General features: G+C 54.4%; 51 protein-coding genes and 1 pseudogene (1 of these 52 only partly in view). 35 read left to right on the top strand and 17 right to left on the bottom strand.

Features of this window, described 5'->3' with window-relative positions; translation table 11 throughout:
- The 5 genes from C491_RS22485 to C491_RS13215 all read left to right on the top strand — a co-directional run.
- Positions 1-80 (top strand): integrase core domain-containing protein (locus tag C491_RS22485; protein WP_005557093.1); only part of this gene is annotated, 80 nt, incomplete at its 5' end.
- 245 nt (positions 81-325) lie between these two features.
- Positions 326-970: a DUF4352 domain-containing protein gene (locus C491_RS13230; protein WP_083909318.1), complete on the top strand. Its 645-nt coding sequence runs from the start codon at positions 326-328 to the stop codon at positions 968-970.
- 515 nt (positions 971-1,485) lie between these two features.
- Positions 1,486-2,049 carry a hypothetical protein gene (locus C491_RS13225; protein ID WP_049891896.1) on the top strand — a complete coding sequence of 188 codons (564 nt, stop codon included), beginning with the start codon at positions 1,486-1,488 and terminating at the stop codon, positions 2,047-2,049.
- A 182-nt stretch (positions 2,050-2,231) separates the two neighbouring features.
- Complete coding sequence (locus C491_RS21590) at positions 2,232-2,897, top strand: nucleotidyltransferase domain-containing protein (protein ID WP_005557083.1); 666 nt, start codon at positions 2,232-2,234, stop codon at positions 2,895-2,897.
- The gene (locus C491_RS13215) at positions 2,890-3,384 is read left to right on the top strand and encodes a hypothetical protein (protein ID WP_049891892.1); all 495 of its coding nucleotides are present in this window, start codon (positions 2,890-2,892) and stop codon (positions 3,382-3,384) included. The genes C491_RS21590 and C491_RS13215 overlap by 8 nt, the downstream gene beginning before the upstream one ends.
- 415 nt (positions 3,385-3,799) lie before the next feature.
- Here the strand turns inward: C491_RS13215 and C491_RS13210 are convergent, their stop codons facing one another.
- Complete coding sequence (locus C491_RS13210; protein WP_005557077.1) at positions 3,800-5,569, bottom strand: MutS-related protein; 1,770 nt, start codon at positions 5,567-5,569, stop codon at positions 3,800-3,802.
- 344 nt (positions 5,570-5,913) lie between these two features.
- Between C491_RS13210 and C491_RS21585 the strand changes: the two genes are divergently transcribed.
- The 4 genes from C491_RS21585 (at position 5,914) to C491_RS21580 (ending at position 11,632) form a co-directional block, all read left to right on the top strand.
- Positions 5,914-7,113, top strand: a complete 1,200-nt coding sequence (locus C491_RS21585) for an asparaginase (RefSeq protein ID WP_206537571.1) — start codon at positions 5,914-5,916, stop codon at positions 7,111-7,113.
- A gap of 752 nt (positions 7,114-7,865) precedes the next feature.
- Positions 7,866-9,281, top strand: coding sequence for a sodium:solute symporter family protein (locus tag C491_RS13205; RefSeq protein WP_005557073.1), 1,416 nt, complete (start codon positions 7,866-7,868; stop codon positions 9,279-9,281).
- Positions 9,282-10,445 carry a M24 family metallopeptidase gene (locus tag C491_RS13200; RefSeq protein WP_005557071.1) on the top strand — a complete coding sequence of 388 codons (1,164 nt, stop codon included), beginning with the start codon at positions 9,282-9,284 and terminating at the stop codon, positions 10,443-10,445.
- The gene (locus C491_RS21580; protein WP_005557069.1) at positions 10,445-11,632 is read left to right on the top strand and encodes a metal-dependent hydrolase family protein; all 1,188 of its coding nucleotides are present in this window, start codon (positions 10,445-10,447) and stop codon (positions 11,630-11,632) included. Before C491_RS13200 ends, C491_RS21580 begins: the two co-directional genes overlap by 1 nt.
- A gap of 166 nt (positions 11,633-11,798) precedes the next feature.
- On the opposite strand, the gene C491_RS21575 is transcribed toward C491_RS21580, so the two are convergent.
- Complete coding sequence (locus tag C491_RS21575) at positions 11,799-12,971, bottom strand: M24 family metallopeptidase (protein ID WP_005557067.1); 1,173 nt, start codon at positions 12,969-12,971, stop codon at positions 11,799-11,801.
- A gap of 244 nt (positions 12,972-13,215) precedes the next feature.
- Here C491_RS21575 and C491_RS13185 point away from each other — a divergent pair, with 244 nt between their 5' ends.
- The 7 genes from C491_RS13185 to C491_RS21570 all read left to right on the top strand — a co-directional run bounded on the left by C491_RS13185 (position 13,216) and on the right by C491_RS21570 (position 22,379).
- On the top strand, positions 13,216-16,281 hold the full coding sequence (locus C491_RS13185) for a PAS domain S-box protein (protein WP_083909317.1): 3,066 nt from the start codon (positions 13,216-13,218) through the stop codon (positions 16,279-16,281).
- The gene (locus tag C491_RS13180; RefSeq protein ID WP_005557061.1) at positions 16,271-17,878 is read left to right on the top strand and encodes a histidine kinase dimerization/phospho-acceptor domain-containing protein; all 1,608 of its coding nucleotides are present in this window, start codon (positions 16,271-16,273) and stop codon (positions 17,876-17,878) included. The genes C491_RS13185 and C491_RS13180 overlap by 11 nt, the downstream gene beginning before the upstream one ends.
- The gene (locus C491_RS13175; RefSeq protein WP_005557059.1) at positions 17,875-18,252 is read left to right on the top strand and encodes a response regulator transcription factor; all 378 of its coding nucleotides are present in this window, start codon (positions 17,875-17,877) and stop codon (positions 18,250-18,252) included. Before C491_RS13180 ends, C491_RS13175 begins: the two co-directional genes overlap by 4 nt.
- A 3-nt stretch (positions 18,253-18,255) precedes the next feature.
- A complete protein-coding gene (locus tag C491_RS13170) occupies positions 18,256-19,326 on the top strand; it encodes a HEAT repeat domain-containing protein (protein ID WP_005557057.1) in 1,071 nt (356 codons plus the stop codon).
- On the top strand, positions 19,323-20,750 hold the full coding sequence (locus C491_RS13165; RefSeq protein WP_005557055.1) for a glycosyltransferase family 2 protein: 1,428 nt from the start codon (positions 19,323-19,325) through the stop codon (positions 20,748-20,750). The genes C491_RS13170 and C491_RS13165 overlap by 4 nt, the downstream gene beginning before the upstream one ends.
- A 216-nt stretch (positions 20,751-20,966) precedes the next feature.
- Positions 20,967-21,233 carry a MarR family transcriptional regulator gene (locus C491_RS13160; RefSeq protein ID WP_049891887.1) on the top strand — a complete coding sequence of 89 codons (267 nt, stop codon included), beginning with the start codon at positions 20,967-20,969 and terminating at the stop codon, positions 21,231-21,233.
- 888 nt (positions 21,234-22,121) lie between these two features.
- Positions 22,122-22,379: an HVO_A0114 family putative DNA-binding protein gene (locus tag C491_RS21570; protein WP_005557052.1), complete on the top strand. Its 258-nt coding sequence runs from the start codon at positions 22,122-22,124 to the stop codon at positions 22,377-22,379.
- A gap of 832 nt (positions 22,380-23,211) precedes the next feature.
- Here the strand turns inward: C491_RS21570 and C491_RS13150 are convergent.
- A complete protein-coding gene (locus tag C491_RS13150; protein ID WP_005557047.1) occupies positions 23,212-23,811 on the bottom strand; it encodes a hypothetical protein in 600 nt (199 codons plus the stop codon).
- A gap of 232 nt (positions 23,812-24,043) precedes the next feature.
- Here C491_RS13150 and C491_RS22480 point away from each other — a divergent pair, with 232 nt between their 5' ends.
- Entirely contained in the window at positions 24,044-24,622 is a 579-nt protein-coding gene (locus C491_RS22480; RefSeq protein WP_152421319.1) for a hypothetical protein, read from the top strand.
- Positions 24,623-25,311: 689 nt separating this feature from the next.
- On the opposite strand, the gene C491_RS13145 is transcribed toward C491_RS22480, so the two are convergent.
- From C491_RS13145 to C491_RS21560, 3 genes and pseudogenes are all read right to left on the bottom strand, one after another.
- Positions 25,312-25,971 (bottom strand): ABC transporter permease, encoded by a 660-nt coding sequence (locus C491_RS13145; protein WP_005557044.1) that lies wholly within the window; start codon positions 25,969-25,971, stop codon positions 25,312-25,314.
- Complete coding sequence (locus C491_RS13140; protein WP_005557042.1) at positions 25,968-27,104, bottom strand: daunorubicin resistance protein DrrA family ABC transporter ATP-binding protein; 1,137 nt, start codon at positions 27,102-27,104, stop codon at positions 25,968-25,970. The genes C491_RS13145 and C491_RS13140 overlap by 4 nt, the downstream gene beginning before the upstream one ends.
- A gap of 459 nt (positions 27,105-27,563) precedes the next feature.
- Positions 27,564-27,847: pseudogene (locus C491_RS21560) on the bottom strand (helix-turn-helix transcriptional regulator).
- A gap of 1,592 nt (positions 27,848-29,439) precedes the next feature.
- On the opposite strand from C491_RS21560, the gene C491_RS13130 reads away from it, so the two are divergent.
- Genes C491_RS13130 through C491_RS13120 form a run of 3 tightly spaced genes read left to right on the top strand, consistent with a single transcriptional unit; the run spans position 29,440 to position 31,050 of the window.
- Complete coding sequence (locus tag C491_RS13130) at positions 29,440-29,679, top strand: helix-turn-helix domain-containing protein (RefSeq protein ID WP_005557039.1); 240 nt, start codon at positions 29,440-29,442, stop codon at positions 29,677-29,679.
- The gene (locus tag C491_RS13125) at positions 29,666-30,253 is read left to right on the top strand and encodes an HTH domain-containing protein (RefSeq protein ID WP_005557037.1); all 588 of its coding nucleotides are present in this window, start codon (positions 29,666-29,668) and stop codon (positions 30,251-30,253) included. Before C491_RS13130 ends, C491_RS13125 begins: the two co-directional genes overlap by 14 nt.
- On the top strand, positions 30,250-31,050 hold the full coding sequence (locus C491_RS13120) for a beta-ketoacyl-ACP reductase (protein WP_049891880.1): 801 nt from the start codon (positions 30,250-30,252) through the stop codon (positions 31,048-31,050). The genes C491_RS13125 and C491_RS13120 overlap by 4 nt, the downstream gene beginning before the upstream one ends.
- Positions 31,051-31,779: 729 nt before the next feature.
- Here the strand turns inward: C491_RS13120 and C491_RS13115 are convergent.
- The 4 genes from C491_RS13115 to C491_RS21550 form a co-directional block, all read right to left on the bottom strand.
- Positions 31,780-32,235 carry a hypothetical protein gene (locus C491_RS13115; RefSeq protein WP_005557034.1) on the bottom strand — a complete coding sequence of 152 codons (456 nt, stop codon included), beginning with the start codon at positions 32,233-32,235 and terminating at the stop codon, positions 31,780-31,782.
- 808 nt (positions 32,236-33,043) lie between these two features.
- Complete coding sequence (locus C491_RS13110) at positions 33,044-34,453, bottom strand: MBL fold metallo-hydrolase (RefSeq protein ID WP_005557032.1); 1,410 nt, start codon at positions 34,451-34,453, stop codon at positions 33,044-33,046.
- 100 nt (positions 34,454-34,553) lie between these two features.
- Positions 34,554-35,000, bottom strand: a complete 447-nt coding sequence (locus C491_RS21555) for a winged helix-turn-helix transcriptional regulator (protein ID WP_083909314.1) — start codon at positions 34,998-35,000, stop codon at positions 34,554-34,556.
- Between the two features lie 285 nt (positions 35,001-35,285).
- Positions 35,286-35,720 carry a plastocyanin/azurin family copper-binding protein gene (locus C491_RS21550; RefSeq protein ID WP_005557031.1) on the bottom strand — a complete coding sequence of 145 codons (435 nt, stop codon included), beginning with the start codon at positions 35,718-35,720 and terminating at the stop codon, positions 35,286-35,288.
- 1,242 nt (positions 35,721-36,962) lie between these two features.
- Here C491_RS21550 and C491_RS13095 point away from each other — a divergent pair.
- A complete protein-coding gene (locus C491_RS13095; RefSeq protein ID WP_005557026.1) occupies positions 36,963-41,156 on the top strand; it encodes a multicopper oxidase domain-containing protein in 4,194 nt (1,397 codons plus the stop codon).
- Between the two features lie 147 nt (positions 41,157-41,303).
- On the opposite strand, the gene C491_RS13090 is transcribed toward C491_RS13095, so the two are convergent.
- Entirely contained in the window at positions 41,304-42,269 is a 966-nt protein-coding gene (locus tag C491_RS13090; RefSeq protein ID WP_005557024.1) for a transcription initiation factor IIB, read from the bottom strand.
- Positions 42,270-42,625: 356 nt separating this feature from the next.
- Complete coding sequence (locus tag C491_RS13085; RefSeq protein WP_049891875.1) at positions 42,626-44,215, bottom strand: hypothetical protein; 1,590 nt, start codon at positions 44,213-44,215, stop codon at positions 42,626-42,628.
- 328 nt (positions 44,216-44,543) lie between these two features.
- Between C491_RS13085 and C491_RS13080 the strand changes: the two genes are divergently transcribed.
- Genes C491_RS13080 through phnE form a run of 3 tightly spaced genes read left to right on the top strand, consistent with a single transcriptional unit; the run spans position 44,544 to position 47,170 of the window.
- Positions 44,544-45,569, top strand: coding sequence for a phosphate/phosphite/phosphonate ABC transporter substrate-binding protein (locus tag C491_RS13080; RefSeq protein WP_083909312.1), 1,026 nt, complete (start codon positions 44,544-44,546; stop codon positions 45,567-45,569).
- Between the two features lie 52 nt (positions 45,570-45,621).
- Entirely contained in the window at positions 45,622-46,350 is a 729-nt protein-coding gene (locus C491_RS13075) for a phosphonate ABC transporter ATP-binding protein (protein ID WP_049891873.1), read from the top strand.
- Positions 46,343-47,170, top strand: a complete 828-nt coding sequence (gene phnE / locus C491_RS13070) for a phosphonate ABC transporter, permease protein PhnE (protein ID WP_005557018.1) — start codon at positions 46,343-46,345, stop codon at positions 47,168-47,170. The genes C491_RS13075 and phnE overlap by 8 nt, the downstream gene beginning before the upstream one ends.
- Positions 47,171-47,380: 210 nt before the next feature.
- Here phnE and C491_RS13065 read toward each other — a convergent pair whose 3' ends face one another.
- The gene (locus C491_RS13065; RefSeq protein ID WP_005557016.1) at positions 47,381-47,665 is read right to left on the bottom strand and encodes a PadR family transcriptional regulator; all 285 of its coding nucleotides are present in this window, start codon (positions 47,663-47,665) and stop codon (positions 47,381-47,383) included.
- Between the two features lie 293 nt (positions 47,666-47,958).
- Positions 47,959-48,132 carry a hypothetical protein gene (locus tag C491_RS23275; RefSeq protein ID WP_005557015.1) on the bottom strand — a complete coding sequence of 58 codons (174 nt, stop codon included), beginning with the start codon at positions 48,130-48,132 and terminating at the stop codon, positions 47,959-47,961.
- Positions 48,133-48,509: 377 nt separating this feature from the next.
- Here C491_RS23275 and C491_RS21545 point away from each other — a divergent pair, with 377 nt between their 5' ends.
- From C491_RS21545 to C491_RS21540, 4 genes are all read left to right on the top strand, one after another.
- On the top strand, positions 48,510-48,746 hold the full coding sequence (locus tag C491_RS21545; protein WP_083909311.1) for a hypothetical protein: 237 nt from the start codon (positions 48,510-48,512) through the stop codon (positions 48,744-48,746).
- Positions 48,746-49,144, top strand: coding sequence for a hypothetical protein (locus tag C491_RS13060; protein WP_005557013.1), 399 nt, complete (start codon positions 48,746-48,748; stop codon positions 49,142-49,144). Before C491_RS21545 ends, C491_RS13060 begins: the two co-directional genes overlap by 1 nt.
- 7 nt (positions 49,145-49,151) lie before the next feature.
- Complete coding sequence (locus C491_RS13055) at positions 49,152-49,346, top strand: helix-turn-helix transcriptional regulator (RefSeq protein WP_005557011.1); 195 nt, start codon at positions 49,152-49,154, stop codon at positions 49,344-49,346.
- 307 nt (positions 49,347-49,653) lie between these two features.
- Positions 49,654-50,121 (top strand): DUF5518 domain-containing protein, encoded by a 468-nt coding sequence (locus tag C491_RS21540; protein ID WP_005557008.1) that lies wholly within the window; start codon positions 49,654-49,656, stop codon positions 50,119-50,121.
- 76 nt (positions 50,122-50,197) lie between these two features.
- Here the strand turns inward: C491_RS21540 and C491_RS13050 are convergent, their stop codons facing one another.
- Complete coding sequence (locus tag C491_RS13050) at positions 50,198-50,932, bottom strand: hypothetical protein (RefSeq protein WP_152421318.1); 735 nt, start codon at positions 50,930-50,932, stop codon at positions 50,198-50,200.
- 136 nt (positions 50,933-51,068) lie between these two features.
- Positions 51,069-51,686, bottom strand: a complete 618-nt coding sequence (locus tag C491_RS21535) for a tyrosine-type recombinase/integrase (RefSeq protein ID WP_005557004.1) — start codon at positions 51,684-51,686, stop codon at positions 51,069-51,071.
- 396 nt (positions 51,687-52,082) lie between these two features.
- Here C491_RS21535 and C491_RS13040 point away from each other — a divergent pair, with 396 nt between their 5' ends.
- Complete coding sequence (locus C491_RS13040) at positions 52,083-52,547, top strand: hypothetical protein (protein ID WP_005557002.1); 465 nt, start codon at positions 52,083-52,085, stop codon at positions 52,545-52,547.
- A gap of 11 nt (positions 52,548-52,558) precedes the next feature.
- On the opposite strand, the gene C491_RS13035 is transcribed toward C491_RS13040, so the two are convergent.
- Positions 52,559-52,798, bottom strand: coding sequence for a hypothetical protein (locus tag C491_RS13035; RefSeq protein ID WP_005557000.1), 240 nt, complete (start codon positions 52,796-52,798; stop codon positions 52,559-52,561).
- Between the two features lie 719 nt (positions 52,799-53,517).
- Between C491_RS13035 and C491_RS22945 the strand changes: the two genes are divergently transcribed.
- From C491_RS22945 to C491_RS13000, 6 genes are all read left to right on the top strand, one after another.
- Entirely contained in the window at positions 53,518-53,892 is a 375-nt protein-coding gene (locus C491_RS22945) for a hypothetical protein (protein ID WP_005556997.1), read from the top strand.
- A 250-nt stretch (positions 53,893-54,142) separates the two neighbouring features.
- Positions 54,143-54,439, top strand: coding sequence for a hypothetical protein (locus C491_RS13020; RefSeq protein ID WP_005556995.1), 297 nt, complete (start codon positions 54,143-54,145; stop codon positions 54,437-54,439).
- Positions 54,439-54,651 (top strand): hypothetical protein, encoded by a 213-nt coding sequence (locus tag C491_RS13015; protein ID WP_005556994.1) that lies wholly within the window; start codon positions 54,439-54,441, stop codon positions 54,649-54,651. Before C491_RS13020 ends, C491_RS13015 begins: the two co-directional genes overlap by 1 nt.
- Positions 54,651-54,986, top strand: coding sequence for an SWIM zinc finger family protein (locus C491_RS13010; protein WP_005556992.1), 336 nt, complete (start codon positions 54,651-54,653; stop codon positions 54,984-54,986). The genes C491_RS13015 and C491_RS13010 overlap by 1 nt, the downstream gene beginning before the upstream one ends.
- A complete protein-coding gene (locus tag C491_RS13005) occupies positions 54,983-55,207 on the top strand; it encodes a hypothetical protein (protein ID WP_152421316.1) in 225 nt (74 codons plus the stop codon). Before C491_RS13010 ends, C491_RS13005 begins: the two co-directional genes overlap by 4 nt.
- Before the next feature lie 281 nt (positions 55,208-55,488).
- On the top strand, positions 55,489-55,779 hold the start of the coding sequence (locus C491_RS13000; protein ID WP_005556989.1) for a hypothetical protein. 318 nt of this gene lie beyond the right edge of the window; only the first 291 of its 609 coding nucleotides appear in the window; the start codon lies at positions 55,489-55,491; its stop codon lies off the right edge, out of view.

The following is a 55,779-nucleotide window of genomic DNA, read 5'->3' as shown; positions in this document are numbered from 1 at the left end:
AATTCATGCACTACTACAACCGCCAGAGACCGCACCAAGCTCTCGACGGAAAGACGCCGATCGAGGAGGTGCAGAACTAGACAGTGCCAGATGTAAAATTCGGACATCGTCTAACAATTGGTGTAGTAACATTTCTATTAGCACGTTTGATTTGCATATCTGGTTAGCCAGAAACACTCCCGCCACCATGTATATACAGTTGAAAAATCGGAATTCTTAATAGTATCTATGCTATATTATTATCTTCAGACACCTGCGTTTCGGCGGTGTATCCTGTGTCACAGCAGGCGAATCGCGTTTCCCCTTTGGTGGGGAATGGTAAATAATGGGAAACCTTTCACGACGAAAGACACTTATCGGTATTAGTGGGGTAGCAGCGGTGGCGCTCGCTGGCTGTGCTGGCACCGATGAAACATCTGCTGATGACGAGAGTGTTGATACGAATGACGACACAGCAGACGAGAACGGCGACGACACAGCAGACGGGAACGGCAACGACACTGACGACGAATCTGAAAGCGAGGGTTCCGGCTACGCTGACGAACAAGACGAGCAAGTCGAAGTCTCCTACGGTGAGCAGATTGAACTCTCAAACGGTGTTGTCGCTACCGCACATGGATTTGTCTTTGAGGACCAGCTTGGCAATCCGGACTTCCCCAGTGAGCCAGACGAAGGATACCAGTACGCACTCCTTGAGTTCGAAGCGACAAACAATAGCGACGAAGCTGAACGCTTGCCAAGGGCTTGGATGGATTTCCAACTGCTCCACGACGGGAGCCAATATGACACGGCTACTGTCCTTGGTCTCGAAGAGTATGAAGAATATGACGGTGGCGAAGTCCAACCCGGCGTGACTCGTGAGGGCGTTGTTGTCTTTGAGGTCCCAGAAGACACGGACGAATCTGACCTGGACCTAGTTTGGCATGATGACTTCTTAGGATCGAATATCAATATTCGCTGGTCTGGATAGGGTAGAAAGTCGATAGTCAGTCGAGTGTTGGTACTGCCCGTCGTACTTCTTTCGTGTCCACACTCCTAGATAGATGGCAGTCAATTATCCAATGACTCGAGTCAAGTCACTCGAAGCTCACGCTGAATATCTGTCTTCGATGGATCCTGCCGGGTGCGGTCATCAAGATGTTGAGGGGGCGCTCTTCGCGGCGATCTACCGAATCAAGGGATCGACTCAAGAGGACTTCGAGAGAGTGAAGCAAACTATCTACTCACAGAATTAGCTTCAGGCGTCCTCAAGGAGTTCGAAGCAAGACACTCGAGAGTCTCGACAACATTGCTACTCAGGTAGCAATCTACCGACCGCATTGGCGAAAACTCTTAACCAACAAAGGGTGCTGTTTCCACCCGTCTGTTGGTTAACGGAACGCAGCGTTACTCCTCGAATTTGTGATTGCCGTCGAGAATCTCGAGCAGTCTTATACTGTGCTTGAGGACGATACGCTCGTGGGGCCAGCGACCTAACCACTCCAAATGGTCTCTAATGCCCAGGCCGGCGAACTAATCGTCGGTGCATATCATACGGTCGTCACTGACGCCGAAGTTGTCAGCTATAACGCGCGGTCGAAAGAGGACGGCGACCAGATGGAGATCGACGTCGTTGCAATCGACTCGAATGAGGGCACACAGACGATCTATGCCTGTGAGGTCGTGACCCACCTGAACGGCGCGTTGTACTCTGGAACTCCAAGCACCGATAAGTGGGAAGACTACGGGAATCGGAGCTACCAATACTCGCTCGAGAAACTCGAGACAAAATTCCGATCCGACTACGAGTACGTGACTCGAATATTCGATGACGCCGATAACTATGTCCTCCAACTCTGGGCACCCTACGTCACGGAAGGATTTCTTACCGATGGCCTCGAGGTGCTCTCAAACGAGTTCGAGACGGAGTACGGTACACCGATCGAACTCGTGATCAACGATAGCTACACTGAGCGTATCAACGAGCTCCGAGCGGTCGCAGCCGAAGAGACCAAAGCCTATGGCGAACCCGCGTTTCGCTTTCTGCAGATTCTCGAGCAGCTCCGATAGACTCAAACGTCGGTCTCAACCCTTCTATAGGAAGTGGAGATCCGAACTCCAGTGCACTCCTGCTGGGCCAATTTGCTGAATCGCAGTTGATTCGAATATCGGGCTGACGCACTGCATAACTCGAGCAATCGAATTATTGACCCTCCATAAGCTACTTTGCTTACTGTATAATACTGTTAGCCATGGATAACAAGGTTAAACAGCAATCTATTGCACTCCCTATTCCCCTCCCAAATGAGGATGTATTCAGACACACCGCCTGCGGCCCGATTCTCTCACTTCTCACGGATACTCCACACTCAGCTTTTGGCATTCGAGACCTCGGACGTGCGATCGACCGTCCTCCTCGTAGCGTCTCGCTCGCTGTTGACGATCTCGAATCACTCGACCTTGTAACGATCACCGAAGGGCGAAAGAAGCTCGTTCAAATCAATCGCGACCGACTCAACGTTCCCGACGATCCAATCCTTCGGATCCCACAGGACGAATTTCGAGATCCCGTTCGTACGCTCAAAGAACGACTCCTCGAGACGCTCGAGGACGTCACTGGAATCCTGCTCTTCGGAAGCGTCGCTCGAGGGCACGCTGACCGACGAAGTGATATCGATTGCTTTGTTCTCGTCGATGACAACCGAGCGACGAGCCAGAAGCGAGCTCACGAACTCGCCCAGGAGCTGGGAGATCGGCAATTCGATGGCGACAGATACGCCTTCGAGATACTAGTCGAGTCCAGCGATTCGGCTACACGCCAAGCAGATCGACTGCAAGAAATCTTCGCCGACGGACTCACGCTGTACGATACGGGACCACTACAAGACCTCAAGACAGAGGTACTGACGAATGGATAATAGCGACGTCGACACGGCACTCGAGGCAGCTGAGAGAGCATTCGAAGATACTCGTGGTCACTCACTCGAGACAGGACTCGATGTCTCCGATGAAGCCCTTGTTCAACTCCGGAAGGCCTGTCGCCTTCTCGAGGCTGCTACTACGCTCCGCGAGCGCAACGGCCACCACACTGTTGTCATCGAGACCTCGTTCGTCGCCATCGAACGGAGTATCCAGTTCTACCTTATCCACCGCAATGCTGCAGGCGGTGCAGACCTCCGTCATGATCATGCGGCAGTCTACGAACGAGGCGTGGAGATCAATCTCTTCAGCGAGTCGTTTGGTGACCGGCTACTGGATCTCTGGAAAACAAACCGTGCGGCGGTGTACTACCGAGAGGCAGCGGCAACCGCTGAGCAGGCTGATGCGATGCTCGAGCTCGCAACCGTAGTCCACCAATACGTCCTTACGTTCTCTTCTGCTGGCCACGAGTGTATTTGCGATTGATAACGACTCCAGATGTACCACTCGTTTTGAATAAGACAGATCTGTTAACCTGGTTGAGAGACGTATACATTATCACTGATCGCTTCATCAAGGACATCAGCCGTGATCGGTTCCGCTCGATAAGCCAGAGAGGCTGAGCGATACCAATCAATCGAAAGTAGTCGACTAGCTGGGAAGATTTGAGTGAAGTTGGCTCCCTGACCTCGACCAGCAGCATGTTGTTTTAACCGAGTCGCAGCCGTCTGGCTCACCCCTACGTACAATAGGCCGTCCTTTTTTTGAGCGCGGTGTGCCCATCCCCTCTTTGTCTGAAGATAAAACTCCTCACGAAGTACTCTGTCAGTGACTGTCCTCTGACGACACTCGAGGACGTAAACTGCATCAGTCCAAAGGGAAGCATCAGCAAATCACTTCCTTACTTGTCAGCGGTCCAGCGAACGTCCGCGAGCGTGCGCTGAACGGCCTCGTTTCCGACGGCCTCTCCCAGCGTTTCGAATCCGGTGCGTTCGCTTCGGTCGCTCGCATTTGCGACGAGCCTCGAGACGATGAACTCTGGTGTCGACCGCCCCACGGTGTCGAAGCGAGGCTGGTAGTCGACGACCAACTCGAGGTCGGGACTCAGCCCCTCTGCGAAGATGCCGTCGATGCGGGCTTCGGACGGCAGGGGCTCGAGGTCGTCCGCGAGGTGGGTAACGAACATGCCCAGCGCTTCGCGGTCGACGGTCAGTGTCACCAGTCCGTGCAGGAGGTCTGCCGCACTGCCAGGTTCGGTGATCGCCTCGAACTCGTCGACCAGCATCAGGGTTTTCCCATCGGCCGATAGCGGCGGCACGATCGAGCGCAGCGTCGACTCGAGGACGCCTGCATTGAAACTCGCGTGGCGGCGGTGAAAGACCAGCGCGTCAATTGGTGTCACTTCGGCCTGCTCAGCGGGAACGGGCAGCCCCATCGTCGCCAGCAGGACGATCTGGCACAGCGTCTCGAGCAGGGTTGTCTTCCCGCCGCTGTTCGCTCCCGTGAGGACGGTGACGTGCTGCTGGCCGGGAATGCCAGCCTCTGTGGGCCCCTCGGTAACGGTATGGTCGCCCAGCGCGTAGGTGATCGGCTGAACGTCCTCGCCGCTCGCGTCAACTGTAAGGTTGCGCGCGGCGACGACAGAGACGGCCGCGCCGTCCTCTCCTCTGAACGTCGGTCGGGTGCAGTCGTGGGCGAGTGCAAAGCGCGCCAGCGAGAGGTGGAACGCGATTTCGTCGACGGCGCTGACGGCCTGCTCGATGGCTTCGTCCCGCTCTGAGAGCGTCGATTCGAACTCTTCCGCGACTCGCTCTTCACGTTCGTCGGCGGCCTCTCGGAGGTCTGACCGCAGCCGGCGGAGCGTTCCGCCGACGAAGTCTGTGGCGTCCGTCGCGTTCGTCGGCATCGCTTCCCGTACCTGCTCGACCGTGACATCAGTATCGGAGAGGAGTCGAGCCTCGAACGACTCGCGAAAGTCCGTGACGTCCTGAACACCGCCGTCTTGGAGTTCATCGATGAGTTCGAGCGCGTTCGCATCCATGTCCTCGACTGTGCCTAGCGTGTCGCGCAACCGGTCGAGTTCCTCGTCTGCTCCCTCGCGGACCTGACCGTTGTTGAGTGCCGCAAGCGCAGCCGCGGCCGCCTCGAGAGCGTCGGCCTCGAGATCCGCGATCAACGCGAAGGGACCGGACTTTACACCGGATTCGAGCAGCGCGAGCGCAGCTTCGACGGCGGCGAGTTCACTCCCATCGCGCTCATCGTAGCGGTTGAACGCCGCGAGTACGACCTCTCGGTCGTCGGCCGCGAGCGCCTCCCAAGCGTCTCGAGCCGCGAGCACGTTATCAAGGCGGTCTTCCATTGCTTTCTTGCTCTCGAGCGGTGTAAGCACCCGGATCCGGTCGGCTGCGCGCTGGGTGACGGCGTGATCGACAGCGAGGTCTAGCAGTTCGTTGTATGCAGATCGGGCATCATTCGTGGCCAAGATGTCCATTCTCTCGCCGCCGGTCGCCCGGCGAAGAATCCGCGTCGCCCGTCCCCGGGCGAGTCCGGTATCGGAGAGTGTCCGTATGTCCCCGCTCTCAATCGCTTGGATCGCTTGCTCTTGACCCAGCTCCTTGACCAGTGTCTCCCGCGTCTTCGGACCGACTCCCCAATACTCCTCGAGTCGCATACTTCTGAGTTCGAGCCGACCATCTTGAACACTGTGCCTCAAACACGTTACTCGAAAATCGGTCTGAGATCGAAGCCGAGTTCGGCGGAGAGTTAACGTAGGAACGACTCGATGGAAAGCGGGCTTGCCGTATCAAAAAGCGAGTGTCCGACAAGGGGCTAACCGATGAAGAGAATAGATTCTAATATATGGGTGTAGGAACATTCACTTACCTCCTCTTTGACTGGCTGATCAATGAATATTGGGCCACCTCCATGCTGCATTTAATAACTAATATGTTGTATAGCCTGAACAGGACATAATAGGCGAAAATCTATTAACAAGTGATCGAACTCTCAAGCGCTATGGCAGACAAACATGCTGAAAAAGCATCGATGGGAGATGAAACTGGCAGCTTTCTGCCAAACAGGAGATCGTTCCTCCAGCTTGCGGGAGCCGCAGGTGGGACAGCCCTCGCTAGCGGGGCGGCAACGGCACAGTCCGCCGAAGAGATGTTAGAAGACGTAGAGCTACCTGACGAAGACGAGCGGCCGTTGGTACGGCTTGTACAAACCGGTGGAACCATCGCGAGTACAGAAGAGGCTGCTGATGAAGGCTATAGTCTCTCCGAAGAAGCAGACGCAATCGTCGAATCCGTTCCAGAATTAGAGCACTTCGTTGACATCGAAATCGCGGAGGCGGCGCAAAAGGGAAGCCCCAGTCTTTTGGTCGAGGATTATGTGAGTGTTGCAAAGGCAGCGAAACAAGCCGAGGAAGACGGTGCTGCTGGTGTCATCGTCACTCACGGGACGAACACAATCGAAGAAGATGCATACTTTAACGATCTGGTGTTAGATCTGGATATTCCCGTTGTATTTGTCGGCGCAATGCGTCCCGCAGATGCAATCGTTGCTGATGGTCCATCGAATCTGCTTTTAGCAGCGCGCCTTGTCACTCGCAATGAGTTCCATCTCTCTGATGAACCAAGTGGAGTTTACGCTCTTTTGAACGAAACAGTACATGCCGCCCGTGACATCATGAAATCCGACGCATGGTCACTAGAGACGTTCTCCTCTGGATCGCCCGGTCCGATCGCTCGTTTCACTGATGACGAGATACTAATCTACCGCGAACCGGGAAGCTATTCCTCAAATCTCTCTGACTGTGACCTCGAGGCAACGCCTGAAATGACGGTCCCAATCGTCGCGACGGGAGCCGGGGCTGAAGCACCGCTGATGGAACAAGCGGTTAATGGGAAATACGATGCTGATGGGTTCGCAGTACAACATTCGGGTCGTGGCGGAACGTCACCTGCGATAAGCGACGCAGTTGAAGCTACTCTCGATGCTGGTATTCCCGTTGTCAGCAGTACACGAAACTTCGATGGCCCAGCGTCACCGTCCGATGAGGAGGGTACTGACGTTTCAATGGAAGACCTCCCAGTCTGGAAAGCTCGCATACATCTTATTGTTGCACTTACTATAACGAGTGATCTCGAAGAGATCCGTGAGACAGTCGAAGCAGGCAAGTATGGAACCGCCATCGTTCCCACCTCAACACTCTAGCCACAATAGGAGAAAATGAGATACTCGTCATAATACCGTTCACAGTATCACCGAGCCTTGCTAAATAACGGCGATGGCGCGTACAACTCGCTGGCAGGGCAGGCTGCTCGAGCAATCACTCACCCTTCATCCGTGTTCGTACTCCCGTCGCAATCACGCCGAGCCTGCTGCCCGGCCTCGGTATCTGGCCAGTCGCCACGCTGGTACTCGCGGGCGTGCTCGATATTGATGTGTTCGGTGAATTCAGCGCTTGCTCCGAATGTTCTCGAGCAATCGGATACTCCCACTCATTTCTTCAGCCCTGTTCCGATCACGCTGAACCTATTGCCCGACTTTCGCATTCGGCTACTCGCCGTGCTGGTACTCGGGGACTTCATCTCTCACTCTGAACAATCAACTGATTGAGCCGGAACGTCCTCGAAGATCTCTCGTCTTAACCAACAAAGGCCGGTTCTTTCTTTCGCAGTGTTGGTTAACAAAGACTCAAGAACAACGACGAAGCCTGGAGCGTGACCTACCGCAGACAGCTCAAGTGTGTCAAGTTGAGCAAAGAGTAGTCTCCCGACATGGATGGCTATCGCTTTGCAGCGATCCAGTCTAAACCCGACCCAGCAACAGACGACGTTGATCGGTATGCCAGCCTCAGTCACTGGATTGCCGGTCAGTTGGCGTATAGACGAAGTACCCCAACTAGATTTGACCGACCATGACCGCCATAGCATTTATACGATCTGCTTCAGAATCTCGTACCTATGGTAGATTCTGACATAACACTGTTCTACATAGTAGCAGCCTACCTCGTAGTGATGCTGGGTGTTGGTGTCTGGGCGTACAAGAAAACAAACACTGCAGAGGACTTCTTGCTCGCTGGACGAAGCCTTGGTGCCGTAATCATAGCTGGGACATTGATGGCAACGTGGATGGGCTCTGGGACCGTTACTGGTGGCCCTACCTCGATTGGGTACGCAAACGGATTTGTGCCAGCAATTCTGTTTATGAGTGCAGCACTGATCGGGATTGTAATCCTCAAAGTCCTAGCTCCGCGCATTAGGGCTGGGAGTGAAATCACTATCCCAGAGATGCTGGAGGACGCACTTGGCTGGGAAGGTCGAGTGATCGGAATGATCGTTATTGCGTTTGCATACGTTGGGATCGTCTCCTACCAGTTCATCGGGTTTGGATTCGTGCTGAACGTTTCTACCGGGATCTCTGTCACACAAGGGACAATCATTGGTGCTGTAGTCATTATTAGTCTGGCAGCGATGGGTGGCCTAATGTCCGTTTCCTATACAGACGCCATCAGTGCCTTTCTGATGATATTCGGATTAATTGTCGCGGTCCCGTTCGTCCTCTCGAGTGCAGGCGGTTGGGGCAACATCGTCGCGGAAACACCGGATACACATACCAATCTGCTCGGAGACCTGACATTCCTCCAGTTCTTGGGCTTCTGGGCACCGTTCTTTTTGCTGATCTTGGGCGATCAGAATATGTATCAACGAATCCTTGCTGGAGACAGTGACGAGAGCAGTAATCGGGGAATTATTGGGTGGTTCATCGGTGTCGGTGTAGCGATGACGATCATCCCTGTTTTCGTGTTTGCCTCCCGTGCCATGTTCCCAGAGCTAGGGGATCCAGGAATGGCACTGGTCGCGGTAACAACTGTTATTCCGACTTGGATCGGTGGACTACTGCTTGCTGCAGTCTCAGCGTTCATCATTACGACGGGAAGCTCATACTTGCTTTCAGCAAGTACGAATATTTCACATGACCTGTACAGTAACTTCGTAAACCCCGATGCATCTTCATCCAGGGTTGCCTGGTTTACGCGGGGACTGGTCATCGCTCTAGGAATCTTTGCATTTGTTCTCGGAGAATTCTTCCCGACGATTCTCGAGCTCCAGATGTATTCCTACACAGCATACGGGGCCGCGATCACCGTTCCGCTGATGGCCGTTTTCCTCATGAGGAATCGACTCACTAAAGCTGGTGGAATCTCAGGAATGCTCGTCGGTGCGAGTATTGCAATTGCCTGGGACCCCCTGCTCGGGACACCGATCGAAACTGATGCAGTCGTAATCGCTGCACCTGCTGCACTGCTTTCCATCCTTGTGGTTAGTTATATAACTAGAGATGGAGAAGTTGTAACAGAACCAATGGAGGCATCATAGATGCACGACTTTTCACCAGAACCAGAGGATCAATTCGTAGACGACGAGCGACTCGAGAAGATTCGAGACTATCTAAGTGAAAGCGATCTAGATGGGCTAATCGGGTTTTCGCCAGCGAACTCATACTATCTGACTGGCTGTTATGCTGGGATGTATTCCAGACCAGTTCTCGGAGTCGTGACGCCGTCAGAAAGCGCATTTGTTGGCCCTCGGTTAGAGGAACGAAAGGCCAGACGAACTGCGTGGACCGACCGTGTACTAACGTACGAGGATAGCGACAACCCATTCGAGATACTGGCGGCAGCCATCCCCGACTCAGCTGAGACACTCGGTTATGATGCTGCAAAAGCGCAACCCAGCTGGGTCGAGAGCCTTTCTGCCCAGAGTAATGCTGATTTCGTCGATGCGACGGACCATTTCTATTCGCTTCGTATTGTGAAGACAGACTGGGAACTCGACAAAATCCGTCGAGCACAGGATTTGGCGACGGCTGGCTGTGAGGCAATGTTTGAGTCAGTCCGCTCTGGAAAACCCGAAATTGAGGTCGTTGCGGAGGTCCAACAAGCGTATTACGATACCTACCTTGACAAGCACAGTGAGTTCGATATCGGAACAGCAAACGAACTCGGACAGTACGGGTTTGCTAGTATCCTTTCTGGACCACACGGACTTGAACCACATAGCCTCTCATCCTCGCGCATGATCGAAGGCGGCGACAGCGTCGTCGGAATTGCCTTGCCGTCGGTTCAGGGGTACATTTGCGAGGAAGAACGGACATTCCTCGTTGGAGACGTCGACGATGAAATTGAGGAGGGAATGGAAATGCTGGTCGATGTTCGTGAGCAGGTTATTGACCGAGTCGAACCCGGCAAAGACGTTGGAGAGATCGATCAGTGGGCATACGAGCAAATCAAATCTCGAGGTTTCGGTGACTACGTGCAACACAGAACAGGTCACGGAGAGGGAATCACGATCCACGAGCAACCCGCATTGAACGCACAAAAGACAGGAGAGCTCGAGCCGGGAATGGTGATCAGCATCGAGCCGGGGTTATATTTTCACGAGAAGGGGAATGCGCTTCGACACTCTGACACCCTCATTATTACCGAAAGCGGCGCAGAGAGCGTCACAGAGACCAATGCTGGCGTCCTACGAGTCGACTGATGGCGTCGTATGATGTACTCATCCACGGGGCTGTCTGGGACGCCCAGAACGGACTTCGTGACGATCACTGGGTAGGCGTGCGCAATCACGAAATCGCTACTGTAAGCCAAGAACGCCCTGGTTCAGCTCACAAAGAAATCGAGACTGAGACGATCATCCCTGGCCTATGTGATATGCATGTTCACTTGGTGTGGGATGGCTCCGGAGACCCAGTCGCAACATTGCGAGCAGATTCAGAACAGCAGATGACACTCCGTGCTGTTCGTAACGCTCGAGACCAACTCCACGGCGGTGTCACAACTATCCGTGATGTTGGTAGCGTCGATGATATTGCGGTCTCTGTCGCCCACGCGATTCGAAAGGGATGGGTCGAAGGGCCGCGGACCTATGCCAGCGGACAGACAATCATTATTCCTGGAGGCCATGATCCATTTTGGGGCATCGAGAGCAACGGTCCCTTGGACTGCCGCAATGCCGTTCGCGAACTTCGCAGCGCTGGTGCAGATCTCATCAAAGTAAGCGCAACCGGTGGTGTTTATGGACAATCTGTTGGAGAAGACGCTGGGACAGCCGAACTCTCACGTGAAGAGTTAGAGGCAATCGTAGACGAAGCTGAGCGATTCGGGCTCCCGGTCGCTGCCCATGCGATTGGCCAATCAGGAATCGAAAACGCAGTTGAGGCTGGTGTCGACACGATCGAGCATGGTAATCAGCTTGATGAGGATCTCATCGATCGGTTACATACTAAAGACCAAGCGTATGATCCAACGTTGTTCGTCTATGGGCGGATTGCAGGTGGAGGAGATGGTATTCCAGAGTACGCCCAGCAGAACGCCAGTGAACTATACGACCAGCACACGGCTGCATTTCAATCAGCACTAGCTCGTGGCTGTCGTATCCTCGCGGGTAGCGACGCCGGTTCTCCAGGCGTTCCTCATTCAGCAATCCATCTGGAACTCGAGCAAATGGTCAACGAAGGCATGGACCCACCGGACGCATTGGAAGCAGCGACACTCGCAGGTGTGACTGAACTCGGAAAACCAGATCTCGGTATTGTCGAGCCAGGTACCCCTGCAGATTTGGTCTGCTACGATGAGAATCCACTAGTAGATATTTCTGCGACTGCCGACCCAACTATAGTCCTAAAAGAGAGCAATATTGTCGTAGAGCACTCTCAATCAGATTAGGACTCTCATTTCAGAACCACAGTCTGATTCATACTTTTGCTGTTTATTCGGGGCAACGCAACCGAGGTCTCATAGGAGTACTATCGATGCACAGTATTGTCCTATCTACCCAGACTAACCTCGAAGATACAAATCACTGGATGGACCAAGGAGATCTGGACCGTGCTTAGACTATCAATTCATCAATTTCGCGTGGATAATACGTCAAGGTCTCTGTCCCGTCTTCGGTGACAACTACTGTATCGGAGTGTCTGAAGCCACCCACATCAGGAACGTAAAAGCCTGGTTCTACTGTAAACAGTTCGCCGGGGCGGATCTCGCCTTCGTAATCGACATCGAGGAACGGTCTCTCATGTCCCTCCAAACCGATGTTATGACCGACGTGGTGTTGTACGTACTCAGAAACCCCTTGCTCTTGGTAGTAGTCAACAACAGCTTCCTCAATAGCAGCGTACTCGACACCAGGTTCGATCATTTCAATTGCGATCTCTTGAGACTCCTTCATAATCTCGAAATACGTTCGCTGATCGCCCGTTGGCTCACCAACGAACAGTGTTCGCTCGAGCTCAGTAGTATAGCCGCCTATGTTGGGTTTGACTATTGTAACGATGTTATCTCCCTGCTCTATTCGTGTTGTCTGATCCATACTATGTGGGAGAGAAGTGACATCTCCCGTAGTGAACAGGCACTGCATCGGATTAGCCCAGGATCGCATCTCATACCGATCACCAAGCGTATCGAGCATCATCTTCACTGCATCCGCTTCGACTTCTGCTCGAACCTCAATTGGACGGCGACCAGGCTCAATCTGTTCCTGAAGGAGTCGATGTCCGAGATTAGCCCAGGCGCTGGATTCACGAATAAGCTCGATTTCGTGCTCTCCCTTGAGTTCACGCATATCCGTAATATAGTCTTCAACGCCAACATCTGCGGAGACGAGTTCTGAGAGCGCTGGACCAGTGTACCCATTTCGTGCTGGACTTCCATCCGCATCAACTGCTATCGCGCCATCAGCAATACCAAGTCGATCACACATTTCAGCCACAGTTTTCATTGGATTACCTTGCGGATATTCGAAATAGACAGTGACGTCATCAATCAAAAAGTCGTCACGGGTTGCATGCTCTTTTTCCAGCCGTGGGACAATGGCTTCAACAGAGTCTGCAGTGATACCAAGGGCAACGGGCCGCTCCGTCGGCAAGTGATACATTCCACTGATATAGTGGATATTCAACGATCCAAAGAGGACTATCCCCTCATACCCATCAGATCTGGCGCGGTCTAGTAGCTCTTCTTTTCGTTCGATGTGTGTGGATTTCGGTACTGTGAGACGAGACATCAATAAATAGAACCGGGAACATCATCTTAAAACCGTGCCGAGTGAGAGGTGTCCTGAGCATTAATCACGCGGCACACTCACCAGAGACCGCATCAATCGCTTGATGGAAAAACGCCAGCTGAGGTGGTGCTGAACTAGACAGTGCGGGTTATAAAGAGACTATCCTCTGCAGTGATAAGGCAGCCATCTATCAACAATATTGGAAAATATATTAAAGGCATAGACGTGACACTCTACAAGTAGGATGACAGGTCACGAGACCGGTACGTCCCCAGCGGGACTCACGCTCCTGTATGTCGGGTTCGATTTCGATACGCGTGATCAAATCAGTGCCGCTATACAGAAGAGGACCCCATACGATGTGACTGCGTTCAACGCCCAAACAGTCAATTCAGCGCTCGAACTAATACATGAACGGAGTATCGACTGCGTCGTTAGTGGGTACCACCTTGGGGAAAAACCTGGGACTGAGATAGCCCACCAGACTGCCGACGTCGACGTGCCAGTCGTCCTATTCGTCGAGGATGGGAGTGAGGCGACCTTACTAGAGGTAGATGAGTACGTTGCAAGACATGATGATACGGACGCGTACAGGGAACTTGTCGAAAGAGTCATCAATATTATCGAGAACCAAACTGTCAATACGATCGAAGACAGCGAGGGGAAACCGTTCACGATGCCCGCCTATGAGGAGATCTTCCACGCAGTCAACGAAGGGATCCTCGTACATGACATCGAAACAGGACAGATTCTTGATGCGAACCCGACAGCCGAATCTGTCTACGGCTATGCAATCGAGGAACTCAAACAGCTCACCGTCGGTGACTTCAGCGTCGACAGTCCTGAATACTCACAGGAGGAGGCCCTCGAACGGATCCAACATGCCGTCGAACAGGGAGAGAGTCAATTCGAGTGGAAAATCGAACGCAAGGATGGCGAACAGCGGCTGATCGACGTCAATCTGAAACGCGTTACGATACAGGGCAACGACTTCCTACTTGCCATCGTCCGTGACATCACCGAACGTGATCGTCTCGAACGCGAGGCACGACGGCTTCACTCGGCGATCGAGATATCGATGGAAGGAATCGCGATCCTCGACAAAGACGACGAGTACGTCTACGCAAATTCTGCCCACGCTGAGATGTACGGGTTCGAGGATCCCGACGAACTGATCGGCGAGAGTTGGCGCATCCTTTACGACGAGGCGGAGCTCGAACGCTTCGAGTCGGAGATCATGCCGGAAATCGGGCGCGAAGGCGAGTGGCGAGGGGAGGCAGTTGGAAGGAGGGTCGATGGGACCCGGTTTCCGCAGGAGCTCACGCTCACGGGGTTGGAATCCGGCGGATTAGTCTGCGGCATCCGCGACATAACCGAGCGACGGGAGCGCGAACTGTACCTCTCACGACTGTTCGACAATTTACCGGGTGTGGTCTATCGGTGTGCTAATGAATCCGAATGGCCAATGGAGTTCGTTCGTGGCTCCTGTCGGGAACTTACCGGCTACGATGCGGACGTAGTCGAAAATGAGGTAGTGACGTGGGGTGGCGACATAATCCATCCCGATGATCAGCAAACCGTCTGGGAGACGATTCAGGACGCCTTCGACGTCGAGGAGAGCTTTGAAGTGGAGTACCGAATCGTGACGAAGGACGGCGGCGAAAGGTGGGTTTGGGAGCAGGGAACCGGCGTCTACGACGAGAGCAACGAACTGGTCGCACTCGAAGGATTCATTACAGATATCACCGAGCGAAAGGTTCTCCGGGAGGAAGTAGAGAGGGCCAAGGCCGAACTCCAGTCTGTCCTTGACAACGCACTCGCGGTGGTGTACAAAAAGGACCCGAAGGGACGTTATCAGTACGTCAACAAACAGTATGAAGAACTGCTTGGACTTCCGCGAGACGCGTTCATTGGAAAGACAGCCGATGATGTCTACGGCGAAAACGCGATCGAAGGCAACAGAACGCTCGAACGCCAAGCCATTGAAGCCGGTGAACCTATCAGGAACGAAGAGGAAGCGTGGATCGGCGACCGTCGCCGTACGTTTCTGACCACGGTGATTCCGCTCTTCGACGAGGAGGGCGAGTTCTACACGCTCTATGGTATCGCGACGGAGATTACGGAAGTGAAAGAACGCGAGCGAGTGCTTCACTCGTTGACCACTGTCGGCTCCCAGCTGATGAACGCGAGTACACCGGTATCGATCGCTCAGATCGCGACCGAGACCGCGAACGAGGTTCTCAACCTTCCGATAACAGGCGTCTGGAGCTACGACTCCGAGGAGAACGCCCTGGTACCGTTCGCGACGACCGATCGAGCGGATGATCTCTTCGACGAACAACCTGTCTTTCGGCCGGGGAACAGCGTTGCCTGGAAGGTTTTCGAGAACGACGAGCCACAGATGCTTGGAGACGTAGCCGCCGCCCCGAACGTGCACAATCCAGATACACCGATCCGAAGCGAGATGCTATTTCCGCTCGGCGACCACGGTGTATTGATCTGTGGGTCGTTTCGGGACAGGAACTTCGATGAGTACGATCGCGAGTTCGGTACCATCTTGGCAGCGCTGACGACGAGCGCACTTACCCGTGCCGACCGGGAGCTGGCGCTCAAACAGCGAGAACGCGAACTCGAACGGAAGAACGACCGTCTCGAGGAATTCGCGAGCGTCGTCGCTCACGACATCAGAAATCCGCTGACCGTCGCGAAGGGTTATCTCGAACTCGAACTGGAAGGAGGAGACAGTCGTCATCTGCAGAAGGTCGAAGAGGGGGTTGATCGAACAGCCGAGATTGTCGAGAACCTGCTCGCACTCGCGCGAGCAGGCAAAGAGATTGGGGAAGTAGAGCCCATCGACATCGACCACGTCGCTACACAGGCGTGGTCGACCGTCCGAACCGATGAGGCACGCCTCCTTTTGGAAGGCGAGACAATGGTCGAGGGGGATCCCCTCCGACTGACCCAGCTGTTCGAGAACCTCTTTCGGAACGCAATCGAGCACGGCGGCATCGACGTCACCGTTCACGTCGGGGACCTCGATCGCGACCGAGGATTTTACCTTGAGGATGACGGGCCCGGCATTCCCGAAGCGGAACGCAAGGCGCTGCTTACTGACCGACAGTTTGACGATGATGACGCGGAGCGTCGGTTCGGGCTGGCGATCGTCACCGACATCGTCGACGCGCACGGGTGGGAGATCTCAATCACCGAAGGGTCCGAGGGGGGCGCCCGATTCGAGATCGTGACCGCCGATGCGGATTCCACACATCGACCAATTCGCGAAGGAGAGAAATACATTCATGACAGATAAAGAAGAACATCCGCAAGATAACGAGGTCGACATGGAGACATCCGATACAGGAGTCGATACACTGCCCCGGCTTGAACTCCTCCACCGCGTTGCAACCCGTCTAGCCGGTCGTCCAACCGAAACCGCGATCTACGACGCCGTGATACACGCCACGTACGAGCTGTTCGAGCTCCGTTACGCCGTGGTCATCGTTCGAAGTGAGGAGCGATGGGCCACAATCACCAGTACTCCGCCCGACACGACCGAGCGTAGACGGCAACTCCCGGTCACGGGTTCCAGGATCGACGCGGCCGTCGATCGAAACGAGACGATTGTTGTCGAGGGTGGGACGGACGCGGCCGACGTGGACGTCCCCTTCGGAAGTGGCCAGGCACTCTGTACGCCGATCGGTGAGGCCGGCGTGTTACAGCTCGTCACGGACGACGGGTTTGACGAGGATGACGTTCGCTACGCTGAGCTCCTGGGCTGGATCGTCGACGCCCGGCTTGACCGCTTGATGTTGCGAGAGGAGGTTGACTCGAGGGAAGAGCAGCTGTACGCGTTCACGGACTTCCAGCGAGACGTTCTCGAGCAGGCCTCGCACGAACTCCGGACGCCGCTGACGTCGATTCTCGGGTATATGGAGATGCTTGCAGACGAGGACGTTGGGTCGTTGACGGACGAGCAGAAATCACTCGCACAGCTCGTCCTCCGAAAGGCGACCGAACTAGACGCCGCTCTCGAAACACTGAATTCAGCATTCGACGGGAGGATCGAACGCGTTCGCGAGGAATGGGATAAGCGGTCGGAACTTGATCAGTCAGACGTCCTTGGTTCACTTGATGGACCGTTCCTGCTCATAGACATAAATGAGGAGGTCTCTGGCCTGCTAGTAGAGCAGCTCCACGATATCGGCTATGACGTCGTGATCGCCGACGACCGCTCGGCTGCACGGGAAGCGATCCGCGACGATCCCCCATCAGTAATCGTCGTCGACCTGCTTGCCAAGGACGGTGATGGAATCGGGCTTGCTGAGGAGGTATGCCGGAATGCAGACTACGAGGAGGCGTCAATCGTTGCACTGTCGATCGTCCGGGATGAATCGACGGGGTCACCCCAGCTCGGTGTGTCCGCGTATCTTTCGGAGAAGCCGGCCGTTGTTCTTGAGGCGACCGAAACCCTTCTCGATGTAAACGATGAGGAGCGAATTGACGTCTTAATGTTTGATACAACGGCGGATGAGGAAGCGGTTGTCCTCCCCGAATCGTGGCAAGTGACGGTGGTCACCGACCTTGACAAGGCGCGGACGGTACATCGAGAGAGGGAGTACGATGTTGGCCTCGTTCGGACCGAGGGGCTCTCCGGCGCGACGAATGGGACCGATACTGTGAGAGAGGGGACACGGATCTTTCGCGAGCGTCGGGGCGGACGCCGACTTCCAGTCCTACTCGTCGATCAGTCACGGACAGAAACCGAGCCACGATACACAATCGGTGGGAGGCTGTTCGTTCAGCGACCGCTCAACGCCACGGACTTGGCCTCGACACTCATCTCGACACCGGTAGATTCCTCACACAGAGAAGGAGACGCTACGGGATCTGGGGTGACTGACCAATGACTCGATCGATCGTCATCGCCGAAGACGATGAGGACATCCAACAACTTCTGACGTTCAAACTCCAGGCGAACGGGTTCGACGTGACAACGTTCGAAGACGGGCGAGCATGCATCGATCACCTTCAGGAAACCGATGAATTGCCTGACCTCGTGGTGCTTGACGTGATGATGCCGCGGATGGACGGATTTCAGGTCCTCGAGCGAATTCGAGACGAAGACACTCTCGCCGATCTTCCTGTGTTGATGCTCACCGCACGGTCGCGTGAGGATGATGTCGTTGAGGGCTTCGAGCGCGGCGCGACCGACTACGTCACCAAGCCATTCAGCCCGAACGAGGTCGTCGCCCGGATCAAACGCATGCTACCGAGCACGTGAAGTATGGAGGCAATCACGCTCGTTGTCTGGGCGACGATCGGATTGGGGTCAGTAGTCTTGCTCGTTGGCACGGCGACGCTCGTCGTCTCCGTTCGAAAACAGCGAAAAGCCCACCACGTCGAGGTGGTAAAACCCGTAATAACGGCCGAGTTGGCATCCAGGTTAGACGAGGATGATCCCTCTTGGAACGACTGGGTCGAGGAACTATCGCCGCCGGAATGGTCGGCCGTACGTGAGACCGGAAAACGGTTACTCCCGCAGATTCACGGCGGAGAACGGACGAAACTTCAGCAATTGGTTTACGCGCTCGGGTTCACTCCCGAGCGGCTTCGAAACGACCTCGAGTCTGACAATCTCTACCTGACGCTCCGCGCGCTGAGCTGGCTCGCTCTCCTCGAGTACCCGTCGGCCGTCGATACCGCTCTTCGGACCTGTACGTGGAATCAGAGCGTTCGAACGGCGACGGCGCGCGTCCTTTTCGAGAACGACGATCCCCGTGCTAAACGAACCGGTGTGGATCTGCTCCTGTGGGAGGGCCGTGAGCCACTGTCGATCTTTGGACTTGATACCCTTTATCGAATTGTCATTCGGAAACCGGAGTATCTACTGTCTATCGCTAATGAAAAACATGGAGAATGGGAGGATGCGGTGCTTATTCAGGTCTTGACCGTCCTCCAGCACTGTCAATCAGGAGTTAGCCCGTCCTCGTTAACATGGATTCTTTTTTGTCTCGATCATGAATCACCCGAAGTCCGGGCAGCTGCACTCTCGACGCTCGCGGAGTACGGCTGGAACCAGCAGCTCCGTGATGCGGTAGAAATCGAGGACCTCCTTACTGACCCTTCGCCGAAGGTTCGACGGATTGCGTACGACGTTTACGGTCGGTGGAACACCAATCTTGAACGAGTGGTGACAGCCGTTCAGGACGAACCTGACGACTTGGCCCGACTCGTCGGCGTGCGAGTGTTGCATACGCAGGGTAGGCAGAAGAGACCAGCCAATTCCCCTGAAGCGCTCGAACGGACGTGGCGCTGGGTCGAGGCCGAACACACGGCTGTTCTGGAGGATGCATGACTGCCATTGACCTCCTTGCGGGGTTTCTGTTTGGGTTCAGCGTCTTCGTCGTTGCCTACTTTGTGGTAGCGAACACCGCGTATCTCGTCATCCACCTCACGGCGCTGGTTGAGCTGCGTCGGCTGATAAACAAACGGACATTCGAATCGACCTACCAGCGGTTTGGCTCGCCGTTCCTCCCTGGAATCGCGATCGTCGTTCCCGCGTACAACGAAGCGCCTGTTATCGTCTCAAGCGTCCAGTCGTTCCTTGATCTTCAGTATCCCGATTACGAAGTAATCGTCGTCAACGACGGGTCGTCTGACGACACGTTGGATAGGCTTGTCGACGCGTTCGACCTCGAAGCGGTACCCGCATCACCACCGAGAGAACTTCCATGTGAAACCGTACGCGACGTCTATCGTTCGACAGAAAACCGAAAACTGACCGTGATCGATAAGGAAAATGGAGGGAAGGCGGACGCATTGAACGCCGGGGTCTATCTCACCGAGAAACAGCTGTTCTGTGCGGTCGACGCGGATTCGGTTATCGAGCGTGACGCGCTGCTCTCGGTCGCCAAACCATTTCTTGAATATCCTGAGCGAACCGTCGCGACCGGTGGCGTCGTCCGCGTTGCGAATAGCTGTTCGATCACTGAAGGGATCGTCGAAGAGATTCGCCTCTCGCGGAACCCGCTGGTTGGCTTCCAAACAATGGAGTACCTGCGGGCGTTTCTCTCTGGCCGAATCGGTTTGAGCAGCCTGAAGAGCCTAATGATCATCTCGGGAGCGTTCGGCCTCTTCGACACGCGACTGGTTCGAGAGGTCGGTGGGTACCGCTCGGATACGATTACCGAAGACATGGAGTTGGTCGTCCGCATGCACCGCTACCTGAACGAATGCGATCAGGAGTACCGTCTTGAGTTCGTTCCCGAGCCGGTGATCTGGACGGAAGTTCCCGAAGATCGAACGGCGCTAAGTCGACAACGACGACGCTGGCATCGTGGCCTATTCCAAACGTTGACGATGCATCGGAAGATGATCGGCAATCCGAACTACGGTGTAACCGGAATGTTTGCGTTACCTTTCTTTATGGGCGTCGAGGGGTTTGGTCCCCTGGTTGAGGGACTCGGGTACGTTATCGTCCCGTTGGCGTTCGTCCTCGGGATTGTCGACACGTGGTTTTTCATTTCGTTCCTGCTGCTTGCGATCCTCCTCAGCATGTTCCTTTCCTGGCTGTCCGTACTGAGTGAGGTGGCGAGCTACCGGCGCTACGAACGGCCACAGGATGTTGCCCTATTGCTCGGCTACGGTATCCTCGAGAACATCCTTTACCGGCAGTGGAAGACGATCATCCTCTGGCGTGGGTTCGTTGAGTTCCTCCGCGGGGTCGATTCGTGGGGTGCGATGGAGCGAAAAGGGTTTGATGACGAGAATGGCCCGTGATCGGAGCGGAGTATGGCGAGCTCGACAACGTTCGCTATAAAGAGGAGTGCGACAAGTGGGGTCTCCTCATTGACGGCTGCATACAGGCGTTCTACAGGTTTAGTAAGGTAATTATCTTATTCTCTAAGATAGATAAATTCGCACCCATTCATAACTAGAGTGCATGAGTGATAATGGAAGATATTATCACGCTATGTTTGGAATGGGGAGTAGACAATGGGGACGTCAGAATCAATGCAGGAAAAACCAACCCACAACGGATCATGGGACGACATCCCTGATCTGCCACCGAGCGCCAAACTCGTTGCAAAAGTCCTCGAGCACAACGATGCGATGACCCAGCAACAGATCGCCGACGAGTCGCTTCTACCGAACCGGACAGTTCGCTACGCCCTAAATCGTCTCGACGAGGAGAACGTCGTTGACTCCCGATTCTCGTTCTCGGACGCGCGCAAACGCCTCTACAGCCTTAACATCAAGTAATACCGCTGCTCTTTGCTGTCTCCTGCAGGAATATGCGAATGGGATCTCAAAGCTGTCTATGAGCTTTTCTCGCTGAGAGCCTATATGAGTGAACTTAATCAGCGAGCAATGAGTACTCGATCTACATCCCATGTTGTCATTGCCGTTATTCGAATGCGAAGGGATCTTACTCCTAGCGTTTTCACGACCTCTCTCGTAGCCCTCGAGGTTTATAACAAGTCAGTACCCTCGAGTCCGTCAGACATCTGGCTGATGGGGTATTATGCAAAAGCGGGTGTTGGATAGCAACGGTGGGCCCCTGCTGGATCTGAGTGAAAGGCGGCACGTGGGTGACACGAGGTTAGCCACAACTTGGGGAATTGTGGCCAATCTGGCTCGAACAGGTGGGTGCTGATTAGGGTGCTTATGTCGCCCACGAACCGCGATCCACTAATAGTGCACTTTTGTGGTAAGCATGGTGCTTACACCAAAAAATGTCTCATGACTGTGTAGTCCGCATACTGAAGCTCGTTTGGTTTTCCGAGGGTGTACCGATGATCGCTACTCGAGCAACCGAACACCCTCACGGAGCGAGCCCGTGCTCACCGCCGATCGCGACGACTAGGTCTATACGACCTGACTCTGGAGCAATCGCCTCAAACCCGAAACTCAATCGGCTTCACGCCGAGATTTATAACAGATCAAAGTCTTCGGGAAGTTCCTCTTCCAGATATTGAAGCATCCTGGTACGGTTCCTAATTCATCATCAATCTCTTCTATCCTCTGCTCTATATACTACACAACAGTCAGTGGATCAAGATGCCTCAAATAGACTGGTCGCAGCCAACAGATGACAATGCTCAAGTAGAGCGACGGAGCGAGATGGCTCGAGCACTTGCACGGGGAGGCATGGATGACGTGCAAGTTCTCAGCTTTGAAAGCGCTGAGACGGTTCTTACTCCAAAGAGACGCGAAATCATCCACACACTCCGAGGAGAGGAGGTCAAGTCTGTTCGTGAGCTCGCTTGTCTCCTAGAGCGCGATAAGGGACAGGTAAGTCGGGACCTGGGAGTGCTGGCCGAACACGGTGTCATCAAGTATGAGACTACGGGCCGGGCAAAGCGCCCCTATCTCGTTCAAGAACATATCGTCGTAGAACCGCTCTGATCGAAGCAGTCCATCTCACAGACGACAATGGAGAATATTTCACAGCCATCAAATGAGGCGTACTCAGTCGGTGATCTGGTCCAGATCTATCTGGCGCAGACGATTCCGATGCTCAGTATCACGGCATGACGTGTGAAGTCGTCGAAGTTCACACGGATGATCTTAGCAGGGAACGGTTCAAAATTCTCCAAAAGATCATCGGGCACCCTGAGCACCTTCCAACGCTGAAGGAACTCGACTACTTCATGTTGGACGTGAATTCAAGCACCATCAGAAACCACCTAGAGACGTTGGTTGATACTAGTCTCGTTGCTCGAGTCACTCTGCCCGAAGACCAGCGAACGCGTGATAATCCACACGTGTTCTATTGCTTACCGAAGAGGGGAGAGCAGCGCTGGAAGACGCGAACCTACTAAAAGCAGAAGAGGTAGCACAAGAGACGACGTTGAGTGTAGACGTACCACGTGACGTTGAAGCCTATATGCAGCTCTACGACCCGAGTGGAAGCCAGCTAACGTCTACGATCCAGCGACCAAGGATCAGTACCTCACAAAGCACCCTCGGCTAACTGTTTCTGAAGCCTGAGTTCTGTGTCGGAACGGTTGTACTGACGGTCCTGACGAGCGGATAACGGCTGAATCGACGGAAAGTCGTCGCTCTCGGCGGCGGTCTGCCGCCGACGCGACACTGTTGCCACTCACGCCGGAGGCCTGCTCGGGCAGGAGTTACCGGCTAAACCGATTGCTGAATCCTGTCAGCTGACCGTTGAGAAGTCTCAGAATAGCGGAGCAAGACGAAAGGCTACCTCAGTTTAGTGGTGGAACGAAACGGACTACTGGTACTGTTGCGTTAGATCTTGTAAGGTGTAGAAGATACTCTCCATGAGTTCCTCTTCGGTGGCCGATCCATCCAGGTATGCCAGGACCCAGTTTGCTTCGATATGGTATCCAACGACAGAGTCCCCATTGCTATCGACGATCTCAACTACAAGTGCGGCTGGGAAAGCCTCAGCGCCATCAACATAGACAGTGTACGTGGCTGTAACCATCAGTATTTCTTGTAATAGGATATCTATATCGCCAGCAGAGTTGCTCCCGATGGTTAGGTAACCAATATCCTCTTGGAATTGAAGATCATATACTTGTAGGTCAAACTCACCTTCTAACACACCAACGAAGTCTTCAGGACTCTGTATCGGGCTATCCCCATACTCTATTTCGTCCTCATATCCAGTTCCGTCGCCATATTCCGCCTCAATTTCATCCTCGTAGTCCCCATCACCATACTGGCCTTCCTGCTGATTCAGACTGAACACTTCAGCGGTGTCCGCCCCGATGCTAGTGGTAGCAGCAGCGGGTCCAGTCAAAAGGATGCTCAGACAGATGCCAACGACGATGATTGATTGTACTACTGTTCTGTTTTTCTTAGGCATCTTCAACTAGTGTGTGATTGGACAGTATCAATAGCGGCTGAAGAATGTCGAAAGAGAGAGGCGAATGTCTCTGCCTTCAGTTGCGAGCTTGTCGACCAGAACTAACCTCTGTACGATCGTCTCTCAGCGTTTGTTCAGTGGTGGCATTAGATCGGCAGCAGTCAGGTCCCTTCTCCTGTTATTCAAAATACGTGTTGATATATTTATCTATCTTCGAAGCATCTACACGGATATGGATCGAAGAGCCTTCATAACCAATGCCTGTGGAGTGATCGCAGTCCCCGTCTTAGGCGCGAATACGGTGGCTGGAGCCAGCAACAGATCAGTAGCATCGGCCCAGTTGAATGGGAACACTGTGGCGAATGTCCAGGGTGGAGGCTCAGTTGACACGTGGCTAGAAATTCTGACTCAAGGACAGGGTTTGTGGCTACAAGAAGATTATTTGGAACCGGTGCAGTACGTTGAGGGAATTCCGGGAACTCGGACGCATGCATATTGGAAGTTCGCGCTCGGAAATGATGATCCGAATTTCCACGGGCTCGGACACAGAAGTACGATCATTCAGAATCCCGGCGTAACGGTTGATCCAAGCGGGGGTTTGCAAACTCCCCACGAATGGGTCTTAGAGACCGTAGAGGACGAGTCAGGACAGCTACAAATCGTAGTCAGTATGATCCTCGACACCTCAAGAGTCGGTATTAGTCACGAGATGGAATCCTTTGCTCTCCTAGGGTATGATGCTGATTCCAGAACCCTCAGTGTATTCGACTTATCCCAAGGAAGAGATGGAGTGTGGACAATTCAGTTCTAATTACTCCTGCCGTGTTGAATAGCGGTGTCTTCGTGGATGGCTTCGAGCTGGTCACTTTCGTGAGACGTTAAGGGTGGTGATCTCACGAATCGAATAGCCATTTCCCATCTCAGAGGCCGCTATTCAACACGGCAATTACTCCTCAAGCACTGTTAGCCTCAACACCGCCTTGTCATCACGTACTCTTGGACCATACTTGTCGTTCGGACTCACCTGTCGCGTTTGTTCCTCAAGGTTCGACTCACCGAGGTCCACCATCGATTCCCAGACTCGAGTAATCGTTGTTCCATGCGGCTGTTCGACCATGATCGCAGACAAAGCCTGGCCGCACGTCGTCGCAAGTGAACAAGACACCATCAGCAGTAGTCCGTTTAGCCGCGGACTCCTCCTAACGTTCGCAACAAGCAGCACTCCGTGAGTGTTCTGTTCGCAGTGCTCGACCATGAAGCGTTGATTGACCCTATACTGGCGGCGGTTTGCGAAGAAATTCAGCGACCATAAAAAAGAGGGGACGTTCAAGTTTCTTTACGGAAGAGGTACATCGTAAGAGGAGCGAACACCATGACGAGCGCCGCGGACATGAGCAGGACGATGCCGACCTCGCCGGTCGTCGCGGTCCCGTGCATCAGTCCGCGCATCGCCGTGACCAGGTGGCTGACTGGGTTGATGCCAACGAACGCCTCGAGCCACTATGGCATCGTCGCCGGATCGACGAAGACGTTGCTGACGAATGTCAGCGGGAACAGGACCAGCATGCTCGTGGCCATGAGCGACTCCGGACTCCGCATAACGAACCCGAGGGCGGTCCAGATCCACGAGAGGCTGAACGAGAATACAAGCAAGAGTGCCACGGCCGATAGCACGCCAACGGCACCGCCGTCAGGTCGGAACCCGAGGATTAGTCCGAGGGCGATGACGATCGTCGAGGCAATCGTGTACCGTACGGCGTCACCGAGCAGGGCACCGACAATGACCGCAGGCTGCCAGATCGGGAGTGTCCGGAACCGATCGAAGACACCCTCATCAACGTCATCGTTCAGCGTGATCCCAGTGTAGATCGTGATGAAGACAACCGTCATCGCCAGGATTCCTGGCAGGAGCTCTTGCAAGTACGCACTCGTCGAACCCGCAAGCGCACCGCCGAACAGATAGGTGAACAGCAGCAAGAACATGACCGGAAAAACGGTGACGTCAAACAGTTGCTCAGGGACGTGCTTGATCTTTAACAGTGCCCGCCAGCCAAATGTGAGCGATGCAGAGAGCGCGCTCGGCCGCGGTGGCCGCGGCTGGTCCGATACCGCCGATCGGAGGCGTTCAGCGTCGGGCTCGGCGCCGCTCTCGGTTGTCATCGCGATCTCCCCCCGGCGGCCGCCTTGTCTCGACCGTCGCGACTTGCGCGATCAGTGTGTGTATCTCGGTCGTCGCGATCGGTCAGCGCGAGGAACACTTCGTCAAGGCTAGGCTGGCCGAGCGCGAAGTCCGTGACCGCGATCTCGGCCTGCGACAGCTCGACAAACGCGTGCGCGATGCGGTTGGTGTCCGCTATGCGAGCCGACAGCGCAGCCGGATCCGACTCGAGTTTCACGGGGGCGTTGAGTATTCGGGTTAGTGCCTGCCTCGCCTCCTCACGCTGGCCAGGATCACGCACCCGGACGTTCAACACGCCCGAGCCGATCGAGGCTTTAAGATCTCTGGGCGTCCCCTCAGCGACAATTCGACCGTCATCAATAACAGCGATTCGGTCGGCAAGTTGGTCGGCCTCCTCGAGGTACTGTGTTGTCAGCAGCACCGTCGTTCCGTTGGCGACGAGCGCTCGGATAATCTCCCAAACCTGAGAGCGATTTCGCGGATCGAGGCCGGTAGTTGGCTCGTCGAGGAACAGCAGCTCTGGGGTGACGACGATACTCGCCGCGATGTCAAGTCGACGGCGCATCCCGCCTGAGTACGTCTTCACCTGGCGGGACGCCGCGTCGGTCAGGCCGAATGCCTCGAGCTGTTCTATTGTCCGTGCCTTCGCCTCTCGCCGCGAGTAGCCGAGCAGGCGGGCGAGCAAGACGAGATTCTCGTGTCCGGTGAGGTCCTCGTCCACCGACGCGAACTGGCCGGTCATGCTCACGCGCCCGCGAACTGCGTCCGCATCGGCTCCCACATCGTGACCGAACACGCGAGCCGTCCCAGCATCGGGTTGCAACAGCGTCGCGAGCATCCGGATCATCGTGGTCTTGCCGGCACCGTTGGGGCCCAGTAAGCCGTAGATGCCGCCCGCAGGGACGGCTAGGTCTACACCATCGACAGCTTTCGTCTCACCAAAGTGTTTGACCAGCTCCTCGGTTTCGATCGCGAGTGCCGAATCCTTGGACGGGCCGAAATCGCCAGGGGTGGCCCCGGAATTCGCACCGCTTCGATCCGCTGATACCGACCCCTCGAGGCCGGCTGGTTCCGTGAGGTCAGCGGTGTGCCTCGGTGAACTGTGTTCGGTCATTGACTTGCCTCGTCGAGTCCAGTCCGTTGATTGTGACCGACGAATCCTGCGGTCACGCGTTCGGTCATGGGATGGGTAGTCATAGCGTTCTCCTCCCCATTTCGTACGTTTTCTGAGCGGATATACTCGCGCCAAATGTGGAGTGAAAGTGGTTTGGAGAGGCACTGAAACGGACAAATACTCGTGTTAGACGGGTTATCGGCACACTTTCGCACTCGACGCCGTTGGCTGATTTTGGCGGCCCGATACCAGCGGCACCGACTCGACGTTCGACTCAGTCTTTGAATCGGTGCGCTCGAACCCGCGTCTGGTCGACTCGACAATGTTGACGCGATGGCACGGACGTACCGTATGGATCCGAAATTTCCACCGACACCAGTCCCATCGCGAATCATGCCCGTTAAGCTGGATGCGAGCCTCCATCGAGAATCCTCATTGTAGCACTAACACAGCGAGTTTTCAATCAACCAATCCGCCAATGTATTGATCCTCCCAGTCGTGGCGAGCCTCGAGTTCACGCTGTCCACGCTGGGTGAGGAGTAGACGTTCGTCCGACGATCGAGTTGTCCTTTGTCGATCAGCCCCTTCTCGACGATCGTATCCAGATTCGGATACAGACGACCGTGGTGGACCTCTTTTTCGTAATACTCCTCGAGTTCCTCTTTGATGGCGAGTCCATGTGGTTCATCCAGGCCAGCAACAACATAGAGCAGATCGCGCTGGAAAGCGGTCAAATCGTACATATCGGACTCTTGTCCGTTGGCGATTTAAATGAGTCGAAGACTATCTCGAAGGGCGATCTCAGGGACACAGTATGACAACTGAAGCGGACTGAGAAGTTAGGCAGAAGTCGATCTCGCGATGTAGGATCGGTAGAGAAGGGCAAACCTATGCGTTGTATACTTAACGATGGGATTGCTTGGCATGGGATCTGTGGGCAGCATGGTTCTTAAGAAAGAATGGTAAATTGGTCGGTCAACGTCGCAGTTTGAACTCCGACGTTCAGCTGACATAGTAACACACCCTGACCACAAATCTTATCATGCTAGGCCCACACATGAATAAATGGCGAGGCCCCACCTACCAACCAGTTGTCAACCGCGTCTTCCGTAGAAACCCTCACCCCGGGTTTCTCTAAGAAATCCTCATTAGCCAGACTGCCAATCGCGCTGATCGGGTCGTTTGGTCGTCGCTGGCGTTGGGCATCTTGGCCGCTAGTACTAACGCGGACAGAAATCACTGCTCGAATCAAGACCCTTTCGCGAGCCAGGACAGCCTACGCTACTGCGTTGAAAACACGAGAGAACGACTTCCCGTCATAGCTCTACCTTGTGGCCAGAACTACTTAAAGGAACGACGGAGTGGAAAACTGATCCAATTCTCGAGGACTATATCGATAGGTAGGCTTAGACCGCAGCGCCTTCGGCCGTCTCGTTGCAAAGCCCCGTAGCGGGGCTCAACAACCTTAACCAGGGTCGTCACCGATCGACAGCTCGAAGCCCGCACCCCACACCCAAACGCTGATCGAGAGCGGAGTCGTACTGTCGACCGTTCGTAGGAGCCCCTTGACTCCTACGTACGATGCGACGATCACCGCTGTCGTTTCGATCATCATCGCGGACGCCCGGTGCGATCACACCGGGCAGCCTCAATTGCTCGACAGAGTTACTTATAGCCGCCTTTGAATTCCGAAAGTTCCGCTGCTCACTCGAGAAACCCACCGCTGTCCTATTGCCGAGCAATTCTCGCCTGTACTATTTTTGCCGTGGGAATCTCCGAGCAACGGCGCTGATCCTTATCAGTTGGTAGACAACAGTTTAGCAACGTTCCCAGACGGCGATCGACGTTGCTCAAGTAGACGAGGAGCCACAAATTTTATATACTGCACCGCCCGTGGTAGAGACTGGCACGCTTTGGCGTGTCATGCGACAGAGACCGCTGTCACCTACCGTCACCGAATCCGGGACCACCCACCAGACGGATCCGAACTCATGGCGGCCGGTACCCTCTGTCGCTCCTTAGGAATCAGAAGCAGCGGCATCGTTCAGAGTTGCCTACAATGCGGCAATCACCGCAGTCGGCCGCCACGACTGTACATCGTGGCTTTCGGACGTTGGAAAAGCAAGCAGGCCATGGCGGTGTCTACTCGCCGACCTGCTCACAACGAGTTCACAGACGGCTTCTTTCGAGTGCTGGGAGCAAAGCGGACAGTGATGTCTGTCAAATCTAACACTACGCGTGGAACAGCCGTTCAAGACAGGAACCCGCTAAGTGAGGTTTGTGGACGTGCCTCATCCAAGCTTTATAAACAGAGCGGTAGCCGTCCTCTGTGGTTATGGTGCCTACAAACTCACAAGAGACCGCCGTGCCAGAACAGGAGATGGCAGAGATCGATGATCTCGGATCACCTCAGTCGAAACTGGTCTATCTAACCCTCCTTGCGGTGGAGGAGGCCACAGCGACTGAACTCCAGCAATTGCTTGGCCTATCAAAGCTCACGCTCCTACCGATACTCACATCGCTCGTTCAGAAAGATCTCGTCTCCCGTACGGAGGATGGATATGCCAGCCAATAGTGGTGCGGATTTCCCAGCAAACACCATCGATCGGGCTGAAAATATCCAGGTCGACTGTTACGTGCGGTCGGGTGTTCCAGCTCCCGTCGCAGAGACGATCAACGCACTCACCGAGCGCCTGCAGCAGCTGTGTGATCACGGACCCATCTCCGACTTTCAGGTCTCTCAGTGGCCGTCAGAACACCATGGGGTTACTAAGACGGACGAGATGAGGCCCACACGTGACGAACTCGTCGCTGAGTTCGAACAGTGGGCCGAGCAGCACGATTACACACTTGAACCAGCGTTCCGTCGGGATGAGGTTCCGTCGTCACCGCTTGGATTGGGGAGTAACGAGACACACGAACGGGTCCGAGTACCGTTCATAGCAGTAGCACTCTACGAGGCCGATACTGAGACCGGCCTGGATACAGAAGCACTCCGGGGGGTCGTCCCGTATACGGAAGGCTCCGATACGGTTGAGGACCGGACATACACTGTCCAGGAGTGGCTCTCTGCACTCGAAACGAAGGAGTGTGAAAAGTCCCCATACTCTCAACACGATCAGGCGGCAGCGCTGGAGGGCCGGCCATGACTGCAGAACTCGCCGAGCGGCGGGACACTCTGGAACTCCCGCCCCGCCAACCGCTTACGGGACGAACATGTCTGGTGACCGGCGCCTCGCGTGGAATCGGACGTTGCATCGCTCGCGAACTGGGTCGACACGGCGCAACCGTCATCGTCAACTACCGCTCCTCCGAGGAAGCCGCTCACGAGGTCGCCGATACAATCACTGAAGCAGACTTTGAGGGGACGGCTCATCCTGTTCAGGCTGACGTCACTGACCGCGACGAAATCGAGACGATGCGCGAGGCAGTCCACGAGACATTTGGGCCAATCGACGTGCTCGTCAATAACGCCGGGATCACCTGTGATCGGCCGTTCCAAAAGATGACCGTGGAGGACTGGCACCGGGTAATCGATGTCTCGCTGCACGGGACGTTCAACTGCACACAAACGTTCTACGACGATGTCAAAACCGTCGATCACGGGCGAGTAATCAACATCTCGAGCGTGATCGGCAAGCAGGGGAATGTCGGTCAAGCGAACTACGCGGCGGCGAAAAGCGGCTTGTTCGGCTTCACCCGATCGCTCGCCCTCGAGCTGGCGAGCACAGGTACGACGGCCAACTGTATCGCGCCTGGCTTCACCCACACTGAGATGGTCGAGGCACTTCCCGACGAGATCCAAGACGACCTGCGCGCAGAGATCCCGCTCGAACGGTTCGCCGACACCAGCGAGATCGCCGGCCTCGTTCGCTACCTCGCCAGCGAGCAGTCAGGCTACATGACCGGCGAAGTAATCGACATCAACGGCGGAATCGACCTGTGACGGCAGACAGCCAAACAGATCGTGGCGGTTATCAGCGCTTCGATGACTCAGCCTGACCAGCGGGAGGGTGCTCGCAGACTAGACTCAAGAGTTCGAGGTACGTAGCGTGCTCAGAACAGAAACCATCTCGAGATGTTCCCCGCTCAAATCACAAAACGACAGGGGGGTGGGAGAACGGTAAGTGGTGCAACGACTCATCAGCGAAGGGAGGGGGAGGCACCCCTTCAGCTGACTGGCAACTGGAGATTGTACCTACGCCCTTGCGGGCACTCAGTATCATGGCCCGAAGAGATATTGAACGACTAGATTGTGGAACCAAATTAGCGAACGTTAACGCAAATTAGTGGATCTTTCATCGGTATCCAGACGCTACCGAACTATCAGGTGATACGGTCCAAATCGCTAGTCATCGTTTGCTGAACGATTCCTTTCTTTGTCGGTGAGCAACTCAAGGAACCAATCGTCTCCACCCGATTACAGCGGTAGCTTTCTCACCACCTCCTCTGGCTCAAGATTACACCAAAAAGCGCTTCATGACTATAGCCCGTATACTGAAGTTCCGTTTGGTTTTCCAAGGGTACCGGTGATCGGCTACTCGGCCAATCGAACAACCTCACTCGGGGCGGGCACATATTCACCAGTTATCACGACGGCTAGATTCCATGCCACTCGACCCACCACCGAATCAATGTCCTCAAACCCGAAACTCAATCGGCTCCACGCCGAGATTTATAACAGATCAAAGTCTTCGGGAAGTTCCTCTTCCAAATCTTGAAGCATCCTGCGTACGGTTCCTAATTCATCATCAATCTCTTCTATCCTCTGCTCTATATTGATGAATCGATTAGGAATGTTTCGCTCTACTTCAGCTATTGGAAATTGTCCACCTTCGCAGTTAGTGTAGTATAATTTGCCCTCGAGTGCATGGGCCTTGACACGCTCGTGCCAAGCTAACTTTTCCAGCCGAGACGTAATCAACACTATCCGAGATACTCTGGCAGAACTCTCCTCAGTAAGCAATATTTCAGGAAATACCTCTGGTTTTTCATCTGTGAGATGGTCCGAGATTTCTGCCGGGCTGTAGGCCTTCTCTGAATTCTTCTGAAGAAACCTTTCAATCTCTACTTCCAGAATATCTACCCGTTTACTCTTATTCCATTGATCCGATTCGACATCAACCGGCATCCTACTACCCTCTCATACGTACAGTATATTAACTCTAGTCCAGTCACAGAATTAATAGGAACATCTAAGGAAGCTAGCTACATGAGATAATCATAGACGAACAAGTCGTATTTAGTACTTTAACACGACACTTGGTGAATATAGTGACCACCTTAGAGCCAAGCCTTGAGGCACTCGCTATTTCACCTGCAGAGGCGCTGTTGACGCTGATATCGACCGGTTCAAGGACATGATAAGCAGGAGCAGACTAAAACGAGCCTCCATCCGCTCCACAATGCTATCGATCAGGCTACGCGGTGTCATTATAGCGTGAAGCAGGCGCAAAACCCACGACTTCAGTCGTGGGATACGCGCCGTGAGCTTGATTGGTCACCCGACCGTAACGGTCGTTGTGCGCGGAAAACTGGCAGTTGACTCGGTGTTTGCCACGGCGAGAGCCGGAATCAAACAAGTGAGCNCAAAGCTTAGATTCCCAACCTTCAGGATTGACCTGCCCGGCCAACACCGGGTGGGAAGCCCACGACTTTAGTCGTGGGAGCACGTCACACTGAATCGCTTTAACATGAGTCGAATCGATAGAGTGCGTGGAGTCAAGCAGCCGTGGAGAACGGCCTGCATGATGAGCCGGCCGAAGGCATGCAAGTGATATCCAGAGACACATCGTCCTCACATCAGACTCCACCACACCGTACCAGAGAACTTTTGAATCGTATTCGACCTGACCAAATCCGAGTCAGTGGACCATGTCGTCGGTAGCCGCACAGAATCTGTTTGGCCGCTCTCAATCACACGTTCTTGTCGTCGGTGCTCAATCTTGTCCAACTGTTGCATCCGGCGCCTTGTTCGCTGGAACAGACACCTCATATCCATGTGCATGGAATGAGCCGAGACAGAGGAACAGTCCTCGTTCATAGATATCCGGCTGCTTGCTGATCCCGAGATGCGATCCGATTTTCGCGTCCGCCCAGTAGGCGCTGTGCGGTCCCTCGAAAAGGCATTTCAGGAGTCGCGGATCGATATCCATCTTGACATACCCACTGTAGAAATCGAGATCTGGCTCAGAGACGTATCGATAGCCGCCGCCGTTCATCGAAACTTCAAGATAGACGTCATCGACCATCGAGATCAGCACCGTCGTATCGCTACTGTAGTCGATCTTCTTGCGCTTTTGTTCTAAACTCTCATACGCGTACGGAACGTACGCCTGCAGCGCCGACAGGCTCGGGATCGGATTCGCCTCGTAGTCGAACGACCGCTCGGCCAGTTCCTCCGTGATGTACCGCTGTTTCTCCTCGGGATCGGCCGGTTCGAACGGCGACGAGCGCTCGCCTGTTTCGAGATCGATGTACTCTCCGGAGTTGAGGAAGACGCACTCGTGATCGTCAGGATCGACGGCGTGTTCAAAGAAATCGAGGGCTTCCTCTCGCGGTGGGTTAGCCGTGTACTCGTTCAAATGAGCGAGGTCGCCTGCAAGGACGTACTCCCCAGCGAACGGCATGTAGTACGCCGGTTCGAAGACGTCGATGAAATCGAGAGCGAGTTCGTGTTTCTCACGGATCACACGGTCGCGCTCGCGAATCTTCTTCTCGTGACTGTAGTTCGTCACGGCCTGTGGATAGAACTGCGCTGCGCTATATTGATGACAGAGAAGGTCGACCTCCCCGTAGTCATGCTTGACTTTCCGGCAGCTTGATTCCGCCATCGCGAACGGGACATCGTTGGTATCGACGATTGTGAACTCGCCGTCGTCGATGACAGCCATCGAATCAACCTGCGTTGATCCAGGTGAGTCAGCCTCGGAGTCGTACCAGGAACACCCAAAGTAGTTCCCACACAGTTCCGGGTCACATCCATCGGCTGCAAGCACGTTGATGTGCATCTTACCAGTTAGATGCACTCGTTCATCGTGAGGCAGTTCGAGTACCTCGTATCCTAACTCCTCAATGTCATCTTTCAAATAGTCCCATCGGTAGTCGTGGATGAGGATCGGAATGTCGGTATCTATCCGTCGAAGCGTATCGGGATCAAAGTGGTCGGGATGGATGTGCGAAATGTAGATATAGTCGACATCGTTGAAATCCTCTGGCTCAAACTCGGGCTCGGGGTAATGCGCCCACGAACCGTAGTACGCGCCATCAACCAACCAGGGATCACAGAGTATTGACGCGTCTTCGCTCTCGACGAGTATCGCGGCCGACTCGAGATACGTAACTCGCATAGCAACCACCAGTAGACAATGCAATTTTGTTATTTGATTGATACCTAAAAATATGAATCGACTGAATTACTCGTACTGTAGGCCATACTGAGTGGATTGATTAAATTATTGCTATCAATTCAGTTATCTCTTCTGGATCCTCAAGACGCAGAATCACTCGGGCTTTGTCATCATACTGTTTTTCAACGAGATCTGACTCTATCAGGCGGTCGAGATGGTACTCAAGAGTACCCCGTGCAATGACAAGTTCGTCGGTAATCTCCGATGGCGTCGAAGATTTGTGCTCTGACAGATATCGGACTATTTTGTATGAAGTTTCGCGCCGGAGCAGTGCCACTACAATTTGATCTCGTTTGTCATATTCTGGTGGATAGTAGTGGGTCTGTCCGTGAAATTCGCCGTAGTTGAGTTCCCCATCGTTGATTAGCCGATGGATATGATATTGAATTTGTCCTACTGTAAACGCTGAGTTTCTAACGAGTTCATTGAAATGGATTCCAACAGTGGCGTAGACCTGCGCTCTGATCTTTCGTCTTGTGGGGTTCATCTGGCTGCTCAGGAAGATATAAAGGTAACAAGAGAGACATTGAAAAATCCATCCTGTAATTTTGTATAATTAGAAGGGGTCTCGATATATGAGTCCGAGTCTAGCACCTTGTCCAACATTAGTCAACATACTCCCTCTTCCATCTATTTGTTAAGAGCTGCCTGTCTAAAGTTGTTCAAGACTGGTATAGACCCTTTAGCGATACAGCAAAGGCAAAACTACCTAGTACCCTCTTAGACCTTCACAATAGCTCCAGTGAACATTGGAGGTTAGAAATGAATATCACTACTGAACCTCGATCTCGCCACGCATCGTTTCATCGTGGTGTCGACAGACATACTCAGCCATTCCATCAGTGATTTCCTCAATTTCGAGTGTCTCAGTATCCCCTTCTTCGTCGGTCGTCTCAGTCTCGTATTCGTCGACAACGTCATCATCCCCATCTACAATTTCAAGGTTATGATTGCTTCCATCTATATTCTCGAAGGTGATTTCATAGGAGTCACCAGCGGTCAGTACTAGCGTTGGATTCTCTTCGTCTGTGATCGAGTCTGGTTCGACGCCAATCCAGCCATCATTTGCTCCCTCAAGAAAAATTTCTGTTTCCGGTTCGATAGCTTCCTCGTCATCCTGTGCGCTTGCAGGAATACCTATTGAGCTAATCAAAAGGGATCCACCAGCTACCTGAAGGATTCTTCGCCGTGTTGTTTCTTGTAGCATCACCCTGCTCTGGCTACAGCGAGATAGTTAAACCATTCATCAGGGCTACTTGACTACCCCAGAGGTAATTCTATTAATTTTATAAGCTTGTAGTTTGCCTATACAGGTAACATTTCAAAATGTGAAGTGGAAGACTTCTCTAATTTTGCCAGATATTCCAGCGGTAATGTGTTATTCAGACGTAGTTCGGGCCATAAAGCAAAATTTTGCTAAAAATGTCGACAATAGTCGATGCTATCCCATTCTGTACTCAGTCTTTTATCCAACCCCTCTGAATCTGAAAGGAAGCTGAGTTTAGAAGATTTGACTTAGAGAGAAAAGTGCTAGCTCTTCAATGGAATTTGGAGTGTGAACTACATATGACTAGGTAGGAGCCACCTGAATTCTGGTAAGCAACTCCTTCTCAGAACTATCCACTGCCTTCTAATTTTTTGACCTTCCCTACCAGATTACAGTCACCGAATATATAATATCCCATCTCCGGACAAGCCAGATGGATCTGAACCAAAACCGATCACGCTGGCTGAAGACCCATGCTAACAATAATATCACACTGGCGTCCTCTTGCCTCCGATCCGAAAGGCGGTATTAGCTGTGACCCCGCTGACTGTAAGCTCTGTCTAGAACCGGACGAGAAGACGCCTACAGTGGTAATTGGCTGGGTTAGTGATTGGGGTGGATCCTATAATTCGGCCCTCCTAAGCGAATCATTCCACGCGAAATTAAATCGACCATACGCTAGACTCAACTAAAATGTCAAGAAGAGATCAGAAACCGAGCCAAGACCTTGCACAGAAGATTGACCTTACCCGCCGACAGTTGATGGGTACAATCGGCGGCCTAACTGGTGGAGCGGCTGCTGCCGGAGTAGTTGGTGCAACCAAGCGAGACAAGTTCGACGGTCCATTGTACTATACCGACTGGACCTGTCTCTACGAGCGAGACTCTGAGAAGGAAGATCAATCGAGTCATCCGGCCGAATCTCTTTACACACGTGAGGAGCTCGCCTCGGAACAGTACCAAACTGGATATCTTGCGCTCTCGAAGGAGAAGCAAGGCAAAATAGATCAAAAGTTCGTTAGTCAATACCCCAAAAAGGAGAAAGAACGAACTCGATCGCCGGAGCTCGACTTCCGCAAGTTCAAACCGGGCCAGACCGGTTCTCTCGAGTTCCGAACCCACATTCTCGAGCATCCGCTCGTTCTCAAACTCCGAGCGCGTGGCTACGAGAAGCAACGCTGGATGAACCACGTTCGCGCGACGCTTCGGTATGCGCCGTGTCCGGACGACTGTGAGGAAACGATCGCCGCGGGCTCTCTGTGTGATGTTTTAGAGGCGCTCGAAGAGGGTGTCGAGCTCGACGGAAACCGGAGTCACGGTGACCGCGGCGATTTCGAACCGAAGACGACCCACGAGTTCGAACTCGAGTGGGAAATTCCCAAAAGCTGTAAGCTCCCGGACGATCGAAAGCGCGTCAAACTCGACTTCGATGCAAAACCACGGCCGCCGGATACGGAACCTACGACACGGCGATTCACGGTTCACGCTATCGACGTCGAGATCACCTACAACTCCTTCGGAACGAACAACCCGATGGGTGCGATGTACGTCCTCGAGGAGAACCTCGAGGCCGTTCGTGAGGCAGAGGGTGTGAATCCGGGGACGGCTGGCGTCGATACGTCGGTGATCGAGCCGCTGGTGTTGCGTGCGAACGAGGGAGACACCGTAGAGATTGAGTTCGTCAACAGCCTCGGTCAACACCCCGAACGGGACGACTTCGAGGAGCGGCCGGCCTCGATCCACCCGACCGGCGTCTCCTACGAGGTCGACGATGCCGATGGGATGGCCGTCGGGTTCAACGAAAACACCGTGGTCGAGCCGGGCGAGTCGACTACTTACACCTGGTCGGCCGACGAGCAAGGCGCGTACTTCTTCCAGGATGGCGCGTATCAGGCCTGGGACAGTATCCCGGACGACGGCAACAACGAGGAAATCAACTCGATGGCCCGCGGACTGTTCGGTGCTATCGTCGTCGAACCGCCGGGTGCGACCTGGACGGATCCCTGCACGGGTGCCCCGCTTCGAAGCGGCGTTCGGGCCGATATCCACGTTCCGGACATGGCCGATCACCGAGAGTTCGTTCCGATCTACCATGATCACGGCCGGATTAGACCTGAAGGGTTGACCGTTCCCGGGACCGATATCGAGCAATCGCTGCACGCGATCAACTACCGTGCCGAACGGACGAGTGAACGAATCGGTGAGATGGACGGCCCACCGGGCTCGTTCTACAGCTCGTGGGTCCACGGCGACCCCGGCGGCGGCGACAACGTCTGGGAGGCCTACCAGGGTGACCCGGTCAAGTTCGTGATCGTCGGCGCAAATCCCGAGGAAAATCACGTCCACCACCTCCACGAACACCGCTGGAACCAGATCCCGTTCCGGGAGGACAGTGACACGCTCGACGCCCAAAATCTCGCGATGGGCGAGGGGTACCAGCAGTACCTCACTGTCGCGTCAGGTCCTCGTTCGTTCCGCCCAGATTTAGACGCTGAAGAGGCCTTCCAGGCCGGTGCCGGTGGACTCCACGGGAGTATTGGTGACTTCCTCTTCCACTGCCACATGTTCCCCCACTACGGCGAGGGGATGAACGGCTTCATGCGGGTCCACAACCAGCGCCAACTTCACCTCCAGCCGCTGGCGAACAACGAACCGGATCTCCCCATCGACTCGGATATTCTCGGGTTCCCCGCCTTCATCCCCGGAACAGAGGGCGAGATGCCGCTGAAGCCGCCGCTGTCCCAGCCAAACGATCCGCGGCAACCGGAGCCCGAGGAAGAGGCCGCGCTCCCCGCGCTCATCCCCGGCGCGCCGTACACTGATCCATGTGTCCCAGAGGACGTGGAGCCAGCGAATTCCGGTGTCAATCCCAACAGCGACAATCCGACGACGACCGAACCCGATCTCGTCTACGATATCGTCGTCCTGCCGACGCGGCTGGTCTACAATGACCACGGCGACTACGATCCCGACGGGAAGGTGTATGTCTTAGAAGAGGATGTCGACGCGGTCCTCGAGGGCGAGATGATGCCCGAACCCCTGTTCATCCGGGCGAACGTCGGCGACTGTATCGAACTTAACGTTCGAAACGAACTCGACAGGGGGAGTTCGATACACACTCACTTCGTTTCGTTCGACGTCCTCGCGTCGGACGGGTTCGCAAACGGCTACAACTACGATCAGGGAACCGATCCCGGCGACACGATGACCTACCGGTGGTTCGCTGACGAAGAGGGAACGATCTACTTCCACGACCACGTGACCGGAATCTCGGAGATCCAGCACGGTGAAATCGGCGCACTGCTCGTCGAACCCGAGGGCTCGGAGTGGCTCGACCCACATACTGGCGAACCGATCCGATCGGGCTCGCAGGCAATCATCGATCCGCCCGAAGAAGAGGCCTACCGCGAGTTCTGCCTTGCCTACCAGGACTTCGCGCCGCTGATCGACGGGGACGTCGAGGTAGACGAACAGCCCGACGATCCCGAAGACGACGCGTTCGTCAACCCCGACGAACAGCACGGCGTCAACGCAGGCGTCGGTGCGATCAACTACCGGAACGCGCCGTACTACCGCCGCGGCTCCGATCCCGATCCGGCATACGTTCACAGCTCGTTCGTCCACGGCGATCCCGAGACGCCAACACTGGAGGCCTACCCCGACGATAAGGTTCGGATCCGGCTCGTTCATGCCGTCTACGAGGAGCAACACAACTTCGATCTTCACGGCATTCTCCTCGATGACTTCGGCGTCGATCCGGGGCCGAACGAAGCGCAGATCACCGCTCCGTCCGAGGCATTCACGTTCGAACTCCGCGAGTCGGACACGATGGAATACGACCTGCAACCGAACGCCGCGGAGCTTCCGTTCCGAGACTACCTCTATGGCTCGATGATCTCCCACGACCTCTGGGACGGAATGTGGGGACTGTTCCGCGTGTTCGACGCCTCTGTTGACCACCTCTACCCGGTCCCGGGCACCGAGCCCCCGGAGGGGGAGATTACGGAAGATGAGCTACTCGAGATAGGCCATCCCGCACCACTCGACCGACGCTCCGAGCGGGGTCACGTCGCGAAGCACACCTTCGATGAGCCGACGACCACTCCGACGGCACCGCCGGACTGTGACCGCCGACTCGAGAACGTCGACGGCTCTCCGCCGCCCCAGGCGCCGGATCCGGGAGACCCGTGTCCGGACGACGCCCAAACGCGATCCTACGACGTGACGGCGTTCCGAACGCGAATCGACTTCAACGAGTACGGCGATCACGACCCCTGTGGGATCGTCTACGCGTTGGATGACCACGTCGACGCGATCGAAAGTGGCGACCGTCCGACGGAGCCACTCCTACTGCGTGCAAACGAGGACGACTGTATCGAACTCACGCTGACAAACGGGTTGTCCGAGGACAGAGCCACCCACGACGATCATCCGCGAATGCGGACACCGGTGGGCGATCTCCCGCCAGAGTGGGAGCCATCGGACCGTCTTTCGCTCCATCCAAAGCAGGTCAGCTACGACGTCAACGGGTCGGATGGTGCGACGGTTGGCTTCAATTACGACCAGACGATTGGGCCCGGCGAATCGATCACCTACCGATGGTTTGCCGAGGAGGAAGTCGGCACGACGATCCTCTGGGATCTAGCGGATATGCGGAGCAATCGCCACCACGGGGCGTTCGGTCAGCTAATTATCGAGCCCGCAGGCGCAGAATGGTTCGACCCGAGTGGCGAATCGACAATCACGAGTCGAGAGGCAATCATCCGAAATCCGAAAGGAAAGGACTTCCGTGAGTTCGCGCTCTCGATGAGCGATGCTCGGTACGTTATCAACGACGACGGAAGCTGCGTCGTTCCACGGAATCCGGACGATGACGACCAGGATCCCGATGCGGACTGTAACCAGCTCGGTGACGCCGAGGATCAGGGCTATATGGCCTTCAACAATCGATCGGAGCCGTTCCACCGCCGCTTTGAGGCGAACGATCCACGGCAGGAACGGGTCTACGACTCGACGATTCACGGTGATCCCGCAACACCGGTGTTCACTGCGAACGCTGGCGATCCGGTGCGATTCCGACTGAGCCAGACTGCTGATGCCTCTCGAGGGATTTCCTTCCACCTAGCGAATCACCGGTGGGAGCGCTTCGAGGACACGGCGGAGTCGCCACTGATCAGCGTCGATGGCCAGTACTCTCCCGGGAGAAGTTCGACGCTCGAACTCATCGGGGGTGCCGGTGGGTCGCTTGGCGATACTGGCGACTTCATCTTTAAGGAGATGAAAGAACGGCGGCGCCTCGAGTCGGGTGCATGGGGCATTCTCCGTGTCGGCAAGCCGTCTCGAAAAAAGAAAGGAGGGAAGAAAAACAAAAAGTGAGGCACTAATAGCAATATCACTTCTCAGAGACTGAGATCTTGTCTAATGCTGCACTGCAGATTTCCAGAATTCAGACAGCATAGCAGCAGGCAATAGGTGCTTTTCCCCGATTTCGATACGGATTGGTGGTCACGTTTAGAGAGTCCTCTATTCGTGAATTCCCATTACGGAGATCTGCTCTTGGTACCGTTTTCGGATGGTCACTTCAGTTACTTGAGAAACGTCAGCGACCTCTCGTTGGGTCCGTTTTTCATCACAAAAAAGCGCACTAATGTAGATTGCTGCAGCAGCGTATCCCGTTGGGGATTTCCCCGATAATATCCCCTTCTTAGCGGTCGTGTCGATAATTTCGCTGGCCTTCGCTTGAACCGTCGGAGAGAGCTCGAGTTCCGAACAAAACCGGGGAACGTATTGTTTCGGATCAACAGGTTTCGTTCCCAGCTCGAGTTCCTTCGCAATATATCGGTACGTCCGCCCAATCTCCTTACGATCAACGCGTGAAACCATCGCCACCTCTTCCAACGAGCGAGGCATTCCTTCCAGACGACAGGCCGCATACAGTGTTCCGGTAGCGACACCTTCGATCGAGCGGCCCTGGATTAAGTCCCTCTCAAGTGCGCGTCGGTAGAGGACACTTGCAACTTCTCGGACTGAGCGGGGAATACCGAGCCCAGAGGCCATCCGGTCTGTCTCAGAAAGAGCAAATTGTAGATTCCGTTCACCGGCATCACTCGTCCGGATCCGAGTTTGCCACTTTCGAAGCCGGTTCATCTGGCTACGCTTGTCTGCAGAAAGCGACCGGCCATGGGCGTCTTTATTTTTCCAATCAATCGACGTTGTCAACCCCTTGTCGTGCATAGTTCGTGTTGTTGGTGCACCCACGCGGGACTTCTTTTGTTGCTCCTGATGGGTGAAAGCACGCCAGTCCGGACCATGGTCAATCCGCTTTTCTTCAAGAAGTAAGCCACAGTCCTCGCAACTGAGCTCAGTCTCGTCTGGGCTTCTGAGAAGCGCCTGTGAATCGCATTCAGGGCAGGATTGGATGGTTGTACCCGTGTTTTCCTCTTGTTCCTGCTGATTGTCGCGTTCTTTCTGGCGAGCTGGGCGTACCATTGATCGAGTACAGAATCAGCATTAAGGTAGTTAATTACTGGGTGCCATGGTGAGGAACAGTCTTCTGTAGGAGAGGGTTGATAGAGCTGGCCGGTCCCGTTCAGGAGACCATCGCGGTGCTCGACTTACTCGGACTAACTGTTCTTCCGGAGCTATTCGAAGCTGAATACGTGGTTTTCAAAGGCTCAGTTGAGGAAAACAGATCGAAGCTGCTACTCGAAACAACCTATGTAGCCGCTGTGGAGCAATCCCGCAGCGGCATTTTTGCAATACTGGCTGAAAAAGACAAGCTCGACTATCCACAATCTGCTCAGTTAATAATGTCTGAAATTTCGAGCGAGACCCGTCGTCGTACGCTAGTTCTTTTTCTTTTCTTTTTTCTTCCCCTTGTCTTTCTTCTCCTTGCCCTTTCGTCCTTTGTCGTCCTTCTTTTTATCGCGTTTGCCGTCCTCTCCTTCGTCAACGTTGACTGCAGTGGCCTCGGTTAGCTGGATGTTTCGATTGGACTGGTAGTTCAGTTGCTCGGCCGTTGCCTTGCCGCAGTCGGCAGCGAAGGCGATCGCAGTGAACTGTTCATTGACGTTTAGCTGGTTGACGAACTGGAGCTGATTGATCTCGGCGGCAGCCGTCTGCTCGGTGGTGTCGCCGTTCTCATAGGCCAGCGCCCAGGACTCGTCGCCATTCGCGTCGGTGCCACTCAGTACTGAACACGCATCGCAATGCCCGTTCGACACATTCAGAGCTTCAGCAGAGGCCACTTGCGCGTTGAAGTTACCTTGGTAGCTCACCTGGCGAGCCGTCGCATTGCTTTTCTTGGTCGCAAGGGCAATCGCTGCGTTCTGCAGGCTGATGTTCTCCTGGCCAACGCGCTGAACCTGCGTGATATCCGCCGATGCGTCTTGGCTGTTGGACTGTTTGCTCCCGTCGTCCGTACGCTTCACCGCGTCTTTTGGGAGCTCACCGGTCATCTCGGCGCGGTCAATAACGTCCCTGGTCCCCATCGTATCGAAGTTGATCACCGTCGCCTCGGCAACCTGCTCATTCAGATTGAGCTGAGAACTCAGCTGGTAGGCTTCCGCGACGCTCTTCTTCCCAACCGCGATCGCGATGGCGACTCCCTGTTCGCTGACGTTCAGCTGGGAGACGTCTTGGGCCTGTTCAACCGACGCTTCGGCTTCTTGGCGGTCACCTTCGCCGATGTTCGCCGCGACGGCCTCCGCGTGCTGATAGTTCTGGTTGTCCTGCCAGCTCTGCTGGTAGGACCGAGCGCAGCTACCTTTCTCCGCGATGGCAACCGAAGCACTCTGACTGCTGTAGTTGAACTGGTCGACGGTCTGTTCCTGCTCGATCGTCGCGCTGGCAGACTGGTCGTTCTGATAGGTATCTTCTCTGGCGACCCAGCCGGAAAACGTCCGGCAGCCCGTCTCCTCGGCGAACACGATGTACGCGCGCTCAGGCTCATAGAACGTCTCGTCCCGCGTTTCCTCCTCCACGTTGATCGAGTCGGCGCCCCCTTCCTGCACATTGACGTTGTCCTGGTCGGCCTCTTGGACCGCTATCGCCTCACCGCCGTCAATAGCGATACTAATGGCGTTGCCCTGCTGAGTGACGTTGAGCTGGGAGACATCCTGGTACTGGACGACGTTTGCGAACGACTCCTGTGACCCACCGTTAATCTGTTCACGGTGGTCATCAACCCAGCCGCCGAGACCCTTCTCGTCAGCGTCGGCGCCAAAGACCAGATACAGCTCGTCGCCGTTTAAATCGTGAGTCTTTGGCTCCTCGTCTTTCTCCTTCTCGTCCTTCTTTTTGTCGTCCTTTTTTGAGTCCGCACGCGAGCGACTGGTCGCGACTGAAAGCATACCGACACCGGCACCACTAGCCGCGAGTCCTCTGAGGTAGCCTCGTCGCTTCATTGTTCCACGGTTCGTGTCTTTCTCTGCCATAGTGCACTCTGACCTACGAGAATTTCCTACTCTGTAATTAACCGACTTACAGAAATAATTGAATGTCTACCTAAGGTTTGAGGACCTGTAACCAACTCTGACAATCATATAGGGTCTATCATATGTTCAGAGATTCTCACCCTTTCAGCACTAAGGATATTATTTAAAACATATTTGGCTGAATATCTCGATTACTTGTAGGCTACGGCCCAGGGCAAAGTAGATCGACTCAAATCCAACATTAGATAGGTCAAGGTCATATTTTATTAGAGAACCTCTAAGAGTAGACTAGAAAAGATTTTAGTTTAGATGCATCAAATTCTACTCAATGCAATCCGATCTCAGTTCGAGTACAGTAGGTATCTCGCGTCGAGCCGTGCTCACGACGACTGCTGGCGTCACCGCAGCTGGGCTGGCCGGCTGTCTCGGTAATGATGACGGGTCAGAAGGGCAAGGGAATGATGACGACTACGGCAACCCTGATGTTTCCGATGAGTTTGTCTTCGCTATCGAGGCGCGAGATGATCCGGCAGACATCGAACGTGATTGGGAGCCCTTGGCCGAGTGGATCGAGTCTGAAACTGGTGTCCCGACCAGCATCGATACAGTTCCCGACGACGGCGCAGCTATCGGAGCGCTTGCGACAGGACAAGCTCACGCCTCGTATCTAAGTGGCGGTCCCTCATGGGTCGGGTGGAACGAGCACGGTTTTGAAACGCTCGCAGTCGAGGCTGACGAGGATGGGCAGCCGTATTACGTTGCGGCGGCCTACACCCGTTCTGACACCGGCATCGAAACGATGCGCGATGCGGAAGGCGTTGACAGCGCCCACACGGGAGATTTGACAGGTGCAGGCATGCTGGTTCCGACTGCGTATCTCGCCGAAGAGGGGCTGGTAGAATTCGACGATGACGATGACGTGACAGCGATTCATGAGGCCGTTGAGGAGTACTTCGGCAATCCAGTCGTTGGTGGAGGATACGTCGGTGCGCTCCAGGCGCTCTCCGAGGAACAAGCAGATATCGCGTTCGGACGAGCCACCACGCCGGAAGAGTACTGTGGCGGCGACGATGCGGAGGAGTGGTGCCTGGATCTGGACGAATATGAGATCGTCGAGGAATTCACGCAGGTGCCGAGCCATCCAGTGCTGGCCAGCTTGGAGGCAACCGATGCGGAGAAAGAACTGCTGGAAGAGGCACTCCTCGCGCTCAACGACGACCCAGATGGTCAGGAAATCCTCGAAGACGTCTTCGATGTCCACGAACTCCAAGAAGCGACATCGGAAGAGCATCTTGGTCCGTACGGCGAGCTGATCTCGAACCTGCCCGGCATTGAAGATCACCTGATCGAGTAGAACAATGACATCGGTATCGACCTGTAAACCAAAACGCTGCTGTGAAATTACTGTGACTCGATCATCACCACCGATCCGCTGTCGAGGGCTCTCCGTTGGATACAACGAGGACCCCGTCCTCGAAAACCTCTCGTTTACGGTTGGGAACGGCTCTACAGTAGCGCTCGTTGGCCGGAGCGGCTGTGGCAAGACGACGCTTCTCAAGACTCTCGCCGGGATTCTCGACCCACTCGACGGTGAAGCCACTGTCCTCAGCACCAGTCTGCCGCAGTCCCCGTCGCCTGGTGAGTTGGGATACATTCCACAAAGCCTGGGGCTTGTGATGCACGAAACGGTCCTCACGAACGTTCTTCATGGCAGGCTCTCAGATCTCGGGAGGATGCGAAGCCTGCTCGGACGCTTCCCGGCGGATGCTAAAACCGATGCACGTGAAGCGCTCGAACGGGTCGGCCTCGATGGGTACGAACAGAGCCGGGTAAAAGAACTGTCGGGTGGGCAACGGCGACGCGTGGCCATCGCTCGTGCCTTCGTCCAAGAACCTCGCGTGTTGCTGGCCGACGAGATGCTCTCCGAACTCGATGGAGAGACCGCTCAGTCAATTGTCGACTGTCTCATCACACTCCAGCAGGAAACGGGAATGTCCGTGGTCATCGTCGAACACAACCTCGAGATGGCAAAGGACATCTCGGATACAGTTCTCAGGCTGGGGGCCGGAGGAATCGAAGATCGAATAGAATCTGAGAGTGCATGCGAGCCGGTACCACGACAGAGCCATGAGTAATGTAGATCGGACAACCTCCGCCGCGTCGTTTCGAACTCACCTCAAAACGTTCGGTAGACCCCTGCTCTTCATCCTTGTCTTCGTTCTGGCGGTCTGGAGCATCTGGATACTGGAACTCCATCAGACCGACTTCTCGGGCGGCGCTGATGGCCTGACTTTCCTGTATGGGGCTGCGATCCCGCCGGAAATGAGCGTGCTGGAGGTCGGGCTCCGAGGGCTTCTTGAGACACTGTATATCGCATACGTGGGGACACTGTTTGGGGTTCTCCTGAGCTTGCCAGTGAGTTTAGTCGCGAGTCGGAACCTTTTCCCGTGGTATCTCACCCTCCCTGCACGGTGGTTTCTGGCAATGCTTCGCGTCCTCCCAAGCATCCTGTGGGCAGTGATCTTTGTCATCCTCATCGGGACGGGACCAGCAGCAGGCGTGTTTGCGATTACGCTGTACACGATTGGGTTTATAGGAAAGCTTGAGTATGAGGCGTTTGAAGGGCTCGATAACGAGCCTATAGAAGCGGTCTCTTCCTTAGGTGCGACTCGGCTTCAAGTACTCCGTTTTGTAGTGCTCCCCCAGGCAATTAACTCTCTGATCAGTCAAACAATGTTCATGTTCGAGTACAATGTGCGGCATGCCGCCGCAATCGGGATTGTTGGCGCGGGCGGCATCGGGTACTACATTATGGGATACCTCGACTTCCTGCAATACGATAGGGTGGTTGTGCTGCTTGCAATCGTGTTTCTGACGGTGTTAGTTATCGACGAATTCAGCTACCGGTTACGCTCGTTTTTTCTTGGCGACATGAGTACGAGCATCAGCAAATAATACTTCCTGTAACCCGTATATTGGCTTGACAGGGTTTCAAGGATTTTGGCCTACAGTGCTCCATCTTTAACCTGTACTAAGTAGAGTAGAGGGGCAGACGGAAAACCCATCTATGCCGGTAGTGCAACCCCTAGGGTTCCCGTGACACCTGATTTCCCCTGTTCGTAGGAGTTAGCGGAACCCTCGTTGTAACACTAACACAGCAAGTTCTTAATCAAACAATTCGGCAGCGTATTGATTCTCCCAGTCGTTGCGAGCCTCGAGTTCACGCTGTCCACGCTGAGTGAGGGAGTAGACGTTCGTCCGGCGGTCGAGTTGCCCTTTATCGATTAGCCCTTTCTCGACGATCGTATCCAGGTTCGGATACAGACGACCGTGGTGGACCTCTTTTTCATAATAGTCCTCGAGTTCCTCTTTGATCGCGAGTCCATGTGGTTCATCCAGGCCAGCAACAACATAGAGCAGATCGCGCTGGAAAGCGGTCAGATCATACATATCGGACTCTTGCCCGCTGGGAGTTTAAATGGGTCGAAGATTATCTCCCGAAGATCAGTTCCAGGGAACACAGCAAGGGCTGTCATAGAACGAACCGCGTCCTGATTGTGTTGGCCCCGGTGAGCGATACATATAGGGAGCACACGTACCGTGATGAGTGACGACACATATGAAATCCGCCAGAAGACCGGTGAAACATGCAGAGAATCGATGCAGCAAATCAACCTCATTTGTTTCAATCAAGCCACGCCGAATCAGCCGTTCAGTTGACCTGCGAATATAACGATACGCTTCTAATTGTTGACCGAGGTTCTCCATTCATTGATTATAGTTGGAATGATGATTCCAACACCAATGAGGATGGCTAATCCAATGATGGTATCCTCGGTAACGGCCATTGAACCGTACCAGAGGGCGACTGCAAGAACCACGAAGACAGCCACAATTTGTGTGTCCTTACTAACCATACGCGAAAATATTTTCCAGCCGACATATAGCTTTCGCTCCTTGTATCGACTCTACTTAGCGATCACTCACCCTAACAAATCTCGTTTCAGTCTGTGCCACATTCGCGCATTCCATCTTGCATGCCAGTAGGAATACTACTCTTACCTGGTAATTTCTTCGTCGATCAGTTCGCATCTGCACGTAACGGATCGGCCAATTCAATTCCAAGCATGATCTGAATAAGGAAATTGTGCTACTATCTACTGATAGTATCCAACGAAACTTCTCACCTAACTGGCGTCCGGTCCGAGAGAAGAGAGACGATTTGATGTAAAGATAACCACCCATACTACAAAGGTTCCTTAACATTTATGTGCTGATAGAATAAGAACAGAATATGGTGGAGAATCCGCGACAAGCATACGGTGCCCTGCTCGTTATGGTGGTTGCTGCTATCAGCGGTATTATCATTGCATCAGGCTTCGTTGCTCCGGATAGGGTCATGCAAGGAAATGGTGTCTGGATATATCTTAGCGCAGTCGGTGTAATGATTGGCTGTGCGATCATTAGCTGGCTTACTGATCTGCCTGGTATCCTCTTTCGTGAGTTCGGTTCTGGTGGAGGTGAGTACTAATGAGCAGTTGGTTGCCACTGAAGTACAATCTCCTGTTGTTCCTTGCTTCCGCACTTCTATTGCCGGTATTGGGTATGATTATAGGAAGTCCGTTCGCCAATCCCACCGTTACAGGTCTCTTAGTGACACCTGCTGCAGTCGTTCTGGGAGGAAATCTAGGCTACTACGTCCAGACGCAGAAGGGAACATCTGGTGTGGTTGACGAACGCGACGTTCAGAATATCGATCTCGCTTTCACTGGCACTGGAATCACGTTGTTAGTCTCAATTGTTGTGATCTACACGGGCTACGCAGCAACAGATAGTGTAGCGCCGACTGAACTTGATTACCTTGCGTTGATCGCGATCATGACGGTATTTGTAATACTTGGAGGGACAGAGATCCACCAACGGTTGTAACGCACTGATGGACAACAATCTCCGGGTCAAACGTGCCGAAGAGGAAATCACCCAGCAAGAACTCGCTGCAGCTGTTGATGTAAGTCGGCAGACGATCTACGCGATCGAGAAGTCGAAATATAACCCATCACTGGAATTAGCGTTCAAACTTGCCCGATATTTCGACTGCTCGATTGAGGACCTCTTTGAACCCGAGTTTTGAGAGGTGCTGACCGCACACCACAAAAACGATTTTGGCCACTAGTCTCAATGACTTTTCCGGAATTGATGTGAAGTTGCTTATCCACTCTGGTTGTGAATCCGTGGGACAACCGACTTCTCTGTTCGCTAGCATTCTGCGCAACTCGGGGCGCTAATGCAGGCATAGGTTGTCGCTCGAATCACGTCCTGCTTCTAGATATTTGCTAGCGTTACGTGGAGGTGAAGCACATATCGTTCAGCCTGAAAATAGCTCACCTGAGGGGAGAAATATGTTTGTGTCAGTAGGACGAACTGGTGGATGAACAAACATGACCTCACTCCTCAGATCCAGCAAGAACACAAATTTCGGGCAGTTTCGCACAGCAGCCCTCCTCGGAATTATTTCGATTCCATTTACTTTCGGGGTTAATTGGGTACTCACGCCTGATCCCGTTCAAGCAATGCCATTGTTCGTTGTATGCATAATTTCAGGGTATCTATACCAGTCACAGCCAATCAAAGGAACCCATGCAGGCATGGTAACCGGGCTAACTGGAGGAATCCCTATTCTCTTCTGGCAGAGTGGAGCGACAGTCGTTGACTGGTGGGGCCATTCAATCCTTGTGGATGCTGTCGGTGACTCTTGGCTGATGGTCGTCTCTTCAGTTGGGGCGGGTGTGGTCACCTTCGGCATTCTGACGGTTGTAATGGTGGTAATCGGATCAATCGGTGGTTTCATTGGCGAGTGGATTAACAATCGAATTGATCGAACGCACCCGCTCGGATCAGAAGCATAGTCGTTTCTGAGGAGGTCATAATCTACCTGCGAATTGATTTCATCCTTTCCCTCGAAAATCGCGCGTAGATTGGTGGTTATAGTGCGTCAGAGACTCCCTTTCTCTCACTTTCCCCCGAGAGTTGGAGGTAAGCGTCTGCCAGCAGGCCATAGATGAAAATGAACAGGACAGCGTTCACAAGAATAGAGAGAAGGTCACCAGCAACAGGCACGCCGATCAGTTCGAAGATTGCCCCGATCATCCCGATACTGGCACCGATAGCTCCGAGGAAGACCACGACCACAGCCAATTTAAGACGATTCCCTCGTGAGAGATCCCAGCTTTCTCTGAGGCTGGCGATGACGCCACGATCCTCAACGCCAATCACGAACAGGAAGAACAGGAAACAAACCGAGAGGAAGATCCCTGGTATAATCAATAAGAAGAACCCGATCATAATCGAGACGAATACGATAATTCCTGCAACGATCATTGAAAGCGTGGCTCGCCCGATTCGCCGGCTGTAAAGTTCGCTTGGGATCGACGACAGCTTGTGTGCTGGGCGAGCGAAAGCTCGCGCAACGACCACGAAGTACACAGCCATTACTAGATACGTCCCGAGGAGCAAGATGCCGGCGACCGAACCCGAAATCGGTAAAATAAGTCCGAACTGTTCCATCGCTTCAGGTGGGGCAACAGATGCCAGAAGGGTGTTGAACGACGCGATCGTTAGCAACTGCAGGACGATTAATACACCGAACAGTATGCCACCAGTTCGGGTCGTTGCCCGATCGATTCCGCCACGTACTGCATTCGTTAAGTGGAGGGACACGATATCAAATCACCAACTATTTCATTTAAACTTTTATACTGTCCTGAATCGGACACCTACTGTCGGCCTGGTTCACTGAAAGGGGTAATGGAAAACAGATCTATGAAAATCGATCCATGGAACCCTCTCTTACAGGTTATCGAGGGATCAAATGGCTATAGATTTGATCCGTGGTTTGTCTATTCGCGTGACGGAGTCGAAGTTGTACGTCCTCGAGCCGACCACCGTCGATCTGGATGATTCGATACGCCACAGAGTGCCGAAGCGTGTGCGGAGTAGCGTCCGTCGGCTCTCCTATACCGCCATCTGCGAGCAGCGGCCGCACGTTCGCTTCGACAGCGAGTTTTTCTATGAGCCGCTGTAGGGATCGTGTCGTGATCCGGTCGCTTGAGCGGGTAGGAAAGAGGGCAGGAGTATCCTTCCATCGGTCCCGAAGATATCGATGGAGTAGTCGAACCGTCTCAGGCTTGAGTTCGAGAGTCGCTGGCGGTGGTGAGCCTTTTTGGATCGCACTCGGAAGATAGACGGTTCCGTTTTCGAGATTGAGGTGATTTACTTCGAGAGCGCACAGCTCGCCGGCGCGAAGGCCAGCATCATAGAGCAGTGCGACGATCGTCTCATTCCGGTCCTGAAGGTAGGGTGCGACGGCGTCAGATAGGCAGACATCTCGAAGCCGTTCAACCTGATTCGGCTTGAGCCACGTTCGGGCCCGGCTGAACTCATCAGAGTGCTCAACGTCGGGATTGCTTGGCATGGATTCTATGAGTGACGTAGTTTATAAGCGAGATGGGTAAATTGGTCGGTCAACGTCGCAGTTTGTGGTGAACTACGACGCTCGTCTGAAGGTATAACACACAACATTGGTGTCGACGCTTTACCAGAGACAGGGGCTTCTCTGGATTCCGTTACATGCAGCATGCGTACTGACCGCTGGAGTACCTGCCAATTCCATATGATGCTTGTAGCGCCGTGCGAGATACACAGCGCAGGTCGACGAGTACATGTTCTTCGCCTTACCAGCATACCGAGATCAAAAGACCACAGGGACGAACATGTTTTTCCCGATAGGGCTGCAATAATAGCGCATAAGTCCTATAGAAGGGCTTCACCACAACACTTATGATATGAGCTATTCAATCAGGGATCGAGAATGGGCAACGACAAGACTGCTGACTCGCTTGTGATCCGCGATTGCAACTTCACAAATCAAAACTGGGAGAGCGAAGCCAAAGAAATGGAGGAAGAATGGGATGCACAAACCACGTTCGTAGATTGGGCTGAAAACCATCAATTCTCGAGGACTACGTACCAAAAAATCTACAAAAGGCACATGGGGATTCCACCAGAGGAGTTCAATGATGGGCTCGACGATGAACGCACAATCGGCCAGATTAAAGCTGCACACGGGAAGCTGAAGACGTATTATGAGGATCGCGAGGAGGGCGAAATTGATTCGTCTCTGCCCTATATCGTTGACCTCTCCGAGAGCGACGACAGTCGCGAATCCGTGCCGGAGCTGCGGGAAACAAGCCAAAACGTCGTTTCATTCGAACGCGCAGTAGAGATGGCTATAGACTGTTACCGAATGGGGCTGGCAGACGGCAGAAATCTATAGTCGAATTCACCTCAAGTCGAATCAGTCGAGTCGTCTACTACGATTTTATGATTTATAAGCTGGTCGTCACTCCTCGTCGCCATTTTTCGATCGCGACGCGCCTGCCGGCCGGCCGGTGTGTCGGGCCAGTCATCGCGCTGGTACTCGCCGGCGTGCTCGGTGTCGATATGCTCGGTAAACTCTTTTATCGCCCCGAACGTCCTCGAGCAGTCGGGTGACGGACACTCATAGATCCTGACGTCGTCAGTCATGGAACGAGCTACTGACGCCGTCCGGAAAAATCCCTACGGGTTCTATAATCTTAACCAACATCGGCCGATAGACGCCTCAGCGTTGGTTAAGTCGGATCACTCCTCGAGCTCGTCGTCATCGCCGCGACCACCGTCGACAGGGACGCCGGTAAGCCACCACTTCGCTCGAGTGAGGACACCAGCTTGATCAACCATACGTTCGCGGCGTTCGCGATAGCACTCGAGCTCTCGCTGTTCGTCGACGTACTCGACTAACTCAGTGACCTCGTCAATACGACTGTTCGTAGCCGCGAGTTGCCGCTGTAAGCGATCACGCTCGTTCTGGAGTTCGTCCACCCGCTCTGTGAGGCGTTCATACTCAGTGATGAAAATTCTCACTCATAGTGCTCCCCCGCGCCGACGGTACGGCTGTGGATAGATTCGACCTCACCATGACGGATCACCGTGTTCTCGTAGACCTCCGTCTCGATCTCGGCCTCGAGGTGCTGTCAGTTCCCCTCAATCCTCTCGTTGAGTGACTTGACGAATGTCCCGAGTACCTCGCTCCAGGGGCCTTCGAGCTCCTCGTAGACCCCAGAGTGTTCCTCGAGTCACGCTAGACGTTCGTGTCATCAAGCGTGTCGAGGGCCGTCTTGAACTGCTCGATAGAACAACCCTCCGTGTTCGCGAGGACCGTCTGCTGGCGAGTCTCCTCGAGCTGGTTGTGATCGTCGTTAGTTATGGAACTCGCACCCGAGTCGGCTTGCCGCGTCTTCGACTGCGCCCCACTCGCGATTCTCCAAGGCGCGCTTGAGGTCGTCGCAGACGGAGTCGGTGTCGACAGTGGTTCCGGACTGCTCGCGAAGCCGATCAACCTCGCGCTCAAGATCGCGGTTGCGCGCCTCAAGCTCCTGGACGTATTCCTCCGAGTGAGACGGATCAGGTTCGGTGTCGTCACATGGGTCGTCGACGAGTTGGTACAGTCCGCCGCCGATTCCCTCAACATGATCGTGGCTCGCGAGGTGTGTCATTCGGTTGCGGACATTCCCACTCGAGTAGCTGTGTTTCTCAGCTACAAACGCAGGTGTACATCGACCATTGCGGAGCTCATCTAGAATCGCACGATCTGTTGGGTTTAGATCGCCAGTCTCGAGAGTCACGTTGCCAGTTACTGCACTCATCACAGCCGTAAATATGACGCTTCGTAACATGAGTATTACGATCAGTATCAACGAATTGCGATTCGAATAAACGAATCGTAATAATTAAGGTGCTGGCCGATATACTGTAGAATAGAGATCGAGGAAGCCGGGAAAATCTCGGCCGGGCGGTGCAACGCCCGACCTCGGTCTTAGCACAAGACCAATGACGACTATCACCCAACCGAAGGAAAGCGTTGCGGACACGGTCGACTCCCTCGCGGCGAAGATCGGCTTCGTCGTCGGCGTTGACGAGGAGAACTGCGCGCACATTCACTACCCTGCCCAGGCCACCGTCAAAGTCTACGACGTCGGCCCAGACTACGAGGTCGGCGACTACGTTGACAGCGATCCCGAGCACGTCGAGCAGTTCGAGGGACGGCCACTCGCCGCCTGGATGGAGTTCGTTCAGGATCGCCGCGGCTGGTTAGAGACCACCCACCGCGCGCCGGAGGGGTTCTGATGTTTGGCGGGCCCGACAAGGACCGCGAGATCGAGCCGATGTACCAGACGCAAGATCTCGAGACCGTCGCCGAGCGCGCCGAAGCACTCGAGACCGCCGGCGCTCGCAATCAACGCTTGCTCGCCGAAGCGCGGGCGGTCGCCGATCCAGACGAGATCCCGGACGACAGCGAAATTATCGAGGTTGACGAACGCCAGGAGGCCACGAGCTAATGGCGACCGCGAAACACACGCCGGTCGGCATTGACGAGGCGACGCTCACCCGCGATCGCCGCGGTGCCGAGCAGCCAATGGGAATCTGGCCTATCTCTCCCGGCATGTGGAAGGTCGGTACCGGCTCAAACGACTACTCGGAATACACGGTCGACCTACAGGAAGGGCGGTGTACCTGCTCGGATTGGCAGTACCGTGGCGAGCCCGGCAGTGGAGAGATCAACCGCTGTAAGCACGCGGCGAGAGTCCTCATGGCCCTCGAGCGCATCCACCCGCCGGCGGATGCGGACGTTGATCAGACGCTAGTCGCCCAACGAAAGCGGTGGTCGCGATGAACGCTGTCCGGGAACAGACGGTTGCGTGGACCGGTACCGATGGCGTCCGTCGGAAGTTCGTGTTTGAACCCGACGAGGCGGGCGAGTACTGGCGTGTCGAGTACGAGCAACTCGGCGAGACGTGGCGGCAGGTCGGCCGCGAGCCCGTTGAGGACGTTGCGATCGACACTGGCAGCGAGACCACCACCGGAAACCCGGTGTCTTTCTACCGCGGACCGTAGACTGCCACTGTAACGCTCTTTTCCGTTGGTTTTTGTGAGCACTCTCGAGTGCTGTCGTATTAACCAACGCTCGGAGTGGCTGTTCGGGTGGCGTTGGTTAAGACTAATCAGGCCCGATAGCATGTCGGCACTAATGAAAGATCGGTACGATTAACTGCATAGGCTAGAGACAATTTTCTGCGGTTCACTCCCCCACCCATTCGCCTTCACGTTTCGGCGATGTATCCCGTATCACAGCGGGCGAGACGCCTTCCCCGTGGTGGGGAGAACGTGGTATAACAGTGTTTGATATTACACGACGCAAGGCAATTGCAGGAATTGGTGGACTGACGACTACAGCGCTCGCTGGCTGTGCTGGCGACGAGTCCGAGAACGGTAAAGACGGCACGCCCGACGATGACAACGGAGACGACGACAGTGACGGAGCTGAAAACGGAGAGGACAATGGTGAGGAGGTTGAGGAGGCCGAAGAAGAGACCGATGAGGCTGAAGAAGAAGTCGAAGAAGAGGTCGAGGAAGAAGAGGAAGCAGACGACGGGATGAGTGCCGACGAGTTCGCAGCGACGTTGGAC

The sequence above is a fragment of the Natronococcus amylolyticus DSM 10524 genome (assembly GCF_000337675.1).
Lineage (GTDB): Archaea > Halobacteriota > Halobacteria > Halobacteriales > Natrialbaceae > Natronococcus > Natronococcus amylolyticus.
Note: the sequence above shows the minus strand (reverse complement) of the source record. Positions and strands in the feature narration are given on the sequence as shown.

Bases quoted from the DNA above. Each gene is read 5' to 3' on its own strand.
- C491_RS13230 (WP_083909318.1), top strand. From the start codon at position 326: ATGGGAAACCTTTCACGACGAAAGACACTTATCGGTATTAGTGGGGTA.
- C491_RS13225 (WP_049891896.1), top strand. From the start codon at position 1,486: ATGGTCTCTAATGCCCAGGCCGGCGAACTAATCGTCGGTGCATATCAT.
- C491_RS21590 (WP_005557083.1), top strand. From the start codon at position 2,232: ATGGATAACAAGGTTAAACAGCAATCTATTGCACTCCCTATTCCCCTC.
- C491_RS13215 (WP_049891892.1), top strand. From the start codon at position 2,890: ATGGATAATAGCGACGTCGACACGGCACTCGAGGCAGCTGAGAGAGCA.
- C491_RS13210 (WP_005557077.1), bottom strand. From the start codon at position 5,569: ATGCGACTCGAGGAGTATTGGGGAGTCGGTCCGAAGACGCGGGAGACA.
- C491_RS21585 (WP_206537571.1), top strand. From the start codon at position 5,914: ATGGCAGACAAACATGCTGAAAAAGCATCGATGGGAGATGAAACTGGC.
- C491_RS13205 (WP_005557073.1), top strand. From the start codon at position 7,866: ATGGTAGATTCTGACATAACACTGTTCTACATAGTAGCAGCCTACCTC.
- C491_RS13200 (WP_005557071.1), top strand. From the start codon at position 9,282: ATGCACGACTTTTCACCAGAACCAGAGGATCAATTCGTAGACGACGAG.
- C491_RS21580 (WP_005557069.1), top strand. From the start codon at position 10,445: ATGGCGTCGTATGATGTACTCATCCACGGGGCTGTCTGGGACGCCCAG.
- C491_RS21575 (WP_005557067.1), bottom strand. From the start codon at position 12,971: ATGTCTCGTCTCACAGTACCGAAATCCACACACATCGAACGAAAAGAA.
- C491_RS13185 (WP_083909317.1), top strand. From the start codon at position 13,216: ATGACAGGTCACGAGACCGGTACGTCCCCAGCGGGACTCACGCTCCTG.
- C491_RS13180 (WP_005557061.1), top strand. From the start codon at position 16,271: ATGACAGATAAAGAAGAACATCCGCAAGATAACGAGGTCGACATGGAG.
- C491_RS13175 (WP_005557059.1), top strand. From the start codon at position 17,875: ATGACTCGATCGATCGTCATCGCCGAAGACGATGAGGACATCCAACAA.
- C491_RS13170 (WP_005557057.1), top strand. From the start codon at position 18,256: ATGGAGGCAATCACGCTCGTTGTCTGGGCGACGATCGGATTGGGGTCA.
- C491_RS13165 (WP_005557055.1), top strand. From the start codon at position 19,323: ATGACTGCCATTGACCTCCTTGCGGGGTTTCTGTTTGGGTTCAGCGTC.
- C491_RS13160 (WP_049891887.1), top strand. From the start codon at position 20,967: ATGGGGACGTCAGAATCAATGCAGGAAAAACCAACCCACAACGGATCA.
- C491_RS21570 (WP_005557052.1), top strand. From the start codon at position 22,122: ATGGATGACGTGCAAGTTCTCAGCTTTGAAAGCGCTGAGACGGTTCTT.
- C491_RS13150 (WP_005557047.1), bottom strand. From the start codon at position 23,811: ATGCCTAAGAAAAACAGAACAGTAGTACAATCAATCATCGTCGTTGGC.
- C491_RS22480 (WP_152421319.1), top strand. From the start codon at position 24,044: ATGGATCGAAGAGCCTTCATAACCAATGCCTGTGGAGTGATCGCAGTC.
- C491_RS13145 (WP_005557044.1), bottom strand. From the start codon at position 25,971: ATGACAACCGAGAGCGGCGCCGAGCCCGACGCTGAACGCCTCCGATCG.
- C491_RS13140 (WP_005557042.1), bottom strand. From the start codon at position 27,104: ATGACCGAACACAGTTCACCGAGGCACACCGCTGACCTCACGGAACCA.
- C491_RS13130 (WP_005557039.1), top strand. From the start codon at position 29,440: ATGGTGCCTACAAACTCACAAGAGACCGCCGTGCCAGAACAGGAGATG.
- C491_RS13125 (WP_005557037.1), top strand. From the start codon at position 29,666: ATGCCAGCCAATAGTGGTGCGGATTTCCCAGCAAACACCATCGATCGG.
- C491_RS13120 (WP_049891880.1), top strand. From the start codon at position 30,250: ATGACTGCAGAACTCGCCGAGCGGCGGGACACTCTGGAACTCCCGCCC.
- C491_RS13115 (WP_005557034.1), bottom strand. From the start codon at position 32,235: ATGCCGGTTGATGTCGAATCGGATCAATGGAATAAGAGTAAACGGGTA.
- C491_RS13110 (WP_005557032.1), bottom strand. From the start codon at position 34,453: ATGCGAGTTACGTATCTCGAGTCGGCCGCGATACTCGTCGAGAGCGAA.
- C491_RS21555 (WP_083909314.1), bottom strand. From the start codon at position 35,000: ATGAACCCCACAAGACGAAAGATCAGAGCGCAGGTCTACGCCACTGTT.
- C491_RS21550 (WP_005557031.1), bottom strand. From the start codon at position 35,720: ATGCTACAAGAAACAACACGGCGAAGAATCCTTCAGGTAGCTGGTGGA.
- C491_RS13095 (WP_005557026.1), top strand. From the start codon at position 36,963: ATGAACCACGTTCGCGCGACGCTTCGGTATGCGCCGTGTCCGGACGAC.
- C491_RS13090 (WP_005557024.1), bottom strand. From the start codon at position 42,269: ATGGTACGCCCAGCTCGCCAGAAAGAACGCGACAATCAGCAGGAACAA.
- C491_RS13085 (WP_049891875.1), bottom strand. From the start codon at position 44,215: ATGGCAGAGAAAGACACGAACCGTGGAACAATGAAGCGACGAGGCTAC.
- C491_RS13080 (WP_083909312.1), top strand. From the start codon at position 44,544: ATGCAATCCGATCTCAGTTCGAGTACAGTAGGTATCTCGCGTCGAGCC.
- phnE (WP_005557018.1), top strand. From the start codon at position 46,343: ATGAGTAATGTAGATCGGACAACCTCCGCCGCGTCGTTTCGAACTCAC.
- C491_RS13065 (WP_005557016.1), bottom strand. From the start codon at position 47,665: ATGTATGATCTGACCGCTTTCCAGCGCGATCTGCTCTATGTTGTTGCT.
- C491_RS23275 (WP_005557015.1), bottom strand. From the start codon at position 48,132: ATGGTTAGTAAGGACACACAAATTGTGGCTGTCTTCGTGGTTCTTGCA.
- C491_RS21545 (WP_083909311.1), top strand. From the start codon at position 48,510: ATGGTGGAGAATCCGCGACAAGCATACGGTGCCCTGCTCGTTATGGTG.
- C491_RS13060 (WP_005557013.1), top strand. From the start codon at position 48,746: ATGAGCAGTTGGTTGCCACTGAAGTACAATCTCCTGTTGTTCCTTGCT.
- C491_RS13055 (WP_005557011.1), top strand. From the start codon at position 49,152: ATGGACAACAATCTCCGGGTCAAACGTGCCGAAGAGGAAATCACCCAG.
- C491_RS21540 (WP_005557008.1), top strand. From the start codon at position 49,654: ATGACCTCACTCCTCAGATCCAGCAAGAACACAAATTTCGGGCAGTTT.
- C491_RS21535 (WP_005557004.1), bottom strand. From the start codon at position 51,686: ATGCCAAGCAATCCCGACGTTGAGCACTCTGATGAGTTCAGCCGGGCC.
- C491_RS13040 (WP_005557002.1), top strand. From the start codon at position 52,083: ATGGGCAACGACAAGACTGCTGACTCGCTTGTGATCCGCGATTGCAAC.
- C491_RS13035 (WP_005557000.1), bottom strand. From the start codon at position 52,798: ATGACTGACGACGTCAGGATCTATGAGTGTCCGTCACCCGACTGCTCG.
- C491_RS22945 (WP_005556997.1), top strand. From the start codon at position 53,518: ATGGAACTCGCACCCGAGTCGGCTTGCCGCGTCTTCGACTGCGCCCCA.
- C491_RS13020 (WP_005556995.1), top strand. From the start codon at position 54,143: ATGACGACTATCACCCAACCGAAGGAAAGCGTTGCGGACACGGTCGAC.
- C491_RS13015 (WP_005556994.1), top strand. From the start codon at position 54,439: ATGTTTGGCGGGCCCGACAAGGACCGCGAGATCGAGCCGATGTACCAG.
- C491_RS13010 (WP_005556992.1), top strand. From the start codon at position 54,651: ATGGCGACCGCGAAACACACGCCGGTCGGCATTGACGAGGCGACGCTC.
- C491_RS13005 (WP_152421316.1), top strand. From the start codon at position 54,983: ATGAACGCTGTCCGGGAACAGACGGTTGCGTGGACCGGTACCGATGGC.